Raw genomic sequence first — 57,671 nt, 5'->3', positions numbered from 1 at the left:
GTAGTACCTCCCCACAATGCTGCCATATGTATTTCTCCATTTTCTTTTACAGGAAATATGTAACTTAATCCTCCTGGAGTATGGCCAGGCGTACCATAAACATATATTGTTTTATCACCTAATGTTATGGTATCGCCATCTTGAATATAAGTATCAATGTTGTAATCTTTCCATGTTTCCGGTCTATCAGGTTTTGCTGGATGTTCTTTCCAAAAAATATCATCTACTTTAGAAAGATATGTATTAACATGATATTTTTCAACAAACCATCTCCCGCATCCTGTATGATCAACATGGCCATGTGTTAAAACCAGTTTTTTTATTGTATCAGGATTCCATCCTACATCTTTAATGGCATCTATTATTGCCTCAAAAGCCTTTTTTGCCGGCCAAATAGCATCTATTACTACCAACCCATCACTTGTATTTAATACAAAACAATTTGTTTGTTTTTGTGCGATAATTAGCAAATCGTCAAAAATCTTAGCATGAGTAAAAAATGACATATCCTCCATTGCTTTGATTGTTTCTTTCGTAATGATTGGTTTATTTAATCTATTCATTTGATATACACTCCTCTGCACAATATTGACTTTATAGTTGTACAGAGGATAAGCGATTTTTGGGATGCATATGTAAAAATTTCTTCATGGATTCACCTTCTTTACAAATTACTATTTATCAAGTTGTTTTATATCTTTCATATCAGAATCCCCATTGCACCCTTATCTCAATTCAATCTATCACTATATTAATTATGAAGATTCTATGAGAATCCATTAAATTTCTATCAGTTTATAATCCGAACTACCAAATCCTATCTTCTTAGCATGGTCTAATGTAACTCTACCACCATCAAATATATCTGAATTCTCGTTTTTTTGTAATATATCTAGACATGCCGTATCAATTGCTACAGGATCCATGGATGCAAATATACCTACATGATCGGCGATAGGGTCAAAATGTTGTCCTACACAATCACATTGCTTTGTGACATTTATAAGGAAATTGATATAAATATGCTTTTTATTTAAACTGGCACCATATGCATATTCCGCTATTTTTTCTTTAAAGTTTGCGGCCCCCCAGTCATTTGTAATGGCACCCTGTGGACATACGGCAATACAACCTGCACAACCTACACATTTATCTTCTGATATAACTGCGTGATCCTCAATATGAATTGCATCCACATCACATTTCGTCAAACAAATTCCACAAGAAGTACATTTACTGCCATTAACTGTTGGAGTTTGTTTAGAATGCTGTGCCATTTTACCACTTCGTGATGCGAAACCCATGGCTAACTGTTTTAAAGCCCCACCAAAACCTGCCATGACATGACCCTTAAAATGTGAAGTTACTAGAATTTGGTCATAATCTTCAAATGCTTTACCTAATTTAACTTTATCAAAATATTTTTTATTGATTTCCACTTCATGTACTGCCTCGCCCATTTCACCATCGGCAATGATTATGGGAATCTGAGTAAATCCATGGTCTTTGGCCAAAGCAATATGGTTTTCCTTTGTGGTTCTTGACCCCCTATACAATACATTGGTTTCAATGTAGCTTGTCTCAATATTTCTTTCATTTAAAGCTGCAATTAAACCATTGTAGCTTCCAGAGGGTACATAGGTTTCATTACCCTTTTCCCCAAAATGCACCTTTATAGGAATTTTCTTTTCAAGAGTGATATTATCCGCTTCAATAATATGCTCAAATACTTCCCTTGCCAATTGCTTTAAGATTTCTGGATCATTGCCATTATATTTTTTATAATACACATTACTCATATAAATCCTCCTAGTTTTTTATTTTTTTATATAATTTTTGATTGTATTTTATTAGCTTTTTAGGCCACAATAAATTTGGAAATTCCCATTGTATGGTTTTTGTAAATTAAACTAATGCTTCTACATCTTTATAATAAGTGTCACATCCTTTCATTGTTTATTATATAATAAAACCCATATAATATTATAATTTTACCTTGGATTTCTTGGGTATCTATACATTGACGTCTTTATGACAATCACTTATTTGCCTTGATTCACTTCCTTGATAAATTCATCCACAGCTTCTTTACTTGTGGCCCAGGAAGTTACTAGTCTAATAGCAGATCTATTTTCATCTATCTTAGACCATATATAAAATATAAACTTTTCCCCTAGCCTTTCAATTAGTCTATTTTCTATTATAGGGAATATTTGATTCGTTGGTGAGTCTATTAGGAACTCGCAGTTAGCTTCTTTTAAACCTATAGTCAAAAGCTTTGCCATTTCATTAGCATGATTTGCAAGCTCAAAATAGAGATTATCCTCAAATAATTCTTCAAACTGGATTCCTAGAAGTCTACCCTTGGCAAGAAGTCCTCCTTTTTGTTTTATATGATACCTGAAATCTGCTTTTAAGCCTTCTTCTTTTATTACTAAAGCTTCTCCAAGGAGCGCTCCATTTTTAGTAGCACCAATAAAAAATGCATCAGTAAAATTACACATATCTGATAAATTCAAATTAGCATCCTCAACACAAAGAGCGGAGCCTAATCTCGCACCATCGGCATACAAAATAAGATTATTGTCTTTACAAAATTCACTTAGGGATTTTATTTCTTCTATAGTATATATTGTTCCTAACTCAGTTGGATTAGAAATATATACAAGCTTAGGTTTTACAAGATGCTCGTCTTCATGAAAATCTAATACTTCTTGAATTTTCTCGGATATAATTTTTCCGTCATTTGAATCTACTGTAATGACTTTATGCCCAGTATATTCAATTGCTCCCGTTTCATGGACTGCAATATGACCTGTATTGGCACATATGCAAGCTTCATGGGGTCTTAAAAATGCTCCTATTGCAATCAGATTTGTTTGAGTTCCTCCTGATATAAGGTGAACATCAATATCTTTATTACCTATTAGCTTTTTAATTTTAGATACTGCATTTCGAGTGTGCGTGTCACATCCATAACCTTCTTCTTGATACATATTCCATCTAATAAGTGCATCTAATATTTTGGGATGGGCACCTTCGCTATAGTCGTTTTTAAAGCTGTACATAGTAATCCTCCTTTATCCTAAGATTCTGCTGATTGAGCAAATTGCATAATTACCTTATATATTATGCAATTCTGCCAAGTAAGAGTTATGCAATTTCCTCGATTTTATATATTTAAAAATGTCCTAAAAATTATATTTGTTACACTATTAATCATTCCCCCGATAGGTAAAAAGTCTATATCCGTAACCCTTTCGAGAATTATAAGAATAAGTATTAACCTAGAACCAAATTTATAAAACTTATACGCTAGGCTAGGGCTCCAAATTTCTATGATATCTGTGATTATATGTGAACCATCGAGGGGAGGTATCGGAAGAAGATTAAATATAGCTAATGATATATTTACTATAATAGTATAAATAAAAATATTAGGTATAATTTCTAGAGTACCCCCAGCTAATAATCCACCCTTTAATAAAATCCTAAGTAAAATAGCACTTGTAATGGCTAAAATAAAATTAGCTAATGGGCCAGATAAAGATATAATCACATCGTCCCGTAGTGGGTGCCTTAGATTCTCCCTATTGACCATTACGGGTTTAGCCCATCCAAATCCAAATAATATAAACAAAATAAAGCCTAGGGGGTCAATATGCTTAAGTGGATTTAAGCTAAATCTTCCCATAGCTTGAGAGGTTCTGTCACCTAACAATAATGCCGCAAATGAGTGGGCGAACTCATGAAAGGTTAAGGAAACTAAAAAGATTGGTACTATAACAATAAGTTGTTCTAATGTAAAAGCCATAACGTCCTCCTTAAAAGGTTAATCATAGTAATATACACTTCTATCCATGTTAATCCAACGAAGTATAATTCCTATATAATAATTTTGATTATATCATATTTAGGAATATCTAAAAAATAAACTAGTCATTTTATCCGTTCCTCTTATTTTTTTATGTGCCTTACCCCAGATTATTTACAGTAATTACTTTAACTTAAAATTTAAATAGTCGATTGCATTATCCTCTAAAAAAGGTATTGAATAATTATATCTATCAGCAATTCTAGCATCAGACCAGCCCAATTGTTCCTTAACCTTTTCAGCAGGAGCCCCATTCTTAAGACACATTGCGGCTGCACTATGTCTCAAATCCCTTGGAGTATATATGTGTTCAAATTCAGCTTTTTTACAAGCATCAGTCAAAACTTTTCTTAGCCACCTACCACTAAGGGGATTACCAAATTTGTTCTTGAATACGAAAGAATCTTTGTTTACAGGTTCTATAGACTTTTTATATTCAGCTAAAAGCTCTGTCATATCATGGGATACTTTAACATACCTCTTTTCACTATTTTTTATTATGAATTCAAGGGCTACATTGCTGTTAATATCTTCAACAAACTGATTCCATTTTAAGGTGGTAGCTTCTTTTAGAGTTAAACCCGATGTAAAGATAAGCATTAAAGCGGTATAGTCCCTAAGATTACCAGCCTTCAATATAGAAATTAATTCATCTAGTTCAGACAAGGAGATTATTTTATCACTGGATATATTCCTAGGAGCAGAAGGCTTTTCAACTGTTTTGAAATGGTTATAGAAGGATGCTGGTATGAACCCATATATTAGCTTTACCCCTTCTATATAGTTGAAAAAGCTAAATAAATATATATATTTTTTTTCTACAGTGAAAACACTCATTTTCCCTTTTCTTGCATTTTCCTTGAGATTATTTATGTAGGAAGTGCAATCTTCATTATTTGCCAACAAGAAGTCCTTTTTTATATATTCTGTGAACCTTAGTATTTCTCTAGTATAGTCTCTACGGGTCTTCTCTAATTTTAATCTTTCTAGGGTAAAGTACTTTATAAGCTTTTCGCTATCAGATGAAATTATACTGTTATTCATGGGGTCTCTCTCCTCTCTATGTAGATATGTAATCAGATATCATGTACCTATAAATTATTATATTGGGGTAAAGATAGGTATTATATCAAGTTCTGATTTTCTCATATGTTAAGTACATGTAATTTCAAACATTTATACTTAATTATACCACTATACAGCTGTAACCCTAAACGTATATTTTTTTACATTTGCCACTTTACCTTTAATACAGTTTTTTAATGGTTTTAAAGTATAATCATGACTATTTGCAGTTCTTATGAAACTGCCTTTACCACTCCCTGTAAAAGGACTCGCAATAATTTATCCTACTTTCCATTTTTGTATAATCCTAATTTCATGAGCTATCTTACATATTTTCCATAATCCCTCTAGAAGAATTATTCTTTCATATTGCACTGTTTCTTTCTCTAATATAAAATCCCATTTTTCTATCTTCAACTAATGTTTGTTTATCATTTATAACTTCAAGTAACATATTGGCTATACTCCCTCCTGCTTTGATAAAATCATAATAAATGGTTGTTAAAGGTGGCGTATAATAGCTAGATAAATCGTCATCGTCAATGCCTACAACAGAAATGTCCTGTGGAACACGATAGCCCGCCTTATTCAAGTAACTCATCGTACCATAAGCAATTCGATCCAGTGCAGCAAAAACTGCAGTAGGCTTAATATTAGGGTTATTAATAAGATCTCTCGCCGATGAATATCCTTCAAGTAACGAAAATCCAGAACTTATGATGCCCTCATAGTTAACTGGTATATTATTTTCCTTTAATGCATCAAGATAACCTTTTTTTCTCAAAAATCCAGTAGAATAATATTCATCAGAAATGCCAATAAAAGCAATATCTTTGTGCCCTAAGTCTATCAAATACTGAACAATAGATTTTGCAGCATTATAATCATCAAATGTTAAGGCTGGTATAGATGTCCCCTGCAATTTTTCTGTTAAACTTACAATAGCAGTTTTGTAATTTTTTAAGTATTCTATTATTTCTGGAGATATGATTTGAGGTACATAAATAACACCCTCAACTTGGCGCTCTTCCATAAACTCCAAGGCTTCTACTTCACGTTTAATACTTTGTTTAGCAAATTCAGAAGTAGTAGTAAGAATTGAATACATATGTAGCCTAATCCCCCATAAATAGTCAATGAAAGTTACTGAAACCGGTATCTATAAAATATTATAGGAATTATTTTTTGTCAAGAAGTTTCATCAATTTTATGGGAATCTCTTCCTTATCAATGCTCCTTCTACCATGAACACAGGTATATGTGAATTCCATTTTAAATCTATTCCCAAATAATGATGAAAAAACTTTAAATAACACTTGACTTAGAGTACACTCTAAAATATATACTTTGATTATCAAAAACAAGGAGGACAAAATATGTTTGATTTTTAATTCTATAACTCAACTAAAATAATTTTTGAAGAATAGTAGATTCTTAAAAATACCCCCCCTATGGCTTAGACTCCTTAAATGGTCTACACTATAGGGACTCTTTATGTATGTGTTTAAGGAAATAGACATTTAAGGATTAAATGAAAGGACGATGATTTATGAAAAATAGAATTGACCTCACTCAAGGAAATATTGTTGGGGTCTTATTCAAACTTGCAATGCCAATTATGTTAACATCTTTTTTACAAATGGCTTATAATATGATGGATATGTTTTGGTTAGGTAATTATGATCCCTCTGGTCAAGCGGTATCTGCTGCTGGAACTGCAGGATTTTTTTCATGGCTTGCAATAGCATTTATTATGTTTGCTAAAATCGGGGCGGAAGTTAAGGTTGCTCAATCTATAGGAAGTAACAAGCTAGAGGATACTAAAAAATATATAAACACTTCAATTAAAATAATTTTAGTACTTAGTATATTTTATACAGTAGTAATATTAATATTTAAGGAAAACTTAATAGCCTTTTTTAATATCGAAAATCAAGCTATAAATACTATGTCCATAGAATATCTTAGAATAATAGGGTTTGGATTTATTTTCTATTTTATTAATCCAGTATTTACAGCAATATTTAACGGTTCAGGAGATAGTCTGACTCCTTTAATAATGAATTTTATAGGATTATTTTTAAATTTGATTTTGGATCCATTAATGATAAAAGGCATAGGTCCTTTTAGTGAAATGGGAGTACAAGGAGCGGCTCTAGCAACAGTTTTTTCGCAGGCTGTAGTTACTATTGCATTTATAATAACAATTAGGATTAGTACAAATGGAAAAACTTTATTCAATGGATTCAATATATTTTCAAAAATTGAAGTTCCATATATGAATGAAATACTAAAGATTGGTACACCTGTTGCTATTCAAAATGGACTTTTTACTTTCTATAGCATGTTAATAGCAAGAATAATTTCACATATAGACCCGGTGGGGATTGGTGTTCAAAAGGTAGGTTCTATGATAGAATCATTATCCTGGATGACCGCCGGAGGGTTTCAAACAGCTCTCAGCAGCTTTGTAGGTCAGAACTATGGCGCACAAAAATGGGATAGAATATATAAGGGATATTTTTCAGCTCTTTCAATTGTATCCGTATTTGGTATTGGGGTTACCTTTCTCTTAGTATTTGGAGCTGAACCAATATTTAAACTGTTTATATCAGGAGAAGAACCTTTAAAAATGGGAACTATTTACCTAAAAATATTAGGTTTATCACAGTTATTTATGTGTATAGAGATAACAACAGCAGGTGCATTCAATGGATTAGGAAAAACTAAAATCCCTTCATGGGTAAGTATACTACTTACCGGTGCAAGAGTTCCCGCTGCATATTTTCTATCTACCTTTACTGTTTTAGGAATTGAAGGAGTTTGGTGGAGTATAAGTATGAGTAGTATATTTAAGGGGCTTGTATTAGTGACGTTGTTTGTTATACTTTTGATTAAAACACCAGAAGTTGGAATCCATAAGATAAAGAAGCATTTTAAGATAAATTGAAGGCCATAACATATCCACGGTATATATTCCATAGATAAGAGGATTTTGTAGTTTTAATTTCATATTGAAAGCTAACAAATTTTCAATTGTTTAAATTATAGGAAAAAATCTATTTCCAGCAAAAACGAAATTTTTACTGGAAATAGATGAAAAAAATTTTTATTGAATTTCAATTTTTTTATGATCCCATTTTGCATTATTTTGCTAAACTATATAATCTTACATCCTTCTCTTCTATAAATTGCCCAAGGATAGGAACAATAGCCGTAAAATGGGCTGAACTATTATGCTTATCTATTGATTCCTTGTCCTTCCAAGATTCTATAAATGTTAAAGTATGAGAATCCCCAATATCTTCATATAATTCATAAGAAATACATCCCTCTTCTGCTTGGCTCTTCTTAATAAGCTCTTTTGCAGCATTAATAAATTCTTCTCTTTTTCCTTCTTTTATTTTATTTTTTGCAACTATCTTGATCATTACAATGCCTCCTTTTTTATTTATTTGAATTACTCTTAAGAGTAAGAAACAGCAAGCTTTCTACAAAGAAACCCCATCCTCGTATGTGTTGTGATTCACACTAACTTAGTAGGTGTTCTTACCAATTATTATGTACACTTTCCTTTATATATTTATCATATATAGCTTTAACTTCATTCATCTGTTTTTTGCTTAAAGCTGGTAATTCCGAAGCTTTTATATTTGATTCTACCTGTGAAGTTTTACTTGCACCCGGTATAACAACGGAAACTGCATCATGCATCAAAATCCATTTTAAAGCATAGGGTACCAAATTCTCCGTTCCAAATACTTTTTTTAACTCTTGTACCGCCTCTAGTCCTAAATCATAATCAACACCTGAGAAAGTTTCCCCTTTATCGAAATGTTCACCATTTCTATTAAATGAACGATGATCGCTTTCACCAAAAGATGTTGTTTTATTAAATTTCCCTGTTAACAAACCACTGGCTAAGGGAACCCTAACAATAATTCCAATATTTTTTTCTTTTGCTAAATCAAATAATTTTTCAGCGGGTTTTAATCTAAACATATTAAATATTATTTCGATGGCTGAAATATCATAATTCATTGCTTCAATTGCTTCTTCTACTTTTTCAACACTTACACCATAGTGTTTAATCTTCCCTACTTTTTTTAACTCATCAAGTTTAGCAAATACATCGCTTTTTTTGTATACAGTAGTAGGGGGACAATGCAATAGAATCATATCTAGATTTTCAACATCCATCCTCTGAATACTTTCTTCAACGTATTTTTCAACAGCCTCTGGAGTATACATTTCTGCAGTATGGGGATTTAACTGACGGCCACATTTCGTAACTACGAAAGGCTTTTGTATATCTTTTTTCATGAATTCCCCAATAACTTTTTCACTATTTCCATTATTATAAACATCGGCTGTATCTATAAAGTTTATACCATTTTTTTTTGCTGCACTCAAAATATTCATTGCTTCATCATGATTGAATGGTTCTCCCCATTTTGAGCCTAATTGCCATGTACCAAGTCCAATTTCACTTACTGTTACCCCTGCTTTACCTAATTTCCTATTTTTCATTTTTGCTTTCCTCCCTAATATAAAGAGTTCAATGTAAATCTTAATTTATACATATCGAAATACTCCATTTTGGGGAGAGTTTTGATATGTGTGAATTAAAGTTTTGACTGGAATCCCTATAAATTATTTTTCCTAATGATATTATGTAGATTTGACTCTATTATAATAGCTTTTTACAAAAACCTATTTCTTTAACTATAAAATCATGATAACATTTAGAGTGAACTCTAAGTCAATACTTTTTTTAATTTTATATTTTAGGGGGTAAAATAAATGGGATATACCATTGGGGAAGCTGCAAAGATATCAGGATTAACTCCTCATACACTTCGTTACTATGATAAGGCTGGATTATTACCATTTCTTGAGCGTACTGAATCTGGACTAAGAAATTTTAGAGATGGTGATATAGCGTGGTTATCTATAATTAATTGTTTGAAAAGTACTGGGATGTCTATTAAAGACATTAAGCAATACATCACATGGTGTCAAATGGGAGATAATACTATTGAAAAACGTAGGGAAGCTTTTGTTAAGCAAAAAGAAATTGTTGAAGAGCAAATGAGAGAATATCAAAAATATTTAGATACAATCAACTACAAAATTCGGTATTACGATGAGGCCTTAGAAGCCGGAACCGAAAAAATCCATGATTCAAAAAATTGCTATTCCACCTATGAAAAATCTAAATAGTAACTAATTTAAGGAAATTAACAATAGGCTACATTTTGATTATTTTTATCAACTATGTAGCCTATTGTTTTACCCTAAATATTAATTTAATATTCCCTATATAGATATTCTAATTAAACAGTTAATTTATACACATTAAAATTCCCTAGACACATCGGATATTTTGAGATATATTCCCCAGTTGAATACTCTATTTTGAGAAAGAGAATTCCTTTTAAGTGTTAAATAAGTAATTTTATATTAATTTATATATTTAAATAATAAAGTAAATAGTTTGGATATAATATTTTTATATTCAGAGTTAATTACAACTCGGAATATAGTTGTATCCTATATAGAACATATAAGTTAACTCTAATTATATTATGTAACCTTCCTATTTATTAACCTATAATTGAATATCTTGTATTTGCCCCTTTAATTCAATAATTTTATCACTTTAGAAATTGATTTCTTCATTAGCTCTCTCGGCAAATTAAGTTCAAGGTTAATTACAACCCGGTACTTACCCTAGCCTAATAGATATTTCCAATGGAATTTAACGGCCATATTCTAAACTTAGCTATGGCATATATTTTCTCTCTTTTTATGGTACCAATATATCTACTATCCTTACTATTTTCCCTATTATCACCCATTACAAAATAGCTTCCCTTGGGTATTGTATAGGGATATTTTATATCAACACCGGGATCAATATATTTGGGCTTAGCTGGCTTTGTTATAATACCTTCAACTAAATAATCTTCCTCAATTTTATTTCCATTAATATAAACATGACCATCCTTTATATCTATTACTTCCTCTGGAAGTCCCACCACTCTTTTTACAAGTTCTTTTTCTTCCCCATGGAATACCACGATTTCTCCTCTTTGTGGATTCCTATAATACATAGGTAGCTTATTTATCATAAAGTGATCATTACACTCAATTGTAGGTGCCATTGAGGGCGTTGGTACGATTATATGTGTAAACATAAAATTTGTAATTAATAAAGCAACTATCACTGATATTACTATTTCTTTAATCCATGCTATGATTTCTGTTTTTATGCTTTTTTCTTTCCTATTATTTTCATTGTTTTCACCCATTTAATCCTACTCCTTTGACTCCAATTAAGAATCCAATTTATAGTCCTTGTCTCAATATAAAAGGACATACCAATATAAATTCCATAAAAACTTCCCATTTCCTCTATTAATACTCAACAAGGTCAAATGTCTTTACCCTATATAATAAATTTTGGGGTTAAACTCTTGTGTAGTAAAAAATAAATTGTTTAATGTGGATACTTACAGAAATATTTTATAAATACTTTTTCATGACAGCCGCTGGCAATATTTTTCCCGTCCAATTCAACTCTATATTATCTATTATTTTAAAATTATTCATTTTCCAGAAATTTAATACATTATCATTATAATTAGTAACTACATCAATTCTTATGGTTTTACAGGCATTGTCTTTAGCATAACCTTCAAATCTTGAATATATCTCCTTACCATAACCCTTATTTTTAGATTCACTGTGTAGCATAAGCAAGGACAAATAGCATTCTTCTTTTAAAGTAAAATCAAGTATACCGATAATTTTTTTTGTTTTTTTATGTACTATCTTACAACTATAAAAGTCTGATTCCTTCATAGATTTTATTTCCTCTTCAAGCCACATAACATCTACATTTTGTTTTCCCATATGGGCCTCTAGAAACTCTGTATTTGAATTGTATACCTGAAGAATATTTAATATATCGTTATCTTCTACTATACTAATTTTTAGATTTTTTGTTTCTATAATCAATTCCCATCACCTATCCTTTTCTAATAGTATTTTTTCCTGGACATGGGTATATACAACCTATGCAAATAATAACCCTTTGACCTATAGGAAATTATAGATTAAAGGGTTATATTACTAAAAATATGCCATAATTATTTTAAACCTTAAGCTCAACATTCACACCTAGTATATCCTTATTTACGTCTAAAATAGGCTTAATATGTTCTTTTATGAATTCTTCTACTTGCTCAGGTGATCTACCTATAAATAGCGTTGGATCTAGTAATCCATTTATCTCATCCAACGTAAGGTTAAAAGCATCATCCTTAGCTATTCTAGATAAAAGATCATTTTCCTTACCTTCCTCTTTCACTACCCTTCCAGCAGCCATTGAGTGTACTCTTATCTTTTCATGAAGTTCTTGTCTATCTCCACCTTTTTTTACGGCCTCCATCAATATATTTTCTGTAGCCATAAAGGGTAATTCTTCCCTTAGACGTTTTTCTATAACCTTCGGATATACTACTAAATTTGAGCTTATATTTATTGCTATTTCTAATATTGAGTCTATGCATAAAAAGCATTCTGGTATAGAAAGTCTTCTATTAGCTGAATCATCTAAGGTTCTTTCAAACCATTGAGTTGCAGCAGTATTTGCTGGATTTTGTGCATTTGCAATAACATACCTTGCTAAGGAAGCAATTCTTTCACTTCTCATAGGATTTCTTTTATATGCCATAGCCGATGAACCTATTTGATTTTTACCAAAGGGCTCTTCTACTTCCTTCAGATGCTGAAGCAAACGAGTATCATTAGTCATCTTATGTAAACTTTGTGCAATTCCACTTAATACAGATAGTATCTTATAATCATATTTTCTAGCATAGGTTTGACCCGATACAGGGAAAGTTTTTTCAAAACCTAGCTTTTTAGCTACTAGTTTATCTAACTCCTTAACTTTTCCGTGGTCACCATCAAAAAGCTTTAGGTAGCTTGCTTGAGTACCTGTAGTACCCTTTACACCTCTAATCATCATTTTAGAAATAAGAGTCTCTACCTCTTCTAAATCTAGAAGTAAATCCATAAGCCAAAGTGTAGCTCTTTTTCCTACAGTGGTTAATTGAGCAGGTTGAAAATGGGTAAAACCTAGTGTAGGCATACTTCTATATTCATAAGCGAAATTAGCTAATCTATCTATGCAGTTAATTAATTTTCTTCGAACAATTTTTAGGGCATCATGCATCACAATTAGATCAGTATTGTCTCCAACAAATGCACTGGTCGCACCTAGGTGGATAATCCCCCTTGCCTTAGGGCATTGTTCACCATATGCATGAACATGGGACATAACATCATGTCTTGTTTTCTTTTCCATTTCTTTTGCAACATCATAATTAATTTGATCCTTATATTCCTTCATTTCTTCGATTTGTTCTTCACTTATTGGAAGTCCTAATTCCTTTTCTGCCTCGGCTAGGGCTATCCACAGCCTTCTCCATGTCCTAAATTTAGTGTCGGGAGAAAAGATTTTTAACATTTCTTCACTTGAATATCTAGATATTAGGGGATTTTCATATAAAGATGTCACTAGATCACTCCTTACATTTATTGTAACCCCGATTATTTATAGGAAGTCTGAAAACATGCAATTAGTTTTGTTTCTAAGTCCATTAGGAAATCCGAAGGTATACCAAGTCGATAACTCAAGGATTTGATGAATATCTTAGAGACAAAAGGAAGTAGCAGAGTTTTACATTTCATATGAATAATTTGGGTTAAATCATAAAATAATGTTCGTACTTTCCATATAGTATTATACATTATATAGCATAAAATAACAAATATAATAAATTGAAAATAAAAAAATGTAAAGGTCTTAATCATTTTCCATGAGATTTATTTTAAGTGCCAATGCTGATTATCTATAGAGGAAATTGCATAACTCTTACTTGGCTAGGTTGCATATGGGAATATCATCCTATATTTAATTGCTTAAGATATAAGCATATTTGATGGTATAGCTTTAAGGATTTTAAAACTACATGTAGTACATGGTTTTTACAGAAAGTAATTATTCAATTTCCTCTATACCTAAGATTATTATTTGTGCTAAGTATATTTTTTTATTCCTTATAAGTAGGGGAAATTGCAAGAGTAAATTGCATAACTCTTAGGTAGATGGTTTTTATAGAAAATATTTATGCAATTTACTCAATAAAGAAATGTACATATAAAAAAACCTGCTCAATATCAGCAGGTTTTAGTGGAATCGTTTCCTCTATCTGGGTTGTACAATAAGCTTGATAGCAGTTCTTTCTTCACCATCAATTTCAATGTCTGTAAAAGCCGGGATACAAATTAGATCCATACCACTAGGAGCAACGAATCCTCTAGCAATTGCAACTGCTTTTACTGCTTGATTTAGAGCCCCTGCGCCAATAGCTTGAATTTCGGCAGCTCCTCGTTCTCTAAGAACACCTGCTAACGCTCCTGCAACTGAATTTGGATTTGATTTTGCTGATACCTTTAATACCTCCATCGATTAAAGCCCCCTTTAGGAATTTTGATTAAATAGTGTTTTGATTGATTATTAACCCACAGACATATAAATAACTAATGAGTTAAATATTTTATAGTTTTCCACTTATTACTAGTATTCTACAAAAATAAAAAAAATCCTCCTAGATATTTATATAAATTAAAAACTTTCTTTAAATTTCAATTTGATTTGAATTTTTAAAATTTATATGCAAAATAAAAATAAAGAAGCTATCCTAGGATAGCTTCTTTATTTTTATTTTGCATAATCTATAGCTCTAGTTTCTCTAATAACGTTTACTTTGATTTGGCCAGGATATTCAAGCTCATTTTCAACTCTCTTACTTATTTCTCTAGCCAATAATACCATATTGTCATCAGATATATCTTCAGGCTTGACCATAATTCTGATTTCTCTACCAGCCTGAATAGCAAATGCTTTTTCTATTCCTTCATAGGAATTAGCAATATTCTCTAACTTTTCAAGACGTTTTATATAGGTCTCTAAGGTTTCTCTTCTAGCACCTGGTCTAGCTGCGGAAATTGCGTCTGCAGCAGTTACCAATACTGCTTCAATTGTTTCTGGGTCATAATCACCATGATGGGTAGACATGGCATGAATAACTTCCTTTGTTTCTCTATATCTTCGAAGTAAGTTTATACCTATCTCAACATGAGTACCTTCTACTTCATGGTCAACGGCCTTACCGATATCATGGAGTAAACCAGCACGTTTAGCAATTTTAACATCTACACCTAATTCAGCAGCCATTAAACCTGCTAAGTATGAAACTTCTATAGAATGTTGTAGAACATTTTGTCCATAACTAGTTCTATATTTTAAGCGTCCAAGTAACTTCACTAATTCAGGATGAAGATTATGAATTCCTAAATCAAATGTTGCTTTTTCGCCTTCCTCTTTAATGTGATTATTTATTTCTTTTCTTGCCTTTTCAACCATTTCCTCGATTCTAGCTGGGTGTATCCTTCCATCTATAATAAGTTTTTCAAGGGCTACCCTTGCTACTTCTCTTCTTATTGGGTCAAAGGATGATAAAATAACGGCTTCAGGAGTATCGTCAATGATTAAATCAACTCCAGTTAATGTCTCTAAAGCCCTAATATTTCTACCTTCTCGACCAATAATTCTCCCCTTCATTTCATCATTAGGTAAACTTACAACAGAAACTGTCGACTCAGCAACATAATCAGCTGCACATTTTTGAACAGCATAAGCTATAATTTCTGTAGCTGTTTTATTAGCGTCTTCTTTAGCTTTATTTACTACATCCTTAATCATCACTACTGCATCATGCTTAACTTCTTTTTCAATATCGCTAAGTAATATTTGTTTTGCTTGTTCAGTTGTAAGACCAGATATTCTCTCAAGCTCTTGAAGCTGCTTTTGATAAAGATTTTCAATCATTTCCTCTTTTTTAGTAATCTCTTTGTTTGATCTATTTAAATAATCTTCTTTCTTCTCAAGATTGTCAGACTTTCTATCAAGAGTTTCTTCTTTTTGAAGTAATCTTCTTTCCAACCTTTGAAGTTCGTTTCTTCTATCCCTATTTTCCCTTTCTTGCTCATACCTTAACTTATGAACCTCTTCTTTGGCTTCAAGGAGTATTTCTTTCTTCCTAGTATCAGCATCTTTATTTGCCTCAAAAACTATTAACTCAGCTTTTTGTTCAGCACTACCTATTATTTTTTCAGCAGTCATTTTTCTCAATATATATCCAATTCCAAAACCCGCTGGGGCTGAAATGGCAATTGATAAAACTACAGGTAAATATTCGTTAATAGACCTCACCTCCCATATTTTGTTGTTATTAACTTTTTTAATTTTATATTGTTTAAGCTAGAAATAGACATTTTCGATTATAGATAATCAACACTAAAAATATAAGTTGAATTTTAATGAAATAATGAAGGCTAATAAATTATTTGAAAACTTATTAAGTTTTAAAGTTGTTTATCTATATTTTCTTAAACATATAATTTAAAATATAAAAGCAATAATTTTAATAAAATTAGTTAGGGCAATCTTGCCCCTTAGTTTGACCTTATTTCACCTTATTAAATGATTTAAAATCAAAATATAAACAAAAACTGTCGATCCTATGACCTTACAATCTAATAAAAGGGAATGAATCATGGAAATGATACTTTACCGTGTTTCTTTTTTAATTTTATATCTTTTTCAAATTACTGTCAAGATTAATTGATTTTTCTAAAGTATAAGTAAATTCTTTCGAGATTCTATACTAAGGGTTATAATATACAATAAGAGCCCGATAAATTTATCGGACTCTTATATTTTTACTATTCTTTAGCTTTACTAGCAGCTTGTGGTTCTGGTTTTTCAATATTTTCAACGGGTAAATCATAGTGCTTTCTAACCTTATAGTTTATTTCTGAAAGCAAATCTGGATTCTCTATTAAATATTGTTTTACATTCTCACGGCCTTGTCCTAATTTATTATCATTATAACTATACCAAGAACCAGCCTTTTTAACAATTTCAGCATTTACAGCACTATCCAGCACTCCACCTTCCTTAGATATTCCTTTACCATACATTATATCGAATTCAGCTTGTCTAAATGGTGGAGCAAGCTTATTTTTAACTACTTTAACCTTAGTTCTATTTCCCATAATTTCATTGTTCTGTTTTATAATATCTACTTTTCTAACATCTAATCTAACCGATGAATAGAACTTTAATGCCCTACCCCCTGTAGTAGTTTCTGGATTTCCGAACATAATACCTACTTTTTCCCTTAACTGATTGATAAATATTGTAGAAGTTTTAGATTTATTAATAACACCAGTTAATTTTCTGAGAGCCTGTGACATGAGTCTTGCTTGTAAACCAACATGGCTATCTCCCATTTCTCCAGCAATTTCAGCCTTAGGTACGAGGGCAGCAACTGAGTCAATAACGATTACGTCAACAGCACCACTTCTTACTAAAGCCTCTACAATCTCTAAGGCTTGTTCTCCAGTATCGGGCTGGGATACTATGAGATTATCAATATCAACCCCTAAGCTCTTACAATATACTGGGTCAAGGGCATGCTCAGCATCCACAAAGGCTGCTGTCCCTCCCTTACGTTGAGCTTCAGCTATAATGTGAAGGGCAACAGTAGTTTTACCTGAAGATTCTGGTCCGTAAACTTCTATGATTCTTCCCCTAGGCACTCCGCCTATCCCCAAAGCAATATCTAATTCTATAGCCCCTGTTGATATACTTTCTATATTTAGTCTAGTTGAATCGTCACCAAGTTTCATTATAGATCCCTTACCAAATTGTCTTTCAATCTGACCTAAAACAGCATCTAAAGCCTTATTTTTTTCGCTCATATCATCCCCAGACACAACACCAATAACCCCTTTTTATAATAAGAACAAAAGTAGTTATTGATGGAGATTCAAATAAAACCTTTAATCTATACATATTCCTATCCCATTAATAATCATGATGTATAAATAAAGCCTTTTTAATTGAACTCCATATATCTGGTCTTCACCTACCTTTCTTCTTCGCGAACAAACGTTCTATATACTAATTATACATAACTTTATTTAGTAGGTCAACTATAGTTATGAATTTTTATTTTGAATTTTATCTTTATTTATGGTTTTTCTAATTAAGTCTAGTGCTGCCAATGCAGTATAATTCCTAATTCTATTTCTATCCCCATTTAAATTAAGCTTTTTTACAAAGGTATTACCATCAGTAGCTACACCAATATATACTAAACCAACTGGTTTTTCAGTAGTTCCCCCCGTTGGCCCTGCAATCCCAGTTATTGATACGCAAATATCACTTTTTGTTATATTCTTTAGTCCATTAGCCATAGCAGCTGCAGTCTCTTCACTTACCGCCCCATGCTTTTCTAGAATATCCTCATCCACATTTAATTCCTGGATTTTTGCATTATTGCTATAGGTTACTATTCCTCTATCCAGTACCCTTGAAATACCCGATATAGAGGTAAGCTTTGCAGCTAATAATCCACCTGTACATGATTCAGCGAAGGAAATAGTTATATCATTACTTATAAGCATATTAGCAACAACTTCTTCTAAGCTCTCATCATCATAGCTATATATTTTTCGTCCTAATCTATTTTCAACTTCATCGATAACAGGTTTCAAAAATAAATCATTTTCTTCCTCTGTTACTCCCCTAGAGGTTATACGTAGGGATAATTCTCCATCCTTAGCATATGTAGCAAGTGTTGGGTTAGTCTGATTAGTTATTAAATCTTCTAATGCAGTTTCAAGACTAGATTCACCTATTCCAAAAAATTTAATCATTTTAGATTTTATCTTGAATTTAGACCTATCAAGTAAATAGGGCTTGACGGAATTAAAAAATAATCCCTTCATTTCTCTAGGTGGTCCTGGCAGTGAAATCACAATCTTTTTATCTGCTTCCACAATAAAACCAGGGGCTGTACCCTTATTATTCTCTAATATTATACTGTGCTTTGGTACATATGCTTGCTTTTTATTATTACTAGTCATTTGTCTATTAAGTTTATCAAAAAAATCTTTTATTTTATTATAGGTTGGTTCATGAAACACCAGTTCTCTTCCTAATGATTTTGAAATAATTTCTTTTGTCAGATCATCTTGAGTAGGGCCAAGGCCTCCAGTGGTTATAATGATATCTGAAAACTCAAGGGCGTCCTTAAATATCTTTTCAAGTCTATTAGGATTATCACCAACGGTAAGATGATATAGCACATTTATACCTAGCTCATTCATCTCCTTTGATAAAAATGCCGCATTAGTATTTACTATTTGCCCCATTAAAAGCTCTGTACCAACAGTTAGTATTGTACAATTCAACTGATTTTCTCCCCTTTTTGTAAATAATATCGAATTTAAATTAATTTAGAACTTTGAACTTACCACTTAGAACAAAAAAGCGTCTAGTGACGCTTTTTTATCTACATAAGTACCTTTTTATTTTTATTGATATAATCATAGCCAGAAATTAGCGTAAGTATTACAGCAACCCATATAGCTATAGTGTCAAAGGGAACATTGAATAGACTAAAGGGGTAATTATCAAAAAGTAATACTAAAATAGCAACTATTTGAGACACGGTTTTAGCTTTTCCCCAGGGACTGGCAGCGATTACTATTCCCTCTGAAGCGGCTACAGCCCTAAAGACACTAACAATTATCTCTCTAGATATAATAATAACCACAACCCAAGCTGGAAGCCTGTCCATCTGAACTAGAGAAACCAAAGCGGCAGTTACTAAAAGCTTATCTGCTAAGGGATCCATAAATTTGCCAAGCTTTGTTACTTGATTTCTACTCCTTGCTATATATCCGTCTAGGCTATCAGTTAGTGCAGCTATTATGAATATTATTGTTGCTATAGCTACACCGTATGGAATTTTGGTAAGAAGAAAAAACATAAAAACAGGAACTAATAATATTCTAGCAATTGTAATCTTATTAGCTAAGTTCATCAACAACCTCCCCTATTAAATCATATTCAAGAGCATCAATAATTTTTGCTCTTACAAACTCACCAATATCAAGCTCTGAATCTGAGCTTATATAAACTACCCCATCTATCTCTGGAGCATCAAACTCAGTTCTTCCAACATAAACATTTTCATTTTCTACCTTTTCTTCTATTAGTATATCATATATTTTACCTGTTTTATCCATGTTTTTCTTTAAAGAAATATCTCTTTGAAGTAGCATAATCTTGTCTCTTCTATCCTCTTTGACATCCTCAAGTATTTGATTAGGTAATCTAGCAGCCGCAGTATCCTCTTCCCTTGAATAGGTAAAAACACCAAGTCTATCAAATTTAACTTTTTCAACAAAATCATATAATTCTAAGAATTGTTCATCGGTTTCACCTGGAAAACCGGCTATTAGTGATGTCCTTATAGCTATATCAGGTATTTTCTTTCTTAGTTTATCTATCACATTGATAATATTCTCTTTAGTTGTTGTTCGATTCATCTTTTTTAATATTTCATTATTACAGTGCTGAATTGGAATATCGAGATATTTGCATATTTTCTCACTTTTAGCAATCACATCAATGAGTTCATCGCTGATTATGTCAGGATAAGCGTATTGAAGTCTTATCCACTCAAATCCATTGATCTTATTTAATTCTTCAAGTAGCTTTACTAATTGATAGCTTCCATATAGGTCAAAACCATATCTCGTTATATCTTGGGCAATGACTATCAATTCCTTAACCCCATCCCTAGCTAGCTTTTTTGCTTCATCGATTATTTTTTCTAAAGGACGACTTCTATACTTTCCTCTCAACTTAGGTATTATACAGTAGGTACAATAGTTATCACAGCCCTCTGCAATTTTTAAATATGCAGTATAGGAAGGAGATGTTAAGATTCTAGGTAAATCATAGGGTACATCCTTATCGATACTTGCAGTTGATACTACTCTTTTCCCAGTACCTAATATCCTATTTATAATTTCTGCAATCTCATCAAAGTTTGTAGTTCCCAAAAAAGCATCCACTTCTGGAATCTCTTCAGATAATTCCTTAGAATATCTTTGTGTTAAACATCCAGTAACTATTAGAACCTTGCAAGCTCCAGTGGCCTTAAGCTGTCCAAACTCAATTATTGTATCAATGGATTCTTTCTTGGCACTCTCTATAAACCCACATGTATTGATGATAATTATCTCTGCATTTGTATTATCAGGGGTTAAATCAAATCCATGTTTGCTTAATATGCCTAACATGATTTCTGAATCAACTTGATTCTTGGAACATCCTAGAGTTTCTAAATATACTTTTTCATTCACTAGTTTAATTTCTCCCTTCAGTAATTTTTGCATTTATAAAAGCTTCAATAGCATTGGTAGCGTCATGAATCTTTTCATAATTTATAATTAAGTCAGTGTTATTGATTCGTTCAATAGAATATCTATATAAGGGATCATAATAATCCTTTATAAGGAACTCTATAACATATTCATAATCACCTAGGTTGATCTTATCAATAAGTATTTCAACATTCTCATTTCCCAACCTTTTATTTAGGTGTTTGATACATTTTATTAGCTTATGATTTATATCCCTGTCTTGTTTTACATAATCATTATAAATATTTTGTATTCGGTTTTCCATACTCGTTTTTATTAATATATGATATCCTTCTACCATGGACTTAATAACCTGATCCGGAACATTTATACTCCCTATTCTTTTACTCTCACTTTCAACAATAACATATTTTTTATCGTTATAGTATAGATCGTTAAATATAAAAGAGTCAAATTGCTTTTGTGATGGAGACTTTCCTTCAAATAGGATATCTCCAAATACAGACCCAGAGTTTTTGGCGAGCTTTTCTAGATTCATAATAGAAATATTGTTTTTTTCTAATTCATCTATAATAATAGTTTTGCCAACACCAGTTAAGCCATGTAGCACAATAAACTTAAATTCATGTACATGCTTTTCAAAGTAATCTAAGACAAATTTTCTATAGGATTTATATCCGCCGGCAAGCCTATATATATTACCTGCTTGTAATGTTTTTAAAATGGTGCAAACCGATTTGCTTCTCATACCTCCACGCCAACAATATATTATGACATTATGATATTGCTTTTTAAGCTTTGAGATCTGGCTATATATTCCTTCAAGCTTGTGGGAAGCATAACGCAAACCTAAAATTTTTGCTTTTTCATGACTTTCATTTCTATATATTTTCCCAACTTCACTACGTTCCTCATTGTTCAAAATAGGTATATTAATTGATCCTGGAATATGGGCTTCTTCAAATTCATCTTCAGAACGTACATCTACAAAAATGGTATTAGTTAAATTAAGTGCTTCTTCAATACTAATTGCATTCTCTATCATATCCTCTTTCACCACAATTCTATATTCTTTTATAGTAGTACCACTATATCTAGCTCCTCTATTACAATCAAGAAACTAGATATTTTCAAAAATTTATTATAGATAAACAACATTAAGACTTAAAATATATTAAACCTTGAGGTTGTTTATCTTTAGCTAAATTATTGCCACAAAATCATTATGCCAATCAACAGTAAAAGCGCCCTAGGCGCTTCAGGCTACCTAAAAACCCGAATTTCTTCGTTGTTGCTTCAAACAACAACCCTTACGTATGTCTATATACGCTGGGGCCTCTCGCTCTCAGCACGCCTCGAACTCCAGGTTTTTAGGCAGCCTGCCATCTTGTTGACCTTGTCAACAATCTGAAACGCCCTAGGCGCTTTATTAACTCGTCTGGCTTTTTATTTCTTCAAATTCTTCTTTTGAAATAAGTACACGTCTTGGCTTACTCCCAAGGCTCTCACTAACTATTCCCCTACTTTCCATTTCATCTATTATCCTTGCAGCCCTATTATAACCTATCCTAAACTTTCTTTGAAGCATGGAAATAGATGCTTGCTCTGCCCCAACTACTAATTCTATAGCATTTGAAAGCAGCTCGTCAACCTCTTCCTCCGTAGAATTTTGAGTATTACTAATTTTTTCTATTATATCTTCTTCGTAATTTATATTATCCACCTGATTTTTAATAAATTCAACTACTTTATTTACCTCAGAGTCCGAAACAAATGCCCCCTGCATTCTCCTTGGCTTTGATGAACCTACAGGATAAAATAGCATGTCGCCTTTTCCCAACAGCTTTTCTGCACCACCCATATCTAGGATAGTCCTAGAATCTGCACTGGAAGAAACTGCAAAGGCAATACGAGAAGGAATATTTGCCTTTATAACTCCAGTAATGACGTCTACAGAAGGTCTTTGCGTGGCCACTATCAAATGTATCCCCGCCGCCCTTGCCATTTGGGCAAGCCTACATATAGCATCCTCAACCTGACCTGGAGCTACCATCATTAGGTCAGCCAGCTCATCGATTATGACCACAAGCTTCGGTAATTTTTCTTCCTTTGAATCCTTAAACTTTTGATTATAGCCATCTAAGTCCCTTACACTATTTTGTGCAAAGAGCTTGTACCTATTTGTCATCTCTTGAACAACCCAGTTTAAGGCAGATGCAGCCTTTTTAGGGTCCGTTACAACGGGAAGTAACAAATGAGGTATTCCATTATAACAGCTCAGCTCAACTACTTTAGGATCAATGAGTAAAAACTTTACTTCGTCGGGAGATGCTTTATATAGTATACTTGTTATCAAGCTATTTACACAAACACTTTTTCCTGAACCCGTAGCCCCTGCAATCAGCATATGAGGCATTTTACCTAGATCATCTACAATGGGATGCCCAGAGATATCCTTACCTAAAACAAAGGATAACTTAGACTCCTTATCAATAAATTTATTACTTTCAATTACTTCCCTTAATGTAACAAGGGTTGAGCTTTCATTAGGCACTTCAATACCAACAGCTGATTTTCCAGGTATAGGAGCTTCTATTCTGATATTTTGAGCTGCAAGATTTAAAGCTATATCATCGGATAGATTTACTATTTTACTCACTTTAACACCGGGTTTAGGCTGTAATTCATAGCGGGTTATTGTTGGGCCCTTGCTTATCTGTATAACCTTTGCTTCAACACCAAAGTTTAGTAAAGTACTTTCTAAAACCTTTGCTTTACTTAAAATCTCTTTCTTATCTTTAACAGTACTAGTATTCTCATTAGGATTTAGTAAGTCGGTATTAGGTAGTTCATAGTTCTCAAGACTGTTTTGCTCACTAATACTTATATCAGATACCTCTTCACCTTCACCTAAATCCTTATATTTAAGCTTTTTCCCATTTGAAGTGCTTGTACTATCCTTAGGTATATCTACTACCTTTTTAATTCCACTATTAGTATAGTCTAGTATCTTTATTTTTTCGTCAACTACTTCGTTATTAATCTCAGGGTTAGGCCCATTATCAACCTTTCCTTTAGATTTTTTGGAAGCCTTAGTTTTATTTACTTTACTATCAACCACCTTAGCCTTAGGTGAAAACAAACTACTTATAGAAGAACCTATGAAAGCAAATAACCCTTTTATTGATTTAATAATAAATGCCCCTATATGTAGTAAAGATAGATCAGTGGTTAGTAATATAGCTAATAGAGCTATTGTATATGCTATTATATAGCTTCCTTTGACACCAAATAGGAATAATAGAATAGATGTTATGATATTACCTATAACACCTCCAGCTATACCACCTTCAACCCCTAGGTTAAAGGACGTCTTTATGGCAAAGTAGCTTGGAATATCACTAGGTATATATTCCCTTTGAGTCAAAGAATATGTAATTATAAAGAATAGATATAGACTGATAAAGCTAAACATAAACTTGGATTTCTTTTCATCAAACTTTTTACTTAGTGCAAAAAAACTAGTAACAATAATTAAATAAGGCAAAATATAAGCGGGTGTAGATAAAAATCCCATAAATAGCGTTTTAATAAAAACTCCTAATTTCCCTACAGAATTAGTATGCAAACTAAAAATACATATTATACCAAAAGAAACTTGAAGCAAAGCCTTTATTTCCTTATTTTTGTCGATTCTTTCATCTTGTTTTTTCTTACTTCTTGTCCTTTTTTTTGTCAAAGCAATCACCTCTTTATTCAATGGAAACAAAATCACCTCAAAAAAATAAAGTGTCAAAATAATTAACACTTTATATCAATATTATAACATAGAAAACATGTTAGTTTAAAGACTTTCATTATTCTTGATATTTTGATTTAATATCACTTTATCCGTAATGCTATTTTGGTCTTGTATTAAATCACCATTTTCTTCTTTATTTAATAGGATTTGATTATTTCTTTTTTTCACATTATATTCTCTTTCTTCTACCTCTTTATTTCGTGATAATATCATTTCGTTAAGCTTATTAAGAGCTTTGTTTAATCCGCCTACCTCGTTAATAAGTCCTAGTTCAACTGCTTTTTTACCAATAAGTACAGTCCCAATGTCATTTGCAATTTCATCGGTTTCATTCATTAGTTCCACAAACTTATTTCTTTGAATGTCTGAGGTTCTTATTACGAAGTCAACAATTCTTTCTTGCATTTTTTGAAAATATTTAAAGGTCTGAGGAACTCCGATTACTAATCCGTTCATCCTTATGGGATGAATAGTCATTGTGGCGGTTGGAACGATAAATGAATGATCACATGAGGTAGCTAAGGGTACACCTATACTGTGACTCCCACCCAATACTAAAGAAACCGTTGGCTTTGATAAGCTAGCTATCATTTCTGCTATAGCTAATCCTGCCTCTACATCACCACCAACTGTATTTAGAAGTACTAAAAATCCCTCCACTTCATCATTTTGTTCAATGGCCACTAGCTGGGGAATGATATGCTCATACTTTGTTGATTTATTTTGGGGTGGAGATACACTATGTCCTTCTACATGGCCAATTATGGTCATGAACTGAATATTACTACTTGCACTCGGGAGGTTTTGAGTACCCATTTCTTTAATATTCTTTAAACTAGAATTCTCATTTACTTTTACTTTAGCTTTTTCTGGCTCTTCAGTTTCTGGATTTTCCGAAAATAAATTTGTATTATTTTTAATATCCACTAACAACACTCCTATATTTTATAATACTATCATACAGGGATTTACGTATAAATTAGGCTCTATTATGTAAACCCTATATAGATAATTCATAGGAAGTTTAAAGCATCTTGTATGCTCTCAAACATTCTATGAATCATCTAGGTATTATTATTTTAGCCATAAAAAGAACTACTATACTGAAAATAGTATAGTAGTTCTTGCGTTTTTTGAAGTTTTAGGAAATTTTAATAATTTATTCTTTATTTAAATCAAACTCTTGATGCAATATTTTTACTGCATCCAATAGGTTTTCGCTATTAATCAAACAAGATATGGTGGTATTTGAGTCCGTAGATTGTAAAATCCTTATATTCTCCCTAGATAAAGCCCTAGCTAATCTAGCCATTACTCCAGGAACTCCATGTATTTTATAACCTATAATAGTTACCTTACTACAATTTGTCTTTAATTTATATTCAAGACCATAGCTGTCTAATATATCTTTAATAGTACCTATATCATTTTTTGAAATAGTAAATACCTTTCTGTCATCAAAAAAGTTTATCATATCAATACTTATTCTTTTCTCCGTTAATTCTGTCAAGAGAAAGTCATTACTTTTATCTTCAGCACTGATATTTATAATAACCTGTACTATATCATTCATATGAGCTACTGCAGTAACTAGGTTTTTAATATGATTCCTATTTATTTTAACTCGGGAAAAGGATCGCCTATGATTTATAATGGTCCCATCGGTATCATTAAATGTATTTTTAACCTTTAAAGTCAGATTAGCTCTTTCTGCAATTTCAACGGCTTTAGGATGTATAACCTTTGCTCCACATTTAGCCATTTGATAGACTTCTTGATAGCATAGGGAATCAATTACATTTGCTTCTGAAACAATCCTAGGATCAGCTGTCATCACTCCATCAACATCCGTATATATTTCTACTGACTCAGCATTTAACGCTTCTCCTATAATTGCTGCTGAAGTATCACTTCCCCCTCTACCTAGGGTTGTTATATCTCCACTTTTAGTAACCCCTTGAAAGCCTGTAATTACTATTATCTTATCTTCTTTTAAAAAGTTAATTATATTTGATGGATCAACATTTATAACCTGAGCATCACCAAAATTAGAATCTGTAACTATTCCAGCCTGAAAGCCTGTTAAAGCAACAGCATCATAACCCTTTGATTTTATTGTATTAGCCATAAGAACTGCGGATATGGTTTCACCACAACTCATTAATAGGTCTAATTCTCGACTACTAAGCTCTGAGTAAACAGTGTTGGATAGCTTAAGCAATGTATCCGTTGCATATGGATCACCATTTCTACCAATTGCCGATACAACAACAACAGGAAATTTACCAGAAGACTTAGCTTGGATAACTTTCTCAGCCACTCTATCTCGTAAATCCTTTGTGGCCACAGAAGTTCCTCCAAATTTTTGTACAACAATATCCATATTTATCCCCCTTGTACCATATCTAATGTCAACTACTTACTTAGTTCTATTCTATAGTATGATTGCCGATATAGGGATGTTACTTTACAACTTATAAGTATAAACTATTATTTCCATATTTATTATTATCAAGTTCAATAATAATCATATCGTTTCCAACCTTCTTCACGGCTTCCCAAGGAATTTCAATAAAATCTTTATCGGAGAAAATAGAAAAACCACTTTTTACATCTGGAACTAATAAAGCTTTAATTTTTCCTGTTTTCTCATCTATAAGCAAATCAGATTCTGCAACCATTCCAAGTCTGCAGCCATCACTCAAATTTACTATTTCCTTTCCACCAAGTTCACTAAATTTCATAAATCTCTTCCTCCTTTTTTCTTACCTGTTTGTACTATTTTATAGTTTAGAAGGAAGAAATATGACAATAAAAGATTGTCATAATGTTTAGATGTTTAAATATTTTAAACCAAATTGCTTTTTATATATTCAAAGCTGTGCTTAGCTTCCATTTTATCTAGTTTTCCAACCATTGACAAGCTTACCTTATCCCTATTAAAAATTTTCTTTATGATATCTTGAACATCTGTCATATCAACGCAGTCAATTTTCTTTAAAACCTCTTCCATGGTTCTTATTTTCTTGTCATAGATTTCTGATTTTCCAAGCATAGTCATTATACTGCTTGTACTTTCCAAGCCTAAAATATAATTACCCTTTAACTGCTCCTTAGAACGCTTGAGTTCCTCCAATGTAACATAATTTTTTATTACATTATTTGTTTCATCGGTAATCAATTCAACCACATTTTTGAGCTGAGAAGGATTTAAGCTTACATAAGTAGTAAATAATCCAAAATCTTTATACATACTTGGATGGGTATAGATGGAATAAGCTAAACCATGTTCCTCTCTTATTTTTTGAAATAATCTTGAACTCATACTTCCGCCCAATATATTATTTAAAATAAATAGTGAATATAAACTATCTCCATCATTTGGGATACCCTCAAAGCCTAGGCAAAGATGTACTTGTTCAATATCCTTATTCTTAAAAGTATAGTTACTATGAAAAACTGGTTTTTCTATAGGTCTTTTAGGCACTGAATCAAAATTAAACTGACCAAATTTGCTATTGAGCTGCTCAACCAATCGACTTTCTTCAAAACTTCCAGCAATAGCAATAACTATATTTTCACTATTATAGTTATTTTTCATATAACCTAGCAAATTATTTCTATTTAAAGTCTCAATTGTATCTTGGGTACCTAATATAGGAAATCCCAAAGAATGTTTATTAAATATTGTCTTTGAAAGAGAGTCATAAACTAAATCTTCCGGTGAATCCTCGTACATGCTTATTTCTTCACAGATGACACTTTTTTCCTTTGAAATATCATTTTCATCGAATTTAGAATTCAATAACATATCGCTAAGAATATCAATAGCTATATCTATATGGGAATCTAAGACCTTAGAATAATAGCATGTACACTCCTTGCTAGTAAAAGCATTTAGCTGTCCACCAATACTATCCATGTCAGAAGCTATCTCCTTAGCTATTCTCTTGAATGTACCTTTAAACAACATATGTTCTATGAAGTGGGATATACCATTATTATTTAAAGTTTCCGATGTTGACCCCGTATTAACCCATACCCCAATGGATACAGATCTAACATGGGGAATTTCCTTAGCTATAACCTTAATACCATTATTTAAAATAAATTTTTTATACATTACAATCTCCCTTGCTAATTATCTATACTCTTATTTTTTCAAAACAAGCTACAGCGTGTCTCACTTTTGACCTAAAAAATATAAGGGCATCTGCCCTTTTATTTCTATTTGTATAAGGGATATTTAAAAAATAAACAAGTAAGATGACTAGTTTATTTTTTAAATATGCCTAAGCTAACATCATTATAATTTAGTTTATATATAGATTCAAGTAAAACTATTAATTTTCTAAATCTAACTCAATATAGATTTCCAAAAGTTAAACTTAATTTATACAGCTCAAAACATCCGATGATTCTAGGGATTTTTGATGTGTATAAATTAACTGTTTAACTGGAATATCTATATTTATTCATTATCTTTTAATACATCTGACACAGTCCCGACCTTTATATTTTTTTCCTTTATTGCTTCAATCAAATAATCAAGAGCCTTAACTGTTTCCTTTTTAGGATGCATTAAAACTATAGAGCCCTTTAAAGGCTTTTTTAATACTCTACTTGTTATTTTATCACAAGTAGAATCCTTTCGCCAATCTATTGTATCTATATTCCATAAAATAGTCCTGTAGCCTAATTCCCTGGCTACTTTTAATGTTGTATCACTAAAGTCGCCGGCGGGTGGTGCAAAATATATCATATTATCTCCAAGTATATCCTTAACAATATTATGGGTACTCTCTATTTCCCTCCTATTATCCTCTACACTAATTTTACTGTGCATTCTATGTCCATACCCATGATTACCAATCTCATGACCCTTTTCTTTAATCTTTTTTAAAACATCGGGATTATTTTTAGCCCATCTTCCCGACACAAAAAAAGTTATTCTTACGTCATGTTCTTCAAAAATATCAAGCATGGGTTGAATAAACTCCGTACCCCAGTCCACATTACATGTAAATGCAATATATTCTTTATTAATTCCTTTTCGTAATGGAACTAATTCATCATTTTCAAAAACAGACATTACGGTTTCATTATACATAAAAAAAGAAAAAGTTAAAATTGCTAATAAAATAACAGGTATAACAAAGGTTTTAGTTATTCTTTTCATAAATATCCCCCCTAATTTTATTTTATGAAAAGAGGATGGGATATATACTGCTATAAAATAGACTACATAAAAAAAACATAAATCCCTTTGATTTATGCTAGGTTGTTGACTTTGTCAACAAGATGAATAAAAAAAACATAAACCCTTTTGGTTTATGCTTTTTTATTCTTTTCTTCATCCGCAGCTAATGCAGCTTTTCTGGAAAGATTAATTCTACCCTGCTTATCAATCTCTATAACCTTAACGACAATTTCATCGCCAACTTTAAATAAATCTTCAACCTTACCAATACGTTCCTTTGCTATTTGAGAAATATGCACTAGACCTTCTTTTCCAGGTAATACTTCAACAAATGCCCCAAAGGAAGTTATCCTTACAATTTTTCCTACATAAATTTCTCCTACTTCGACTTCCTTAACAATTTCTTCTATTATTTTTAGTGCTTTATCGCCCTGCTCCATATTATTAGCAGTAATAAATATATCGCCATTATCTTCAATATCTATTTTTACATCGGTTTCAGCAATAATTTTATTAATCGTTTTACCACCTGGTCCGATTATATCACGAATTTTTTCAGGGTCTATTTTTGTCTTCATTACTCTTGGAGCATACTTAGACATCTCATCCCTAGGAACCGAAATTGCTTCGCTCATCTTATTTAGTATAAATAATCTTCCAAGTCTTGCTTGTTCCAATGCTCTTTGTAAAATTGCTTTATCTATTCCATGGATCTTAATATCCATTTGGATAGCTGTAATTCCTTCTTCAGTTCCAGCTACCTTGAAGTCCATATCTCCTAAAAAGTCTTCCATACCTTGAATATCACTAAGTATAGCTACTCTATCATCATCTTTAATTAATCCCATTGCTATACCAGCTACAGGAGCTTTTATAGGTACTCCAGCGTCAAGAAGTGATAATGTACTACCACATACACTGGCTTGGGATGAACTTCCATTTGAGCTAAGTACTTCTGAAACTAATCTTATTGCATAGGGGAAATCTTCTTCTGAAGGTATTACAGGCTCCAATGCCCTTTCAGCCAAGGCACCATGTCCTATTTCCCTTCTGCCTGGTCCCCTTAAAAATCTAGTTTCTCCAACACTATATGGTGGGAAATTATAGTGGTGCATATATCTTTTAGATTCTTGAAGTCCTAATCCATCTAATACCTGTGCATCACCAAGGGCTCCTAAAGTAGATATAGTAAGGGCTTGAGTTTGTCCCCTCGTAAACAACCCTGAACCATGGGTTCTCGGTAATATCCCTACTTCACAGGTTATTTTTCTAATCTCATCTAGTTTTCTATTATCCGGTCTTATTCCATCCTTTGTAATCATTTGCCTTACAAGTTCTTTTACAATACCATCTAAAGAAACCTTTATGTCCTTTTCATTTTCAGGATATTCTTCAACAAATTTATTAACTACTTCTACTCTAACATTTTCCATATTTTCATTACGCTGTTGCTTTTCTTCTGTTCTTATTGCATCCTTCATTTTTTCAATTGCATATTCTCTTACTTTGCTATCTATATCCCCATCAACTTTGAATAATACAACCTCTTGCTTCTCTTTACCAACTTCCTGAGCTACTTTCTCAACAAAGCCAATAATGTTTTTTATCTGCTCATGGGCAAACATTATAGCATCAAGCATTACATCTTCCGAAACTATGTTTGCACCTGCTTCAACCATCATGATAGCATCCTTTGTACCAGAAACAACTAAATGCATATCTGTAAGCACTCTTTGCTCCGCATTAGGATTAACAACAAATTCTCCATCAATTAAACCTATTGTAACTGATCCCGTTGGTCCATCAAAGGGTATATCTGATATAGATAAAGCAATAGATGAACCTATCATTGCTACCATATCTGGAGTACAATCCTGATCCACAGATAGTACAGTTGCTATAACCTGTACATCGTTTCTATATCCCTTTGGGAATAAAGGTCTAATAGGTCTATCTATTAGTCTAGAAGTTAAAACAGCCTTCTCTGTAGGTCTTCCTTCTCTTTTAATAAATCCACCTGGAATTTTCCCTACTGAATACTGTCTTTCCTCAAAATCAACACTTAATGGAAAAAAGTCAATACCTTCTCTAGGTTTGTCAGATGCTGTTGCAGTGACAAGAACAACCGTTTCTCCATAGCTAACCATTACAGCCCCATTAGCTTGTTCAGCTACTTTACCTATTTCCGCCTTAAGCGTTCTACCAGCAAGTTCCATTTCAAAAACTTTAACCATTTTATACCTCCTTCACTAGCGTCTTAGCGTCTAAATACTATTAATATACATAAAGTATATTAGTTTATTTCTACATTTAAATATTATTTCCTACTATGTAATAAAAAAAACCTAATATAGAGAGTTCTAAGTAAATCTTAATTTATAGATATGGAAATATCCAACGTTTCTGGGGATCTTTGATATCTATAAGTTAAAGTTTTGACTAGAATCTCTGTATACTATGCCCAAATAAAATAATGCTACTTTAAAGATTAATAAATTTTCCTAAAAAATATAGAAGCATTTATTATTTCAGTAAAATTCATCTTAAGTTTTAGTATAGCATGACTATAAATGGGTTAATTTTCCTGCAAATGATAAAATAATAGAGCGGGGTAAGCCCGCTCAATACTATTTTCTCAATCCAAGTTTAGCAATTAATGCTCTATATCTTTCGATGTCCTTGTTCTTAAGATAGTTAAGAAGATTTCTTCTTTTACCAACCATCTTTAAAAGACCTCTTCTTGAATGATGATCTTTTTTATGAGTTTTTAAATGATCATTTAATTCATTAATTCTGAAAGTAAGTAATGAGATTTGCACCTCAGGAGAACCAGTATCTGATTCATGAACCTTATGTTCACTTATTATTTGATCCTTAATTTCTTTTGTTAAAGCCATATTGTCACCTCCTCATTATTATCCCCCTATGCCTAGATCAACGTTGGTGAATCGATCATCTAAGCAAAAGGTTCTAGACTAAAAAATTTTAACATAAAAAATGAATATTGTAAATATATAATTTAAAATATATATTATTATCTTATTTTCATTCGTAAAACCTATCACTTAAGAACTGCAAATGATCCCCAAAAGTTATCTAACTGTATCAAAATAGTCCTTGGCATAAGCTTTATCATCATTAATTTGACCATATAACTGATCTACATTATCGAATTTTTTTTCAGCTCTTATTCTATGAAGAAATTCAACTTCGACTTCTTTGCCATATATGTTTTGGTCAAAATCAAATATATTAGTCTCAATATTATAGTTAGTTTGATTAAATGTAGGGTTAAAGCCCACATTTGTTATACTGTTGTATACATTATTGTCTATAATTGTTTTAGTAATATAAACTCCATTTTTAGGAAAACACAGGTTAATATCCACTGAAATATTAGCTGTTGGAAAACCACGCTTTGCACCAAATTGTTTGCCTTTTATAACTTTTCCCTTAATAGAATAATTTCTTCCAAGAAATAAATTTGCCTTGTCCATTAATCCATTAGATATTTGATTTCTAATAGCTGTACTACTTATAATCTCATCATCTATCTTAACCGGAGGCACCACTGTTAAGTCAAATTCATATTTCTTTGAAAAATCCTTTAACATATTTATATCGCCTTCAGCTTTTTTACCAAATCGACAATCCTCACCGACAATCATACAACCCATATTTAATTTATCAAGTAAAATTTTCTCTAAAAAATCCTTGGCACTTATGTTTTGCTGAAAACTATCAAATTTCACTAAAACTAAATAATCAATGCCAATTTTTCTTAACAATTCTATTTTTTGTTGGTTTTTGATAATTAGTCTTGGTGGTTTTTTTGAATTAATTAGCTGCCTCGGATGATTTGCAAATGTGTAAATTACACTTTTTAGGTTCTCTTTTAAGCATCTTTCCTTTAAGGTATTAATCAATGTTAGATGTCCTTTATGAAGCCCATCAAAGGAGCCAAGAGAAACCCCTGTCATATAAGGTATCTTATCTATTTCTTCTAATGAATATATTACTTCCATTGAGCTCTCCTCACTAATTTCTATACAAATAAAAACATATAGTCCCTTCGTTTTAGAACATTTTTTTTATTTTTATATAAGAATTATCTGTCCTTTTATTATATATACCAAGGCCCACAAATTTTTCTTCTATAAAAATCTTTACTAAATCTTTATCTGCTAGTTTAGTATCTGATCTAAAGCTACCTACTTTAATCGATACTCCATTCAAAGTAGACTTAGCCGCTGACGGTACCACATCCACCCTAGGAATATTCTTTAATGGATAATCAACTGAATAGAAATAATTGTTTTTAATAGCTTCTATATCAGACTCTTTAAATTCCTCTATAGTAATTGTGTCTTCAAGCTTAAAAGCACCACTCTTAAGCCTAGCTAAAAAGGACATATGTCCACCTGTACCCAGGGACTCACCTATATCATGACACAATGTTCTAATATATGTTCCTTTAGAACATTTTACATCAAAAAGCACCTTGTTTTCAACAACTTTTAATATATTTATATAATAAATATATATCTTTCTAGCTTCACGCTCAATCTCTTTTCCTTCTCTAGCCAGTTCATAAAGCTTCTTACCTTTGTACTTCAATGCTGAATACATTGGAGGAGTTTGAAGTACCTCTCCCTTGAAAGAATTTATTGCATCAATTATAGCTTTCTCTGAAACTACTTTGTCACTAGTTGATATAATATTTCCCCATCTGTCTTGTGTATCCATAGCCGTACCTAATGTTAATTCTGCTCTATATACCTTCGTGTCATTTTGCATATATTCAATAACCTTAGTAGCTTTACCTATGCACACAGGTAATACCCCTACTGCCATTGGATCCAAGGTTCCAGTGTGTCCTACCTTTTTAAAATTCAACTTTTTTCTTACTACAGATACAACATCATGGGATGTCATATTTGGTGGTTTTAAAATGTTTAGTATTCCTTTCATAGCTTCACCCGTATATATTAAAATTAGAATATATTTTTAAATTTTTTAACCATAATCTCTTTAGCATTTTCCATGGTATCAAATATAGTACATCCTGATGCTTTTTTATGCCCTCCACCATTGAAATCTGCTGCTATAGCACTCACATCTATATCATATTTGGAACGAAACCCTACTTTTATTTCACTTGGAGCCAATTGTTTAAGAAAAACAGCTACCTCAACCCCCTTAATATCACGGGCATATTCGACAATACCATCGGCATTGGCAGAGGTAATGTTATTACTTTCAAACATCTTTTCCGTAACATAAACAACAGCCAGTTTCCCATTATAAAAAATTTCTAATGTGCTTAATGCATCGGCTATAAGCTTAATTCTATTAAATGGCTTATTTTGATATAGCTCAGTAATAATATATGTTGTATCTATACCTGTTTCTAATAAGGATGCCGCTATCCTTAAAGTCTTTGGTGTAGTATTACTATATTTAAAGCTTCCCGTATCCGTGGATAAAGATACATAAAGATAGGTTGCAACTTCCCTATTTATTTCTTGAACTAATTCTTTTATGATCTCATATATTATTTCTCCACAGGAAGAAGCTTTTGAATCCACTATATTATATTTGCCATAATAGGTATTTGTCCTATGATGATCAATATTCAAAATTTCTTCACTCAAATCTAACAGCCTATATCTATCCCCTAATCTTTCAACATCACTGGTATCTATAGTAATTATTAAGTCCAGAGAAGGATTAGAACTTAAAAATAAATTAGTAGACATAATATTATTATCGCCTACTAAAAAGTTTAGATTTGATGGTATTTCATCATCAAGAACAATTGATACATTCTGTCCCAAATGCCTAAGAACATGTCCTAGTGCTAAAGAAGACCCTAATGTATCTCCATCGGGAAGGATATGGGGAAGAATAATTACATTTTTTCTTCCCCTTAATATATTTAAAATATCTTCATTAATCATTATCTTCCACTTCCTGTTTTGAAGGAGTATCCTTGTTCACCTTCTCAATAAGCCTGCTCATATATACTCCTTTTTTTATAGAATCATCAGATTTAAATATTGGTTCAGGTGTATATCTAAGCTTTAAATGTTTTCCTAGTTCTTTTCTTATAAAACCCTTTGCATTATTTAAAGCTTCTATTGTCTCAATAATATCCGAGGTATTGTCAAATGTACTAACATAAATATTAGCAAATCGCAAATCTCCTGTAGTTTCAACATGAGTAATACTTGTCAGTTTTGAAATTCTCGGGTCCTTTAGTTCATTCATTATCATACTACTTATAATTTTTTTTATTTCTTCTGATATTCTACTTGTTCTAGCATAACGCAATTTTTTCACCATCCTTATTGAGGTGTTGATGCCTTATTTTTAATGAAAATCAAAGATTCATAATCCTTTTATTAAAGCTTATGTTCTTGGAATCTCTTCAATTATATATGATTCGATTATATCCCCTTCTTTGATGTCATTATAGTTTTCAAGTCCAATACCACATTCATAACCAGTTTGAACTTCCTTGGCATCATCCTTAAATCTCTTTAATGAAGAAATTTTACCATCTAAAATAACAATTCCATCCCTAACAAGTCTAACATTGGAATTACGAGTAACTTTTCCTTCAAGTACATAGGCACCGGCAATAACACCAACATTTGGTACTTTAAAGGTTGCTCTTACTTCTATTTTACCAAGCAACACTTCTTTATATTCAGGCTCTAACATACCCTTCATAGCAGCTTCTACATCTTCAATAGCTTCATATATAATTCTATATGTTTTTAGGTCGATTCCTTCTCTTTCAGCTAAATTAGTAACACTGGAGGAAGGTCTTACATTAAATCCTATTATAATCGCATTAGAAGCAGATGCTAATAAAATATCTGACTCTGCAATCGTTCCAACAGCTCCATGAATAACATTTACTCTAACTTCTTCATTACTTATTTTTTCTAAGGACTGTCTTAATGCTTCCACAGATCCTTGAGCATCAGCCTTTACGATGACATTTAAATCCTTCACTTGACCTTTTTGTATTTGTTCAAATAGGTCTTCTAATGAAACATTTTGATTTGATCTTAAGTTCTTCTCTCTTATTTCCTGCTGACGTTTTTCAGCATTTACTCTAGCGGTTTTATCATCCTCTACAACTAGGAAATTATTACCAGATTCAGGCACATCGGAGAGTCCTAATATTTCTACTGCAGTTGATGGCCCAGCTTTTTTTAGTCTCTTCCCTTTATGATTGAGCATAGCCCTAACTCTTCCATATGTGTGACCTGCAACTATTGAATCGCCAACCTTAAGGCTTCCAGTTTGAACTATAACAGTAGCAACTGGTCCTCTACCTTTGTCTAGATTTGATTCAATTATAGTTCCGATGGCTGGTCTCTTTGGATTAGCTTTAAGCTCAAGCATTTCAGAAACTAAAATTACCATTTCCAATAGCTGGTCAATCCCTTCACCCTTTAAAGCTGAAACCGGTACACTTACAACATCTCCACCCCATTCTTCAATGAGGACTCCATGCTCTGACAGTTCTTGTTTTACTCTATCTGGGTTAGCATTATCCTTATCAATCTTATTTACAGCTACTATTAGTGGAACATTAGCAGCCTTAGCATGATTTATAGCCTCAATAGTTTGTGGCATAACTCCATCATCAGCAGCTACTACCAATATAGCTATATCTGTAATTTGAGCCCCTCTAGCACGAAGTGTAGTAAAAGCCTCATGACCAGGTGTATCCAAAAATACTATTTTTTCACCATTTATTCTAACTTCCGAAGCACCAATATGCTGAGTAATACCTCCTGCTTCACCAGCAGTAACCTCAGTTTGTCTTATGGCATCTAATAGAGAAGTTTTCCCATGGTCAACGTGTCCCATAACAGTTACAATAGGAGCCCGTTTTTCTAGATCCTTTGGGTCATCTACTATCTGATCAAATATATTCTCCTCTTCATCTGTTACAACTTCTAATTTAGCAGTAAATCCATATTCATCTGCTATTAACTCAGCTGTCTCAAATTCTATCTCTTGATTTAATGCAGCCATAATTCCCAAGCCCATTAATTTCATAATCAAGTCATTTGGATTAACATTAATTTTTTCAGCAAGCTCTTTAACAACTATTCTTTCTGATAGCACTAATTCTTTATTTTCAATACTGTTATTTTCATTAGACAAATTATCTTCCTCGCTTTTTTTATCTTTATCTTTTTTCGTTTTTAATTTCTCTTTGTTATTAGATTTACTATTTTGTTCCTCTTTATCATAATCAGTTTTGTTACCGGTATCATCGCTGCTATTATCATCGGTATCGTCATCTGATTGATAGTATTCAAGAATAAGATTGGTCTCCTCATCCTCTAGAGTACTCATATGATTAACTACATCAAGGCCAAATTCATTGAGCTTAGCTATGAGTTCCTTGCTTGAAACCCCAAGTTCCTTAGCTAACTGATAAACCCTAGTCTTTGACATATGCTTCACCCCCTATGGTATTTACGAACTAAGTTTTGTTTTCATAAAGGCCTAAAACTTTTTTTGCAAATTTAGAATCCTTTATACCGAATATCGTCCGATTATATTTACCTATGGCATTTGATAGCTCATCCTTATTAGCAAAAACTATATACGGAATATTTCTTGAATTAGATATACTAATAAACTTTTCCTTACTGTTTTTGGACGCATCTTCGGAAATAATAATAAGCTTAATCTTATTTTTTTTTATATAAAGCTCAACCGTATTTTCTCCTGAAAAAACATTTCCGGATTTTTGAGCAAAACCAAGTAGTGTTAAAATCCTATCTTTAGCCATTTTTAAGCTCCTCAATTAACTTTTCATATATATCTACTGGTATTTCCTGTCCAAAAGCTCTATTTAAGGATTTCTTTTTCTGAGCAGCCTTTAAGCATTCTTCATTAGGACAAATATAAGCACCTCTTCCGTGGGCTTTTCCTGTAAAATCAACACTAATTTTACCCTCTTTATCTTTTACAATTCTAATTAGCTGTTTTTTATTTTTTTGTTCATTACAGCCCACGCACTTCCTCAGAGGTATTTTCCTTTGATTCATAAACATACCTCCTTGCAAAATATTATTATAAATCTATAAAAATCACAATAAGACTTTTATAAAGAACCATCATATTGTGATTCACTTTTTATATCTATTTTCCATGCGGTCAATTTTGCCGCTAATCTTGCATTTTGTCCTTCTTTACCTATAGCCAATGATAATTGATAATCAGGCACAACAACTAAGGCCGATTTATCTTCATCATTAATTTCAACCTTTAATACTTTAGAAGGACTTAAAGAATTTGATATGAATTTCGATGGATCCTCATCCCATTTGATTATATCTATTTTTTCTCCTCTAAGCTCATCTACTATATTTTGTACTCTAACACCTCTTTGCCCTACACAAGCCCCTACCGGATCTATATTGGGATCAGAAGAATACACAGCAATCTTTGTTCTAGATCCCGCTTCCCTAGATATTCCTTTTATCTCAACAATACCATCATGGATTTCCGGCACCTCTAACTCAAATAACCTTTTAACAAGACCAGGATGGGTTCTTGATACTGCTATCTGAGGCCCTTTAGTAGTCTTTTTCACTTCGACTATATAGGTTTTTATCCTATTCCCATGTTTATATACTTCCCCTTGAATTTGTTCATTAGCAAGAAGCACCGCTTCTATTTTTCCAAGGTTTATATAAACCGTACCTTTACTTATTCTTTGTACAATTCCAGTTACAATTTCACTTTCTCTATTTACATATTCTTGAAATATTACAGATCTCTCTGCTTCTCTTATCCTCTGAACAACAACCTGCTTAGCAGTTTGTGCAGCAATTCTACCAAAGTTTCTAGGCGTTACTTCTCTTTCTACAATATCCTCTATTTCATAATTTGGATCAATTTTTTTGGCTTCTTCAAGGCTTATTTCAAATAAATCGGTTTCCACCTCTTCAACAACCTCTTTCCTAGAATAAACCTTCACAGACCCATTTTCTCTGTCTATTGTAACTTTTACATTTTGGGCCGAGCCAAAATTTTTCTTATAAGCTGTTATTAATGCTGCCTCTATAGCATCAAGTAAAGTTTCCTTAGTTATTCCCTTTTCTTTTTCAAGCTGGTCTAAGGCATCAAACAATTCATTTTTCACAATTTATACCCCCTAATCGAAGTTGATTGAAAGCTTAATCAAAGCAACTTTATCCCTCGGTATTTCAAGATTTCCTTTTTCTTCTCTATCAATCATGATTTTATTATTCTGCAATCCAAGTAGTTTACCTTTAATAATTTTCTCGCCATTTAACGTATGATATAAACGAGCTTCTACTAATCTGCCCTTATATTTTTGGAAGTCAGCATCTTTTTTGAGGGGTCTTTCTATACCCGGTGATGATACCTCAAGAAAATAATTTTCCTCAACAGGATCTACCTCATCAAGTTTTTGGCTTAAATACTCACTTACCTGCTGACAATCATCTAATCCTAAACCCTCTTCTTTATCTAAGTAAACTCTAAGATATCTATGTTGACCCTCTTTAACAAATTCTACTTCAACCAATTCTAGATCTTTTCCCTTTAAAAATGGTAGGAGAATGTCTTCAACCATATCTACGACTCGCTTCTTTTTCAACTTCAAACCTCCTTTTAAAATTCTCTATAAACGTATTTTTCCGTAAAATACTACACTATATACCTATAGAGATAAAATCCTGTGTATGTAATAAATACATGTAAATAGACTTACAATGACAAAGAGTGGGAAAGTCCCACTCTTAAACGAAATACACATTATTATATGGAAATTATATCATAATGAGTAAATGTGTGCAACTTTAAATTGAAACTTAGTAAAATACTTCCCTTCAACCTATGGGTATAAATAAATAATAGTTCTTAGAATAATGAAAGCTGATTTGATTGTGGAAGATCATGTAAGCATCCATGATTTTTTAGAGTTTCTATTACGGTTTTTGTGACCCTGGTTCTTAATCTAACATCTTCTATGGAAAGAAACTCACCACTATCCCTTTCTTCAGCAATCTTTTTAGCAGCATTTTCCCCTACACCCTGTAATGCCCTTAAAGGAGGAAGTATGCAATTATCCTTAATAAGGAATTTATCGGAATGGGATTCATATAAATTGACTTTTTTAAAACTAAAACCCCTACAATACATTTCATATGCAACTTCTAATACTGTAAGTAAATCCTTTTCTTTTTGCGTAGCCCCATTTCCTATTTCCGTTAATTCATTTATTTTATTAACCACGGCTTCTTTACCATTACAAATCAAATCCGCATCAAAATCATCCACCTTAATAGAAAAATATGTGGAATAGAAGGCAAGGGGATAATGTACTTTAAAATAAGCAATCCTAAAGGACATCATAACATATGCAACGGCATGTGCCTTAGGAAACATGTACTTTATTTTTTTACAAGATTGTATATACCATCTTGGAACATTATTTTCATTCATGAGCTTTTCATGTTCAGGAGTCAGCCCCTTACCCTTTCTAACTTTCTCCATAATAGTAAAGGCAGCCTTTGGTGGTAGTCCCTTTAATATAAGGTAGTTCATTATATCGTCCCTTGTAGATATAACATTCTTAAGTTCAGCCGTTCCCTGCCTTACTAATTCCTGTGCATTATTTATCCAAACATCGGTACCATGGGAAAGTCCACTAATTCTAACTAACTCCGCAAAGGTTGTTGGTTGTGTGTCTACTAGCATTTGTCTTACGAATTTAGTTCCAAATTCTGGTATACCAAGTGAACCTACTTCTATTTTAAAATCTTTGTCTACTAATTTTAATGGTTCCGTCGAGGTAAATATTTTTACGGTTTCTTGATCATCAAGGGAGATACTTTGAGGATCTATTTGTGTAATTTCCTCAAGCATTTTTATAATGGTCGGAACGTCGTGGCCAAGTATGTCTAGCTTTAACAATCTACCGCTTATGGCATGATAGTCGAAATGGGTAGTAATTACTCCCGAAGACTTATCATTTGCAGGATACTGAACCGGTGTAAAATCATGTACATCCTTATAGTTTGGTACAACCATAATACCACCTGGATGTTGCCCTGAAGTCCGTTTAACTCCTGTACAGCCAGCAGAAAGTCTTAATACTTCCCTACTGTTTACAGTCATTTCTTTTTGTTCAAAATATTTTCTAGCAAAACCAAATGCCGTTTTATCGGCTATGGTACCAATGGTACCGGCTCTAAATACATATCCACTACCGAATAGTTCTTCCGTATACTTATGGGCAACGGACTGATACTCTCCTGCAAAGTTAAGGTCAATATCAGGTTCTTTGTCACCTTCAAAGCCTAAAAAGGTTTCAAAGGGAATAGCGTGACCATCCTTTATGTAATTGGTATTACAATTTGGACAGATTTTATCCGGTAAATCGGCTCCACTTTCATAGGACCCATCGGTAATAAATTCAGATTTTTTACAGTTTGGGCATACATAGTGGGGAACTAATGGATTAACCTCTGTTATATCGCTCATGGTTGCTACAAAGGATGATCCTACAGATCCCCTTGAACCAACAAGATATCCATCTCTTAGAGACTTGGTAACTAGTTTTTGTGCAATGATATACATAACAGCATACCCATTGCTGATTATGGAATTTAATTCCCTATCCAGTCTTTTTTGTACTATTTCAGGCATAGGCTCCCCATATATACCAATTGCCTTTTTATAACACATCTCCCTTAGGTCTTCATCAGCACCCTCAATTTTAGGAGGATATGTCTCCTCGGGTATAGGTAATATATTTTCAACTGAATCAGCAATTGCATTTGGATTTTTTATGACTAAATCATATGCAGTTTCATCATCGAGATAACTAAAATCATTTAACATCTCATTTGTTGTTTTAAAGTATATAGGAGGCTGATTGTCTGCATCGGAATATCCTTGTCCAGTCATAAGTATCTTTCTAAAAATAGAATCCTGTTCATCTAGGAAGTGAACGTCGCCTGTGGCAACGACTATTTTATTGTATTTCTTACCAAGCTCTATAATCCTCTTATTTATTTCCTTTAAGTCATCGAAGCTTTTGACTATCCCCTTTTCTATCATAAAACTATTATTTTCTATGGGTTGTACCTCAAGAAAGTCATAGAACTTGACTATATCTTCAATTTCTTTATCACTCTTATTATTTACTATTGCCCTATATAGCTCTCCCGCCTCACATGCAGTACCTATTATTAAACCTTCCCTCATGGACCTAAGCATACTTTTAGGTATTCTTGGTCTTTTATAAAATGTTTCTAGGTGAGAATGGGTGACAAGTTTGTAGAGATTTTTTAACCCCGTATAATCCTTAACCAAGATATTTATATGATATGTATCAAGCTTAGTATAATCAACCTTATCACTTAAAAGGGTATTTACTTCATCAAGGGTACTTATATTCTTTTCCTTTAAAATTTTCAATAAATTAATAAATATTTCACCAGTAGCCTTAGCATCATCAACTGCACGATGATGGTTTTCAAGACTAATTTTAAAGTGCTTAGCCAATACATTCAATTTATATCGTTTTAGGGATGGTACCAAAAGTCTACTCAATGATAGTGTATCCAAAACAGTATTATCAAAATCAAGAACGAGTTTTCTGCAATTCTCTTTTATAAATGAGGTATCAAAGGATGCATTATGGGCCACTACGGGGTCATTTCCTATAAATTCTATAAATTGAGGTAATACCTTATCAATAGTTGGTTTATCCCTAACCATATCATCGGTAATGCCTGTTAATTCAATTATTTTTTGGGGTATTTTTATCTCCGGATTAATTAAAGCAGAAAAGTTATCAATAATTTCTCCATTTTTAACTTTTACAGCTCCTATTTCCGTTATTTTATCATGCTTAAAGGAAAGACCTGTTGTTTCTATATCGAAAACCACATATGTATCATCTAAGCTTTGGTTATTGCTGTTTTGAACCAATGGAGAACCATCGTTCATTATGTAGCCTTCTATTCCATAGATTATTTTAATACCATGCTTTTTCCCAGCTGATATAGCCTCTGGATAGGCCTGAACCACACCATGATCTGTTATTGCTATGGCTTTATGTCCCCAATCTGCAGCTCTTTTAATCAAATCAGCGGCATTACAAATCCCATCCATGGAACTCATCTTTGTATGGGCATGGAGTTCTACCCTTTTTTCCTCACTATTGTCCATCCTTGCTTGATCTGCCCTAGAGGATTTATTGATATCCCTAGCCATAATTATTACTTCTTTTTCAAAGGTATCGTATCTAACAGCACCTTTAATCCTATAATAGCTTCCCTTTGAAATATTTCCATCCAATTCCTTAGCATCATCTTTTTCAACAAATATCTTTACGCCTATTGATGATGTATAGTCTGTAACCGATAGGGTTAAGAGTACCTTTCCACTTCTAAGCTCTCTGCTTTCTTTGTCAAACACCTTTCCTTCAATACAAACTATACCATCCTCTTCAGATAAGCCCTTTATTCTGACAACTTCCCCTTTTATTTTTCTTCCAAGTATGTTTGGGTTCTCTGATTTAGATACCCTACTGTTTTTCTTGTTTTCCTTTGGAGCAGGATTACTTGACATTATTTTTGTTAATATTGAATTAAGTTCCTTCTCCTTTTCCTTTAGATACGTGTTGTCATTACCTGAATCCTCACATTCATCTCTCTTAAGTACAACCTTCACATTTTTATTGATATCAGTTCTATATATATCCTCTATTAGTCTATGACATTTTTTAAGATTGAGATTTTCTAGACCAACAGCATTTCCTATACATATTTCTAATGTCGATCTTGAATCATCATAGCTTCTTTTACAATTTTTAAGCCATCCTAACATAGATGGGCTCTTCATTTTAATCTCATATATTATATTATCCCAATAATCTAGTATAAGTTTTTCCATATCATCGGGCAAAGATTTGTACATTGTATTTATTGAAACATCTTTAACAAATGGTAATTTCTTATTTATATCTTTCTTAAGATTAGAAAGGCTTTCTTTATAGATAATTTGACTAGGAACTAATGTTAAACTGATAATTTTTAAGTCAGTATTGTATTTTATTGATTCAAGGTAAATATTTGATTGGTTATTAAGAAAGCTTTTCAAGTTATCATATGCTGTATTTTGATTCATTTATTTACCCCCCATATAAAAGTTCTAAGTGATAAGTTCTAAGCTCTAAGGTTTAGGTCATAGCTTTTGGGTTTTTTATCTTTCACAGACAAAATAGAATGACCCACAAATACTTAGAACTTTGAACTTAGAACTTAGAACTTCTAAGGGTACTTTACTCCCCTTTGGCTATTTTCTTTACTTCTTCTAAAACAGCATCTATTATTTCATTCTCTGAAACTTTTCTAATTATTTTTCCTTTTTTAAAGAGAAGTGCGGAGCCCTTTCCTCCAGCTATACCTAAATCAGCTTCCCTTGCTTCGCCGGGTCCATTAACTGCACAACCCATAACCGCAACTGTTATAGGAAGTTTTACATGACTTAGGTTCTTTTCTATTTCTTTAGTCAACTGTACTAAATCGATTTGAGTTCTTCCACAGGTAGGACAAGATATGAAATTTATACCAAAATTTCGAATATCTAATGATTGTAATATTTCTTTAGCTACTTTTACTTCTTCTATGGGATCTCCCGTTAAGGAAACTCTCAATGTATCACCTACACCATTTAATAATAATGCCCCAATACCGATTGAAGATTTTATTGTTCCTCGCCAAACAGTTCCCGCCTCAGTTATTCCTATATGAAGGGGATAATCAACCCTTTCAACTAGAAGCTTATATGCATCAAGGGTTAATTTTACATCCGATGCCTTAAGGGAAATAATAGTTTTATCAAAGTCCAAGGCTTCTAAAATATTTACATGCTCCATAGCACTCTCTACTAACGCCCTAGGAGTGACCCCATATTTTTGGATAACACTTTTTTCAAGAGAACCTGCATTCACGCCTATACGAATAGGTATTTCTCTAGACTTAGCCTCCCAAACTATTTTCTTAACCCTTTCTATATCACCAATATTACCGGGATTTATTCTTAATTTATCTATACCATTCTCCATACATTTGAGTGCCAATCGATAATCGAAGTGTATGTCTGCTACTAAGGGTATGGATATGCTTTTCTTTATTTGTGACACCGCCATAGCTGCTTCCATATCGGGAATGGCAATTCTAACTATTTCACAACCTGTTTCTTCCAAGCCCTTTATCTGATAGATAGTTTTATTAATATCCCTTGTATCAGTATTGGTCATAGACTGTATAGAAACCGGAGAATTACCTCCTATATATAGGTTTCCACATCTAACTTTTTTAGTTCTTCTTCTATTTATGTTCACTTCATCACCGCCTAAAGCAGATTAAATCTTATTATGTCCTTATATACGACCAGTACCATCAAAGCAATCAAAACAACGAAGCCAATCATATGAACAAAGCCCTCTTTTTCAGGATCAACAGGACTTCCTTTAATCATCTCAATTATAGCAAATATTATTCTGCCTCCATCAAGGGCCGGAAAGGGAAGAATATTTATGATAGCTAAATTTATCGAGATCACCGCAGCCAAGGATAATAAAGAAAATATGCTAATGCTGGCTGCTTCCCCTACATAATGGAACATCCCAATGGGTCCAACAACATCCTCAGCAGATCCTTGCCCCCTTAAAAAGTTAAAGAGAAATTCAAATATCTGCTTCATAACTAGAAAAACATTTCCTACAGCTGATTTAACCGACTTTATTACAGACTTTTCCATAGCCGGTGTAATACCTATAAGGTATCTATTAGTTTTTTTGTCCAGCTTAGGTGTTATATCAAAGGATAGCTTTTCCCCATTTCTTAATACATTTACTTTTAAAATCCTATCCTCATTTTCACCTATGGTTTCAACTATATCATCCCAGCTGTTTATGTCGACTTCGTTTATTTTTATAATCTCATCTCCTGCTTTTAAACCAACTATTTCCGCAGGAGAATCCTCTGTTATTTTATCTATTGTATTAACTGGGGCACCAAAATTAAATGCAATTATGGTAAGTAGTATTACAGCCAGCACTATATTCATGATGGGTCCAGCTGCTAAGACTGCCATTCTTTGTAATGGAGTTTTAGATGAAAAGCTCCTTTCATCATCTGAAACTTCATCTTCTCCTTCCATGTGTACATATCCCCCAATAGGTAAAATCCTTAAAGAATATTCTGTTTCCCTGCCTTGATAGCTTAATAGCTTAGGTCCCATGCCCAGTGCAAACTTATGGACTTTAATGTTATTCAATTTCGCCACAGCAAAATGACCAAATTCATGGAAAAATACTAGTAGCCCAAACACAAAGATAAAACTAATAATTGAAATAATAGTATACATACAATCCCACCTTAGAAAGATTTATTTATATATTCTCTAGTGTTTTTATCTGTCTCAATTATATCATTTAAATCAGGTTTATTTATTAAATAATGATTCTTCATTGCTTTTTCTATTCTATCGGGTATATCATAGAAACTAATTTTATTGTTTAGGTACTGCATTACAAGCTCTTCATTAGCAGCATTTAATACCGTGGGCATGGTTCCCCCGGCACGTATAGCCTCATAAGCTAAAGGAAGACATGGAAAAGTATCCATATCAGGTTTTTCAAAGGTCAGCTTGTTATACTTTTCAAAATTTAAACCTTTAGAATAGGACTTGACTCTTTCTGGATATGTAAGTGCATACTGTATTGGGATTCTCATGTCTGGAATACCAAGCTGAGCTAAAACTGAATTATCTATGAATTCTACCATAGAATGAATGACACTTTGAGGATGTATTACTACGTCAATTTGTTCCACCTCAAGGTCAAATAACCACTTCGCCTCTATAACTTCAAGTCCCTTATTCATTAAGGTTGCCGAATCTATAGATATTTTTCTTCCCATTGACCAGTTGGGATGTTTCAGAGCATCCCTAGCCACAGCGTCGGAAAGCTGTTCTTTTTTTAGGCCTCTAAATGGACCTCCAGAAGCCGTTAATATGATCCTTTTAACTTCTTTATCCTTAGCACCCTGCAAGCATTGGAAAATAGCACTATGTTCACTATCCACAGGTAGTATATCTACACCCCTTAACTCAGCTTCCTTCATTACTAGCTCACCGGCCGTAACCAAGGTTTCTTTATTTGCAAGGGCAATGGTTTTACCAGCTTTAATAGCCATAAGGGTTGGAACAAGTCCTATATTGCCAACCACGGATGTAACAACTATATCAACTTTGCTAAGAGTGGATATCTCATTTAGTCCATCAATTCCACATAATATCTTAACATTTGAATTAACGACTCTACTTTTTAATTCTTTAGCATTATTCTCATCGTATACAGCCACATATTCTGGTTTAAACTCCTGAATTTGTTTCAGTAATAAATCAATATTATTATTACCACTTATAGCTATTATCTTAAATGCATCGGGATAATTTCTAATCACATCTAGAGTTTGTGTACCAATTGAACCAGTCGATCCTAAAATAGTTATATTCTTCATACGTTAATCCCCCAGCATCCTACGATATTAGGCATATGAAAGAAATATGCCTTAGTTATTTTACTTAAAGAAAAATAGTGTATAGTAATATACAATCGGTGCTATTAATAGTATACTATCGAATCTATCGAGTATTCCACCATGTCCAGGCATCACATTGCCAAAGTCCTTTATTCCAACAGTTCGTTTTATTTTTGAGGCAACTAAATCTCCTGTTTGAGAAATAAAGCTACCTAAAAACCCCAAAATTGTAGAATGGACTAAGAAGTCCGGTAGGAATAAATAGGAGAAGATAAATGAAGCTAAAGTACTCCCCAATATTCCACCAACAAAACCTTCAATAGTTTTTTTAGGACTAACCTCTGGAAATAGTTTCTTAGGTCCAAAAATCTTTGTTCCAAAAAAGTTTCCAGCAAAATAGGCTGAAGTATCCGCCGACCAAGCTATAATAAAAATGAACCATATTAACATATTTGAATCTAGTGTCGATGTTAAAATAATATGTAATAAGAAATATGATATGTATAGAAATCCTAATAACGTTATGGAAATATCAGTAAGTGCAACCTTTTTATTGAACAGAAAGATCAATAACACCGCAAAGGTTATCAATAAAAAAGTGAAATTCACATAAAAACTTGAAACTGTGAAATACATAAATATTGTAAATATATATCCTAAGTAGCTTAGGGGATATATTTCTATCTGGTTAAAGGAATGATAAAATTCTTTAAGAGCTATTAATACAACTACAAGAGTTGATAATTTTAAAACCATTCCACCACTCATTACGATAAAAATAAGAAGAGGTACCCCTATAGCACCTGATAGTATTCTCTTTAGCATAAATTCACCATCCCATAGATATCAGCTTTGAATCAAAAACTTGCATAATTGAGGAAATTGCATAATTCTAATTTGGCTAAGTTCCATAATAACCGGGATATAACTCTAGGGCATTTAAGACTATATGTAGTAGTAAGTTTTTGAAAATTGTAATTATGCAATTTGCTCAATTAATAGTATCAATTTTGAAATAAAATATGCATATAACTTTACTGATACCTTATTTAATGCCACCAAACCTTCTTTTTCTTTGCTTAAAATCTTCAATAGCTTGTATTAAATGTTCTGATGTGAAGTCAGGCCAATACACATCAGTAAACCAAAATTCGCTGTAGGCTATTTGCCATAAAAGAAAATTACTTATTCTTTGCTCACCACTTGTTCTTATAAGCAAGTCCGGGTCCGGTATATTTCTAGTATATAGATACGCCGAAAAAATACTTTCGTCTATATCTTCCATTTTAAGATCATTATCTAAAACAGCCTTTGTGATATTCTTTACGGCATTGATTATATCTGATTTACCACCATAATTTAAAGCTATATTTACAGTAAGCCCTGTATTTTCTTCTGTCATTTTTGTAGCTTTCTCAATTTCTATTATTGCTTTTTTAGGTAATTTTAAAACATCTCCGATTATATTTATCCTTACATTATTACTGTGTAGTTCGCCTATTTCTTTTCGTAGATATATAACAAGAAGCTCCATAAGTCCATTAACTTCTTTGGGAGGCCTCTTCCAATTTTCCGTAGAAAAAGCATACAACGTCAAATACTCAATGTCCATATTTGAAGATGTTTCTATAATATCCCTTAAGGCTTCTACTCCAGCTTTATGACCAGAAATTCTAGGTAGGTTTCTTTTCTTTGCCCACCTACCATTTCCATCCATAATAATCGCTATATGTCTAGGTAAACCCATCTTCTCTGTTTTATCACTTATACTACCCTTTATTATCTTCTTTAGCATGTGCTTTAAACCCTCCGAGACGCTAAAACATTTAACCCTCCATGTAAGGAGGGCTAAAAATAGCTAACCGTTATTATAATAGTATTGTCAAAAACCTGCTGTCTTACAACTCTACATTCATTATTTTTATGTTCGCTCTTTAAAAATGGCGATAAAGTTTCCCTTATAGATACTTGATAATCTTTTTTGAAATCTTCTAATATTTTAGAAGCATCTTCTAAACCAATACCTACTAAATCAGGTATCTTCATTTAATCTATACCTCCAAAATTTCCGCTTCTTTTTTAGATATTAGTTCTTCAACATCCTTAATGTATTTATCCGTTAGCTTTTGAACTTCATCCTCTGCTTTCTTTAAATCGTCTTCAGTAAGTTCATTACTTTTTTGCATTTTCTTTAGCTTGTCATTGGCATCTCTACGTTCATTACGAATAGCTACTTTTATTTCCTCACCGGATTTTTTAACTACCTTTTGAAGATCTTTTCTTCTCTCCTCAGTTAACATGGGTATAGCAAGGCGAATAACCTTACCATCATTTGAAGGGTTTATCCCTAAGTCAGATTGCATAATGGCTTTTTCAATATCTGCTATAGCATTCGAATCATATGGCTGAATAACCAATAGCCTAGGTTCTGGGGCACTGATACCTGCAATTTGCTTTAACGGAGTCTCTGATCCATAATAATTAACATTAATTCTGTCAAGTAATGATGGATTAGCTCTACCAGCTCTTATACTATGTAACTCTTCTTTAAGCACTACAATTGATTTTTTCATTTTTTCCTCAAAACTCTTATGAACCTCTAACATAAATCCTCCTCCTTTACATAAGTACCAATTCTTTCTCCTAATATAACCCTTTTAATATTTTCAGGGTTTTTAAGACTAAATACTATTATAGGGATTTTATTATCCATACATAGAGAAGTAGCAGTAGAATCCATAACCTTTAACCCTCTATTTAAAACTTCAATATAAGTAAGTTCATCGAATTTTTTTGCATTTGGGTTTTCAACTGGATCACTATCATATACACCATCTACCTTTTTAGCAAGTAATATTACTTCCGCTTCTATTTCTGCAGCTCTCAGTGATGCAGTAGTATCCGTAGAAAAATAAGGATTTCCAGTTCCCGCAGCAAATATTATCACTCTACCCTTTTCTAAATGTCTAACAGCTCTTCTTCTTATATATGGTTCAGCAATTTGCCTCATCTCAATAGCTGTTTGAACTCTAGTTAATATGCCAATATTCTCTAAAGAATCCTGTAAGGCCAAGGAATTGATTACTGTAGCTAACATTCCCATATAATCGGCTGTAGTGCGATCCATACCTTCACTACTTCTACCTCTCCAAAAATTGCCTCCACCAACAACGACAGCAACTTCCACACCTAATTCAATTACTTCTTTAACTTGCTCAGCAATAGAATCGATTACTTCTTGATTAATGCCAAACCCCTTCTCACCTGCTAATGCTTCACCACTTATTTTTAATATGACTCTCTTATATTTGGGCCTCACAGCATTTACCCTCCGTTCTATTAATTCTACAAAAATAATAAAATACCTTCTATATATATAAATCACAATAAACTTTTCTATGTGTTATAAAAAAGAGAACACAATAGTGCTCTCTATTTTTAGTTTTCCTAAATTATAAGTTATTAATACAACTATTTATTTTGCATTTGCTTAGCAACTTCTTCAGCAAAATTTTCTTCTTTCTTCTCAATACCTTCTCCAACTTCAAATCTTGCAAATCTTCTGATATTAAGGTTTTCACCGATTTTTGCTATTTTTTCGTTTAATAGTTCTTGAATAGTAATATCAGGGTTTTTAATGAATGGTTGCTCTAAAAGACAAACTTCTTTATAATACTTTTCAATTCTTCCTACAACCATTTTGTCAACTATTTTCTCTGGCTTTCCTTCATTTAAAGCTTGATGTCTAAGAATTTCTTTTTCTTTTTCAATTACCTCAGCAGGTACTTCTTCACGACTTACGTATAATGGATTTGAAGCAGCTACTTGCATCGCTACATCTTTACCAAAAGTTTGGAACTCTTCGTTTTTAGCAACGAAATCAGTTTCACTGTTTACTTCTACTATAACACCGATTCTGCCGCCATGTATGTATGATGAAACTATACCTTCTGCTGCTATTCTACCAGCCTTCTTAGCTACTTTAGCTAAACCCTTTTCTCTTAGTAACTCAACAGCCTTTTCCATATCACCATCGGCCTCAACAAGAGCCTTTTTACAATCTAACATACCTGCACTAGTTTTTTCTCTTAGTTCCTTTACCATTGAAGCAGTTACTGCCATTTTAATTCCTCCTCTTTACACTATAACTATAATAAAAGGTAAGAGTAGTAAGGGAGAGTTTTCCCTTAATGCCCTTACCATTAAAGTTAAAATTTATATTTTATTTTTTATTCTGCTACTACTTCTTTTGGAGCTTCTTGAGTCTCTTCCTCTGTATCAAATTCCTCGCCTTGTCTACCTTCAATAACAGCTTCAGCAATTTTACCAGTTATTAATTTAACTGCTCTTATCGCATCATCGTTACCCGGTATAACATAATCCACTTCATCAGGATCACAATTTGTATCAACAATAGATATTATTGGTAAACCTAATATTTGAGCTTCTTTAATAGCGATTCTTTCTTTTCTTGGATCTACTATAAATAAAGCATCTGGAATACCATTCATAGTCTTAATACCATTTAAGAATTTTTCTAATTTTTCTTTTTCATTTCTAAGCTTAATTACTTCTTTTTTAGGAAGAACATTGAAAGTTCCATTCTCTTCCATAGTTTCAAGTTCTACTAGTCTATCAATTCTTTTCTTTATAGTTTGATAGTTCGTTAACATTCCACCTAACCATCTTTGATTAACATAGAACATTCCACATCTTTTTGCTTCCTTTTCAACTGCTTCTTGAGCTTGTTTTTTTGTACCTACGAAAAGAATCTTCTTTCCTTCAGCAGCTAAACTCTTAACAAACTCATATGCCGCATCCATCTTTTTAACAGTTTTTTGTAAATCAATGATATAAATACCATTTCTTTCTGTAAAGATGTACTCAGCCATTTTAGGATTCCATCTTCTTGTTTGATGTCCAAAGTGAACCCCTGCTTCAAGTAATTGCTTCATTGAAATTACACCCATTAATTACACCTCCATGGTTTTTTCCTCCGTCTCGGTCATTTCCTTAAAGAACCATCAACTTGGCACCAATTTAAGAATTTCGAGACGTGCGTATTTATTACCTTAAGTAGTATAACATATAAGATATTGATTGTGCAAGAAAAATATAAAAAATTCCTCTATACTACGGAAAAATAACACTCAAAGTTTATTATAACCAAAAAAAATATATATAACCATTTAATCAAGGAAATTGCATAACTCTTACTTTGCAAAATTTCATATGCTAACATCATCATTAAGTAGTAGATGGTTTTTGTAGAAAGTAATTATGCAATTTGCTCAATCAACTTTTGTTTAGATTAATGATTAGCATTACTTCTCCTATACCAATGTTAAGTGTTCTAGCAATCTGAGGAATGCTCATTCCTTTATTTTTGAGTTCTTTAATTTCAGAGCTTTTTTTATCAATACTTTGCTCTTTATCTAAACTTGCTTTATCATCTATTTTATTTTTATTATTATTTTCATTTTCATGGTTTGCTTCTATTATATTCTCATTTTTAAAGCTTATTTCTCGACTTTCTGTTGCCTTTATATTTACTTGTTCTATTTTTGTTTCAAGCATATTATATTTCTTTTCTATTTCATCAATCGTATTGTTAAACGTAATATTTATTTCATCAATAACACTTTCTAGGGAATCTAAGGTCAAGGATAGCTCATCATCAGTGCTATGATATATTTCTTCAGTTGAATTTTCAACCTTAGATTTAATCTTAATGATTATGGCTGATAATAAAATAATCAGTATACCAATTACTAAAAATATCCAACTTAACATTCTACACCCCATTATACTTTTATATCTATTTTAGAATCATTATTTTTTTTAGATTTTTTGTCTTCACTGTAAATGCATTTAACTTTGTCTTCATTATCATTATTGCTTCTAACCTGTGGGTTCTCTTTTTTGTCCTTTGTATTAACCTTTTTTAATTTCTTTTCTTCAACCTTTTTATTTTTCATCTGGGCCTGCTGTAAAAGATTCTCACTTCTATTCACCATATTTTGATTTATTTTCGAAACATTCTGTGATTTTGGCATGAGAACCTGCATATCAATAGGTCTAATAGACATATTATCAACTCCTTCTCAAATTAGGAGCAATTACTATTTCACCATTTTCCTTTAACAAAGTAACATTACTCAATATATTTTTAACTATATAATGTGAATTATTGATTCTAATATTGGTTCCAGGATGAATTTCTTCACTGCTTACCTTGCTATGCCTTAAAGCTTCAATTACAGAATATAAGGTCTTAATATGCTGGTCAAGCATTTTAAGCTCCTTAGTGCATTGCTCCCTTGTCTTTAAATATTTATTTAAGAAAATCTTCTTTTTAGAGTCTTGATTTTTTTTAATCTGTAGAACCTCAATTGCTTGATTAACCTTTCCCAGGCTTATCTTTTTCTCTTCAATTGATGTCTTTGTATTTTTTATATCTATAAGCAAGTTTTCATCAATACCTAATTTAATTTTAGTAATAGAACCTATTTGGCTTCCGATAGTCTTGGCTATGACTTCTTCTCTTACATATATATCGCCACCTAATATTAGTCCCTTTTTCTTAGCAGCTATAATCTTTCCCATACACTTTATATGGCAATGAATTAAAGCATCACAAATTATATCTCCCTCGGCTTCAGCATGGCAATTTTCCATGAAATTAGAGATTATATTACCCTCTGAGACAAGCTTAGCATTGTTATGAATGCCTTTGTGAATAATGATATTTTTTGCTATGATTTCTGCTCCTTCAACTATACCTTCTACCTCTACATCCTCTCCTGATCGAATAATGTATCCACTTTCTACATTACCCTTCACTAAGACCTTTCCTTCAAATCTAATATTTCCCGTAGCAACACCTACGTTTTGATTAATTTCAAGGACTTTAATTACGCTAATTTTCCCATCTTCAGCCTTTATCTCACCATTGGCATTAGCTATTAAAGATATTCCATCTTCAGATTCAACCACGTTTTTACCCTTTTTAAAGTTAAAAAGCTTGCCCTTCTTTGCCCTTATAGTTCTATTGGTCACCGTTTGACCATCCCTTGATTCTGTTGGTAATATCTTCTTAGCTAGTACTTCTCCTTTTTTAGCTTGTTGTATAAAATTTAATTCCTTATGATCAACTTTTCCATCCTCCAGATGCTTTGGTTTTATCTTTTTTTTCAAATCAAAATAATATTCAATTCTTCCATCTATTCCATTTACATGCCTTTCTCCCTTAGCAATAGGTACTTCATAAATATTATAGGGATTAAGAACTATCTCATCTACTACATCATTTTTTATTCCAAAAGTAACATTACTTTCCTTTAGTGCATTCAATATATCATTTTTATCGATAGAAATTTCTTCATCACCAGATACAATGGTTATATAAGCTTCATAATAATCGTTTGATAAACTGATATTTATATCTATAGATTTTTCATTCTTCAAATCTCCATCAAAAATTTCCTTCTTACCTCTATCAACATAATTATCCATTCCCCCACCCACTTTACGCATATATATTATTTAAACAATTTTTTAATTTCACAATACATTTTGTATGAAGCTGAGAGACCCTTGATTCAGAGATATTTAATATCTTTGAAATCTCTTTATAAGTTAGTTCAGAAAAATAATAAAGCTTTATAATCATTTTTTCTCTTTCAGGCAATTTCTCTATTGTCATATTCAAAATCTTCTTTGTTTCATTTTTTAAATAATTAGATTCAGGCCTAGTCTCAAAATCCTCGGAGATAATGTTAAAATTACTATTCTCAGACATCTTATCATCAAGGGATACAACAGAAAAAATAGAAACCTCTGAAAGAAATATCTTCAACTCTTCTAATGACATATTAAGCTCATTGGCTAGAATATCATCATCAATATTCAAACCATAGCTACTTTGAAGCTTTGACATGGCCTCTTCAAACTTTCTATATTTTTGTCTGGTAGATCTTGGTACCCAATCCAAACTTCTTAAATGGTCAATAATAGATCCTCTAATACGAAAGTTGGCATAGGTCTCAAATTTCACATTCTTATCAGGGTCAAATTTTTCTATTGCATCAATCAATCCTAAAATACCATAGCTAACAATATCGTCATATTCTACATTTGAATTATATGAATGATATAGTCTGCCTGATATAATTTTTACAAGCTCAATGTTTTCAACTATTAGCCTATCTTTTATTTCCTTAGATTTATTTTTTTTATATGCTTTTAATAATTCTATATTAGCCATAAACTATATCCTTCTCCCTAGATTAATATACATAAAACAAATTGTATAATCACCAGCTTTAAAAATTACTAAAGACAACCAACATTAAGGGTTAATAAATTTTCAAAATAAAAATGTAGAAGCCCTCATCAAAATCTAAAGTAATACTTTTACTAAAATTCCTTGATACCATGACCAATTGTCTTAACCGTGAGCTTACCGTTTAAGGAATGGAATTCTATTGTTCTTCCATAACTACCACCTGTATCTTCAGCTTTAATAGGTATACCGTAGGTTTTCAATAACTTCTTAACTGCAATAACATTTCTTTCACCAATTTTCATTATATCGCTTTTGCTAGCAAAAGAAAACATTTGGGCACCGCCTGCTATTTTACTGATAAGACGATGTTTTACAGCACCTTTTTTTACCATCTCTTTAATAAGTAAATCTATTCCAGTGTC

General features: G+C 32.3%; 53 protein-coding genes (2 of these 53 cut by a window edge). 2 read left to right on the top strand and 51 right to left on the bottom strand.

All coding sequences use genetic code 11. The features are described 5' to 3' along the window. The 6 genes from N4A68_07415 to N4A68_07390 form a co-directional block, all read right to left on the bottom strand. Positions 1–563, bottom strand: partial view of an MBL fold metallo-hydrolase gene (locus N4A68_07415; GenBank protein MCT4564136.1) — the 5' portion only. It extends 259 nt beyond the left edge of the window; the window shows 563 of its 822 coding nt (coding positions 1–563); its start codon is at positions 561–563; its stop codon lies off the left edge, out of view. Between the two features lie 216 nt (positions 564–779). After that, positions 780–1,799 (bottom strand): DUF362 domain-containing protein, encoded by a 1,020-nt coding sequence (locus N4A68_07410; protein MCT4564135.1) that lies wholly within the window; start codon positions 1,797–1,799, stop codon positions 780–782. A gap of 243 nt (positions 1,800–2,042) precedes the next feature. Next, the gene (locus N4A68_07405; protein MCT4564134.1) at positions 2,043–3,068 is read right to left on the bottom strand and encodes an aminotransferase class I/II-fold pyridoxal phosphate-dependent enzyme; all 1,026 of its coding nucleotides are present in this window, start codon (positions 3,066–3,068) and stop codon (positions 2,043–2,045) included. Between the two features lie 104 nt (positions 3,069–3,172). Next, a complete protein-coding gene (locus N4A68_07400) occupies positions 3,173–3,814 on the bottom strand; it encodes a site-2 protease family protein (protein MCT4564133.1) in 642 nt (213 codons plus the stop codon). Positions 3,815–3,997: 183 nt separating this feature from the next. Continuing rightward, the gene (locus N4A68_07395) at positions 3,998–4,918 is read right to left on the bottom strand and encodes a site-specific integrase (protein ID MCT4564132.1); all 921 of its coding nucleotides are present in this window, start codon (positions 4,916–4,918) and stop codon (positions 3,998–4,000) included. Between the two features lie 385 nt (positions 4,919–5,303). Beyond that, entirely contained in the window at positions 5,304–6,047 is a 744-nt protein-coding gene (locus N4A68_07390; GenBank protein MCT4564131.1) for a trehalose repressor, read from the bottom strand. Between the two features lie 441 nt (positions 6,048–6,488). On the opposite strand from N4A68_07390, the gene N4A68_07385 reads away from it, so the two are divergent. Next, positions 6,489–7,889 (top strand): MATE family efflux transporter, encoded by a 1,401-nt coding sequence (locus tag N4A68_07385; protein MCT4564130.1) that lies wholly within the window; start codon positions 6,489–6,491, stop codon positions 7,887–7,889. Between the two features lie 196 nt (positions 7,890–8,085). Here the strand turns inward: N4A68_07385 and N4A68_07380 are convergent, their stop codons facing one another. Together N4A68_07380 and N4A68_07375 are read right to left on the bottom strand one after the other, a co-directional pair. Further along, positions 8,086–8,370: an antibiotic biosynthesis monooxygenase gene (locus N4A68_07380; GenBank protein ID MCT4564129.1), complete on the bottom strand. Its 285-nt coding sequence runs from the start codon at positions 8,368–8,370 to the stop codon at positions 8,086–8,088. 118 nt (positions 8,371–8,488) lie between these two features. Then, on the bottom strand, positions 8,489–9,469 hold the full coding sequence (locus N4A68_07375; protein ID MCT4564128.1) for an aldo/keto reductase: 981 nt from the start codon (positions 9,467–9,469) through the stop codon (positions 8,489–8,491). A 273-nt stretch (positions 9,470–9,742) separates the two neighbouring features. On the opposite strand from N4A68_07375, the gene N4A68_07370 reads away from it, so the two are divergent. Continuing rightward, on the top strand, positions 9,743–10,162 hold the full coding sequence (locus tag N4A68_07370) for a MerR family transcriptional regulator (protein MCT4564127.1): 420 nt from the start codon (positions 9,743–9,745) through the stop codon (positions 10,160–10,162). Between the two features lie 515 nt (positions 10,163–10,677). Here N4A68_07370 and lepB read toward each other — a convergent pair. The 43 genes from lepB to N4A68_07155 form a co-directional block, all read right to left on the bottom strand. After that, a complete protein-coding gene (gene lepB / locus N4A68_07365) occupies positions 10,678–11,253 on the bottom strand; it encodes a signal peptidase I (protein MCT4564126.1) in 576 nt (191 codons plus the stop codon). 214 nt (positions 11,254–11,467) lie between these two features. Continuing rightward, positions 11,468–11,962, bottom strand: a complete 495-nt coding sequence (locus tag N4A68_07360; GenBank protein MCT4564125.1) for a GNAT family N-acetyltransferase — start codon at positions 11,960–11,962, stop codon at positions 11,468–11,470. Positions 11,963–12,098: 136 nt separating this feature from the next. Beyond that, positions 12,099–13,529 (bottom strand): adenylosuccinate lyase, encoded by a 1,431-nt coding sequence (gene purB, locus N4A68_07355; protein MCT4564124.1) that lies wholly within the window; start codon positions 13,527–13,529, stop codon positions 12,099–12,101. 690 nt (positions 13,530–14,219) lie between these two features. Beyond that, on the bottom strand, positions 14,220–14,480 hold the full coding sequence (spoVS, locus tag N4A68_07350) for a stage V sporulation protein SpoVS (protein MCT4564123.1): 261 nt from the start codon (positions 14,478–14,480) through the stop codon (positions 14,220–14,222). Positions 14,481–14,735: 255 nt separating this feature from the next. Further along, positions 14,736–16,250 carry a ribonuclease Y gene (gene rny / locus N4A68_07345; GenBank protein MCT4564122.1) on the bottom strand — a complete coding sequence of 505 codons (1,515 nt, stop codon included), beginning with the start codon at positions 16,248–16,250 and terminating at the stop codon, positions 14,736–14,738. A 551-nt stretch (positions 16,251–16,801) separates the two neighbouring features. Then, entirely contained in the window at positions 16,802–17,842 is a 1,041-nt protein-coding gene (gene recA / locus N4A68_07340; GenBank protein ID MCT4564121.1) for a recombinase RecA, read from the bottom strand. 240 nt (positions 17,843–18,082) lie between these two features. Beyond that, complete coding sequence (locus tag N4A68_07335; protein ID MCT4564120.1) at positions 18,083–19,339, bottom strand: competence/damage-inducible protein A; 1,257 nt, start codon at positions 19,337–19,339, stop codon at positions 18,083–18,085. Positions 19,340–19,440: 101 nt separating this feature from the next. Continuing rightward, positions 19,441–19,974, bottom strand: a complete 534-nt coding sequence (gene pgsA, locus N4A68_07330; GenBank protein ID MCT4564119.1) for a CDP-diacylglycerol--glycerol-3-phosphate 3-phosphatidyltransferase — start codon at positions 19,972–19,974, stop codon at positions 19,441–19,443. Next, complete coding sequence (gene rimO / locus N4A68_07325; protein MCT4564118.1) at positions 19,961–21,304, bottom strand: 30S ribosomal protein S12 methylthiotransferase RimO; 1,344 nt, start codon at positions 21,302–21,304, stop codon at positions 19,961–19,963. The genes pgsA and rimO overlap by 14 nt, the downstream gene beginning before the upstream one ends. A gap of 4 nt (positions 21,305–21,308) precedes the next feature. Further along, positions 21,309–22,370 carry a tRNA 2-selenouridine(34) synthase MnmH gene (mnmH, locus tag N4A68_07320; protein ID MCT4564117.1) on the bottom strand — a complete coding sequence of 354 codons (1,062 nt, stop codon included), beginning with the start codon at positions 22,368–22,370 and terminating at the stop codon, positions 21,309–21,311. Positions 22,371–22,754: 384 nt separating this feature from the next. Next, positions 22,755–25,064 carry a DNA translocase FtsK gene (locus N4A68_07315; protein ID MCT4564116.1) on the bottom strand — a complete coding sequence of 770 codons (2,310 nt, stop codon included), beginning with the start codon at positions 25,062–25,064 and terminating at the stop codon, positions 22,755–22,757. A 105-nt stretch (positions 25,065–25,169) separates the two neighbouring features. After that, positions 25,170–25,943 carry an ATP-dependent Clp protease proteolytic subunit gene (locus N4A68_07310; GenBank protein ID MCT4564115.1) on the bottom strand — a complete coding sequence of 258 codons (774 nt, stop codon included), beginning with the start codon at positions 25,941–25,943 and terminating at the stop codon, positions 25,170–25,172. A gap of 343 nt (positions 25,944–26,286) precedes the next feature. After that, entirely contained in the window at positions 26,287–27,510 is a 1,224-nt protein-coding gene (gene dapG, locus N4A68_07305; protein ID MCT4564114.1) for an aspartate kinase, read from the bottom strand. Between the two features lie 91 nt (positions 27,511–27,601). Continuing rightward, positions 27,602–27,871, bottom strand: a complete 270-nt coding sequence (locus tag N4A68_07300; GenBank protein MCT4564113.1) for a YlmC/YmxH family sporulation protein — start codon at positions 27,869–27,871, stop codon at positions 27,602–27,604. A 104-nt stretch (positions 27,872–27,975) separates the two neighbouring features. Further along, positions 27,976–29,250, bottom strand: a complete 1,275-nt coding sequence (locus tag N4A68_07295; protein MCT4564112.1) for an insulinase family protein — start codon at positions 29,248–29,250, stop codon at positions 27,976–27,978. Between the two features lie 348 nt (positions 29,251–29,598). Beyond that, on the bottom strand, positions 29,599–30,306 hold the full coding sequence (locus tag N4A68_07290; GenBank protein MCT4564111.1) for a polysaccharide deacetylase family protein: 708 nt from the start codon (positions 30,304–30,306) through the stop codon (positions 29,599–29,601). A gap of 152 nt (positions 30,307–30,458) precedes the next feature. Further along, the gene (locus tag N4A68_07285; GenBank protein ID MCT4564110.1) at positions 30,459–32,561 is read right to left on the bottom strand and encodes a polyribonucleotide nucleotidyltransferase; all 2,103 of its coding nucleotides are present in this window, start codon (positions 32,559–32,561) and stop codon (positions 30,459–30,461) included. Positions 32,562–32,954: 393 nt separating this feature from the next. Beyond that, positions 32,955–33,224, bottom strand: a complete 270-nt coding sequence (gene rpsO, locus N4A68_07280) for a 30S ribosomal protein S15 (protein MCT4564109.1) — start codon at positions 33,222–33,224, stop codon at positions 32,955–32,957. 195 nt (positions 33,225–33,419) lie between these two features. Continuing rightward, positions 33,420–34,352 (bottom strand): bifunctional riboflavin kinase/FAD synthetase, encoded by a 933-nt coding sequence (locus N4A68_07275; GenBank protein MCT4564108.1) that lies wholly within the window; start codon positions 34,350–34,352, stop codon positions 33,420–33,422. Between the two features lie 52 nt (positions 34,353–34,404). Continuing rightward, the gene (truB, locus tag N4A68_07270; GenBank protein ID MCT4564107.1) at positions 34,405–35,298 is read right to left on the bottom strand and encodes a tRNA pseudouridine(55) synthase TruB; all 894 of its coding nucleotides are present in this window, start codon (positions 35,296–35,298) and stop codon (positions 34,405–34,407) included. A 23-nt stretch (positions 35,299–35,321) separates the two neighbouring features. Continuing rightward, positions 35,322–36,287 carry a bifunctional oligoribonuclease/PAP phosphatase NrnA gene (locus N4A68_07265; GenBank protein ID MCT4564106.1) on the bottom strand — a complete coding sequence of 322 codons (966 nt, stop codon included), beginning with the start codon at positions 36,285–36,287 and terminating at the stop codon, positions 35,322–35,324. Continuing rightward, on the bottom strand, positions 36,280–36,672 hold the full coding sequence (gene rbfA / locus N4A68_07260; protein MCT4564105.1) for a 30S ribosome-binding factor RbfA: 393 nt from the start codon (positions 36,670–36,672) through the stop codon (positions 36,280–36,282). The genes N4A68_07265 and rbfA overlap by 8 nt, the downstream gene beginning before the upstream one ends. Before the next feature lie 66 nt (positions 36,673–36,738). Then, positions 36,739–38,814, bottom strand: a complete 2,076-nt coding sequence (gene infB / locus N4A68_07255; GenBank protein MCT4564104.1) for a translation initiation factor IF-2 — start codon at positions 38,812–38,814, stop codon at positions 36,739–36,741. Between the two features lie 28 nt (positions 38,815–38,842). Further along, the gene (locus N4A68_07250; protein MCT4564103.1) at positions 38,843–39,154 is read right to left on the bottom strand and encodes a ribosomal L7Ae/L30e/S12e/Gadd45 family protein; all 312 of its coding nucleotides are present in this window, start codon (positions 39,152–39,154) and stop codon (positions 38,843–38,845) included. Continuing rightward, the gene (locus N4A68_07245; GenBank protein ID MCT4564102.1) at positions 39,147–39,413 is read right to left on the bottom strand and encodes a YlxR family protein; all 267 of its coding nucleotides are present in this window, start codon (positions 39,411–39,413) and stop codon (positions 39,147–39,149) included. Before N4A68_07245 ends, N4A68_07250 begins: the two co-directional genes overlap by 8 nt. 56 nt (positions 39,414–39,469) lie before the next feature. Next, entirely contained in the window at positions 39,470–40,513 is a 1,044-nt protein-coding gene (gene nusA, locus N4A68_07240; protein MCT4564101.1) for a transcription termination factor NusA, read from the bottom strand. A 12-nt stretch (positions 40,514–40,525) separates the two neighbouring features. Further along, positions 40,526–40,993, bottom strand: coding sequence for a ribosome maturation factor RimP (locus N4A68_07235; protein ID MCT4564100.1), 468 nt, complete (start codon positions 40,991–40,993; stop codon positions 40,526–40,528). 263 nt (positions 40,994–41,256) lie between these two features. Beyond that, positions 41,257–45,537: a PolC-type DNA polymerase III gene (locus tag N4A68_07230; protein MCT4564099.1), complete on the bottom strand. Its 4,281-nt coding sequence runs from the start codon at positions 45,535–45,537 to the stop codon at positions 41,257–41,259. Between the two features lie 154 nt (positions 45,538–45,691). After that, the gene (gene ispG / locus N4A68_07225) at positions 45,692–46,750 is read right to left on the bottom strand and encodes a flavodoxin-dependent (E)-4-hydroxy-3-methylbut-2-enyl-diphosphate synthase (GenBank protein ID MCT4564098.1); all 1,059 of its coding nucleotides are present in this window, start codon (positions 46,748–46,750) and stop codon (positions 45,692–45,694) included. A 17-nt stretch (positions 46,751–46,767) separates the two neighbouring features. Then, on the bottom strand, positions 46,768–47,784 hold the full coding sequence (gene rseP / locus N4A68_07220; protein ID MCT4564097.1) for an RIP metalloprotease RseP: 1,017 nt from the start codon (positions 47,782–47,784) through the stop codon (positions 46,768–46,770). Positions 47,785–47,795: 11 nt separating this feature from the next. Beyond that, positions 47,796–48,941: a 1-deoxy-D-xylulose-5-phosphate reductoisomerase gene (locus N4A68_07215; protein MCT4564096.1), complete on the bottom strand. Its 1,146-nt coding sequence runs from the start codon at positions 48,939–48,941 to the stop codon at positions 47,796–47,798. Between the two features lie 60 nt (positions 48,942–49,001). Continuing rightward, positions 49,002–49,787, bottom strand: coding sequence for a phosphatidate cytidylyltransferase (locus N4A68_07210; protein ID MCT4564095.1), 786 nt, complete (start codon positions 49,785–49,787; stop codon positions 49,002–49,004). A gap of 220 nt (positions 49,788–50,007) precedes the next feature. Further along, positions 50,008–50,757, bottom strand: coding sequence for an isoprenyl transferase (locus tag N4A68_07205; protein ID MCT4564094.1), 750 nt, complete (start codon positions 50,755–50,757; stop codon positions 50,008–50,010). 53 nt (positions 50,758–50,810) lie between these two features. Then, a complete protein-coding gene (locus N4A68_07200) occupies positions 50,811–51,008 on the bottom strand; it encodes a hypothetical protein (protein MCT4564093.1) in 198 nt (65 codons plus the stop codon). Between the two features lie 5 nt (positions 51,009–51,013). After that, the gene (frr, locus tag N4A68_07195) at positions 51,014–51,568 is read right to left on the bottom strand and encodes a ribosome recycling factor (protein ID MCT4564092.1); all 555 of its coding nucleotides are present in this window, start codon (positions 51,566–51,568) and stop codon (positions 51,014–51,016) included. Beyond that, positions 51,562–52,281, bottom strand: coding sequence for a UMP kinase (pyrH, locus tag N4A68_07190; GenBank protein MCT4564091.1), 720 nt, complete (start codon positions 52,279–52,281; stop codon positions 51,562–51,564). The genes frr and pyrH overlap by 7 nt, the downstream gene beginning before the upstream one ends. Positions 52,282–52,433: 152 nt before the next feature. Next, positions 52,434–53,084 (bottom strand): translation elongation factor Ts, encoded by a 651-nt coding sequence (gene tsf, locus N4A68_07185; GenBank protein MCT4564090.1) that lies wholly within the window; start codon positions 53,082–53,084, stop codon positions 52,434–52,436. A 107-nt stretch (positions 53,085–53,191) separates the two neighbouring features. After that, on the bottom strand, positions 53,192–53,932 hold the full coding sequence (gene rpsB / locus N4A68_07180; protein ID MCT4564089.1) for a 30S ribosomal protein S2: 741 nt from the start codon (positions 53,930–53,932) through the stop codon (positions 53,192–53,194). Positions 53,933–54,257: 325 nt separating this feature from the next. Then, positions 54,258–54,755: a hypothetical protein gene (locus N4A68_07175; GenBank protein ID MCT4564088.1), complete on the bottom strand. Its 498-nt coding sequence runs from the start codon at positions 54,753–54,755 to the stop codon at positions 54,258–54,260. A gap of 11 nt (positions 54,756–54,766) precedes the next feature. After that, positions 54,767–55,051: a hypothetical protein gene (locus tag N4A68_07170; protein MCT4564087.1), complete on the bottom strand. Its 285-nt coding sequence runs from the start codon at positions 55,049–55,051 to the stop codon at positions 54,767–54,769. A gap of 4 nt (positions 55,052–55,055) precedes the next feature. After that, positions 55,056–56,477 (bottom strand): FapA family protein, encoded by a 1,422-nt coding sequence (locus N4A68_07165; protein MCT4564086.1) that lies wholly within the window; start codon positions 56,475–56,477, stop codon positions 55,056–55,058. Between the two features lie 13 nt (positions 56,478–56,490). Next, positions 56,491–57,228: a FliA/WhiG family RNA polymerase sigma factor gene (locus tag N4A68_07160; protein ID MCT4564085.1), complete on the bottom strand. Its 738-nt coding sequence runs from the start codon at positions 57,226–57,228 to the stop codon at positions 56,491–56,493. A gap of 152 nt (positions 57,229–57,380) precedes the next feature. Then, a protein-coding gene (locus N4A68_07155) for a chemotaxis protein CheD (protein ID MCT4564084.1) crosses the window boundary here: on the bottom strand, positions 57,381–57,671 show its 3' portion. It continues 195 nt past the right edge of the window; the window shows 291 of its 486 coding nt (coding positions 196–486); its start codon lies off the right edge, out of view; the stop codon is at positions 57,381–57,383.

This window comes from Maledivibacter sp., from assembly GCA_025210375.1.
Taxonomy (GTDB): domain Bacteria; phylum Bacillota; class Clostridia; order Peptostreptococcales; family Caminicellaceae; genus JAOASB01.
Note: the sequence above shows the minus strand (reverse complement) of the source record. Positions and strands in the feature narration are given on the sequence as shown.

What these genes read in the sequence shown, in the direction of transcription:
- N4A68_07410 (MCT4564135.1), bottom strand. Translation starts at nt 1,799, where the DNA reads ATGAGTAATGTGTATTATAAAAAATATAATGGCAATGATCCAGAAATC.
- N4A68_07405 (MCT4564134.1), bottom strand. Translation starts at nt 3,068, where the DNA reads ATGTACAGCTTTAAAAACGACTATAGCGAAGGTGCCCATCCCAAAATA.
- N4A68_07400 (MCT4564133.1), bottom strand. Translation starts at nt 3,814, where the DNA reads ATGGCTTTTACATTAGAACAACTTATTGTTATAGTACCAATCTTTTTA.
- N4A68_07395 (MCT4564132.1), bottom strand. Translation starts at nt 4,918, where the DNA reads ATGAATAACAGTATAATTTCATCTGATAGCGAAAAGCTTATAAAGTAC.
- N4A68_07390 (MCT4564131.1), bottom strand. Translation starts at nt 6,047, where the DNA reads ATGTATTCAATTCTTACTACTACTTCTGAATTTGCTAAACAAAGTATT.
- N4A68_07385 (MCT4564130.1), top strand. Translation starts at nt 6,489, where the DNA reads ATGAAAAATAGAATTGACCTCACTCAAGGAAATATTGTTGGGGTCTTA.
- N4A68_07380 (MCT4564129.1), bottom strand. Translation starts at nt 8,370, where the DNA reads ATGATCAAGATAGTTGCAAAAAATAAAATAAAAGAAGGAAAAAGAGAA.
- N4A68_07375 (MCT4564128.1), bottom strand. Translation starts at nt 9,469, where the DNA reads ATGAAAAATAGGAAATTAGGTAAAGCAGGGGTAACAGTAAGTGAAATT.
- N4A68_07370 (MCT4564127.1), top strand. Translation starts at nt 9,743, where the DNA reads ATGGGATATACCATTGGGGAAGCTGCAAAGATATCAGGATTAACTCCT.
- lepB (MCT4564126.1), bottom strand. Translation starts at nt 11,253, where the DNA reads ATGGGTGAAAACAATGAAAATAATAGGAAAGAAAAAAGCATAAAAACA.
- spoVS (MCT4564123.1), bottom strand. Translation starts at nt 14,480, where the DNA reads ATGGAGGTATTAAAGGTATCAGCAAAATCAAATCCAAATTCAGTTGCA.
- recA (MCT4564121.1), bottom strand. Translation starts at nt 17,842, where the DNA reads ATGAGCGAAAAAAATAAGGCTTTAGATGCTGTTTTAGGTCAGATTGAA.
- pgsA (MCT4564119.1), bottom strand. Translation starts at nt 19,974, where the DNA reads ATGAACTTAGCTAATAAGATTACAATTGCTAGAATATTATTAGTTCCT.
- mnmH (MCT4564117.1), bottom strand. Translation starts at nt 22,370, where the DNA reads ATGATAGAGAATGCAATTAGTATTGAAGAAGCACTTAATTTAACTAAT.
- N4A68_07310 (MCT4564115.1), bottom strand. Translation starts at nt 25,943, where the DNA reads ATGGGTACTCAAAACCTCCCGAGTGCAAGTAGTAATATTCAGTTCATG.
- dapG (MCT4564114.1), bottom strand. Translation starts at nt 27,510, where the DNA reads ATGGATATTGTTGTACAAAAATTTGGAGGAACTTCTGTGGCCACAAAG.
- N4A68_07300 (MCT4564113.1), bottom strand. Translation starts at nt 27,871, where the DNA reads ATGAAATTTAGTGAACTTGGTGGAAAGGAAATAGTAAATTTGAGTGAT.
- N4A68_07295 (MCT4564112.1), bottom strand. Translation starts at nt 29,250, where the DNA reads ATGTATAAAAAATTTATTTTAAATAATGGTATTAAGGTTATAGCTAAG.
- N4A68_07290 (MCT4564111.1), bottom strand. Translation starts at nt 30,306, where the DNA reads ATGAAAAGAATAACTAAAACCTTTGTTATACCTGTTATTTTATTAGCA.
- N4A68_07285 (MCT4564110.1), bottom strand. Translation starts at nt 32,561, where the DNA reads ATGGTTAAAGTTTTTGAAATGGAACTTGCTGGTAGAACGCTTAAGGCG.
- rpsO (MCT4564109.1), bottom strand. Translation starts at nt 33,224, where the DNA reads ATGGCTTTAACAAAAGAAATTAAGGATCAAATAATAAGTGAACATAAG.
- N4A68_07275 (MCT4564108.1), bottom strand. Translation starts at nt 34,352, where the DNA reads ATGGAAGTAATATATTCATTAGAAGAAATAGATAAGATACCTTATATG.
- truB (MCT4564107.1), bottom strand. Translation starts at nt 35,298, where the DNA reads ATGAAAGGAATACTAAACATTTTAAAACCACCAAATATGACATCCCAT.
- N4A68_07265 (MCT4564106.1), bottom strand. Translation starts at nt 36,287, where the DNA reads ATGATTAATGAAGATATTTTAAATATATTAAGGGGAAGAAAAAATGTA.
- rbfA (MCT4564105.1), bottom strand. Translation starts at nt 36,672, where the DNA reads ATGGTGAAAAAATTGCGTTATGCTAGAACAAGTAGAATATCAGAAGAA.
- infB (MCT4564104.1), bottom strand. Translation starts at nt 38,814, where the DNA reads ATGTCAAAGACTAGGGTTTATCAGTTAGCTAAGGAACTTGGGGTTTCA.
- N4A68_07250 (MCT4564103.1), bottom strand. Translation starts at nt 39,154, where the DNA reads ATGGCTAAAGATAGGATTTTAACACTACTTGGTTTTGCTCAAAAATCC.
- N4A68_07245 (MCT4564102.1), bottom strand. Translation starts at nt 39,413, where the DNA reads ATGAATCAAAGGAAAATACCTCTGAGGAAGTGCGTGGGCTGTAATGAA.
- N4A68_07230 (MCT4564099.1), bottom strand. Translation starts at nt 45,537, where the DNA reads ATGAATCAAAATACAGCATATGATAACTTGAAAAGCTTTCTTAATAAC.
- rseP (MCT4564097.1), bottom strand. Translation starts at nt 47,784, where the DNA reads ATGTATACTATTATTTCAATTATTAGTTTTATCTTTGTGTTTGGGCTA.
- N4A68_07215 (MCT4564096.1), bottom strand. Translation starts at nt 48,941, where the DNA reads ATGAAGAATATAACTATTTTAGGATCGACTGGTTCAATTGGTACACAA.
- N4A68_07210 (MCT4564095.1), bottom strand. Translation starts at nt 49,787, where the DNA reads ATGCTAAAGAGAATACTATCAGGTGCTATAGGGGTACCTCTTCTTATT.
- N4A68_07205 (MCT4564094.1), bottom strand. Translation starts at nt 50,757, where the DNA reads ATGCTAAAGAAGATAATAAAGGGTAGTATAAGTGATAAAACAGAGAAG.
- N4A68_07200 (MCT4564093.1), bottom strand. Translation starts at nt 51,008, where the DNA reads ATGAAGATACCTGATTTAGTAGGTATTGGTTTAGAAGATGCTTCTAAA.
- frr (MCT4564092.1), bottom strand. Translation starts at nt 51,568, where the DNA reads ATGTTAGAGGTTCATAAGAGTTTTGAGGAAAAAATGAAAAAATCAATT.
- tsf (MCT4564090.1), bottom strand. Translation starts at nt 53,084, where the DNA reads ATGGCAGTAACTGCTTCAATGGTAAAGGAACTAAGAGAAAAAACTAGT.
- rpsB (MCT4564089.1), bottom strand. Translation starts at nt 53,932, where the DNA reads ATGGGTGTAATTTCAATGAAGCAATTACTTGAAGCAGGGGTTCACTTT.
- N4A68_07175 (MCT4564088.1), bottom strand. Translation starts at nt 54,755, where the DNA reads ATGTTAAGTTGGATATTTTTAGTAATTGGTATACTGATTATTTTATTA.
- N4A68_07170 (MCT4564087.1), bottom strand. Translation starts at nt 55,051, where the DNA reads ATGTCTATTAGACCTATTGATATGCAGGTTCTCATGCCAAAATCACAG.
- N4A68_07165 (MCT4564086.1), bottom strand. Translation starts at nt 56,477, where the DNA reads ATGGATAATTATGTTGATAGAGGTAAGAAGGAAATTTTTGATGGAGAT.
- N4A68_07160 (MCT4564085.1), bottom strand. Translation starts at nt 57,228, where the DNA reads ATGGCTAATATAGAATTATTAAAAGCATATAAAAAAAATAAATCTAAG.